A 56032-nucleotide genomic window follows, 5' to 3' on the forward strand; every position below is an offset into this window, starting at 1 on the left:
TTGTAGCGCATGTTGCCGCGCGGCCACGTCATCGCATTGGCTCGCTCGTTGACCTTGGAGTCGAACCCCGAGGCCACCACCGTGGCGACGTAGGCCTCGTCGGTGCGCGCCAGGTCGATCGTCCTGACGTGTCCCGCGACGATCAGGTCGATGGCGGCGTCGACGTCCTTGACCGGGATGCCGAGCGAGCGCGCGGTGTCGTTGCCGGTGCCGGCCGGGATGAGGCCGAACACGAGGTCGGAGTCGGCCACGTGGTCGAGCACGCCGTGCAGGGCCCCGTCGCCACCGACGACCACGACCCCGTGCAGGCCTGCGTCGATCGCCTGCTTGAGCTGGTCACGGGCCGACGGTGCGTCGTCACCCTGGATCGTCACGGTCGTGTGGCCGGCCTGCCCCAGACGCTCAGCCGCCCTCGCCGCGATCGACACTCCGCGACGCCTGCCGGAGGTGGGGTTGACGACGAGGGCGAGGTGCATGGCAGCAGCCTACGATCTGCCGGTCCCCGGCAGGGCGTTTCAGTCGTCCAGCGACGAGACCTCGTCGTCGGCCAGCTCTGCCTCGGCGGCGGCCTTGCCGCGCTTGCGGTCGGTGAGCTTCGCGATGATCTCGGAGATGAAGTACAGGACGGTCATCGGCGCGGCGAGGAACACCATCGTCAGCGGGTCGGTCGTGGGGGTCGCGATGGCCGCGAAGATGAAGATGCCGATGACGATCCACGGGCGGGCGTTGGCCAGCTGGCGGGCGCTGACGGCGCCGATGCGGTTGAGGATCACCACGACGAGCGGGATCTCGGCCGCGACGCCGAACACGAGCATCATCCGGATGATGAAGTCGAAGTACTCCGCACCCGTGAGCAGCGACCCGAACCCGTCGGGCACGAAGCCGATCAGCACCTCCATCGCCTTCGGCAGCACGATGTAGGCCAGGCCGGCACCGCTCACGAACAGCGGGGCCCCGGTCGCGGTGAGCAGCAGTGCCCAGCGCTTCTCGTTGCGGTGCAGCGCCGGGAGCACGAAGCCCCAGATCTGCCACAGCCACACGGGGCTGGACAGCAGGACGCCCACGACCAGCGAGATCTTCAGCTGGAACTGGAACGCGCCACCGATGCCGGTGATGACGATGTCGGTCTCGATGCCGCGGTCGGACAGCAGCGGACGGATGTCATTGTAGGGCTCGGTCAGGAAGTTGAGGATCGGCTCGTAGTAGATCCAGGCGACGACCGTACCGATGACGATGGCCAGCACGGCGCGCACCAGCCGTGTGCGCAGCTCGCGCAGGTGTCCCATGAGCGGCATCGTGCCGCCCGGTGCCGGGGCAGGCTTGCCGCTTCTCAGCGCCAAGCGTCAGGCCTGTCCGGACTTCTTGTTCAGCTCGGACGGCTCGGGCGCCTCGGTGGCCTCGATCGTCTCGAGGGACGCGGGCTTCGTGGGCTCGTCATCGTCGTCGTGCAGCGCCTTGACCTCGGTCTTGAAGATGCGCAGGGCCTTGCCCGAGCCGCGTGCGAGCTCGGGGAGCTTCTTGCCCCCGAAGAGCAGCAGCACGACGCCGAGCACGATCAAGATCTCGGTGGGGCCGATCTGACGGAACATGGGGTCTCCTCAAAGGGTGGTGACTGGTTCATCGTACGCCTGCAAGGCTAGGCGAGCGTCCTCAACCACCTGTGAACGGAGCGTGTCCGGCTCGATGACGGAGACCGACCCGGCGTTGCGGAGGACGAGGCGTCGCAGCCAGGCCCAGTCGGCGCCGTAGACCTTGGCCCGCCACACGCCGTCGTCGCTCTCCTCGATCAGGTCGACCTGGTAGTACTCGGTCAGCCAGTGCGCGCGGGGGTGCAGGTCGACGAGCACGTAGGGGGTCTGGTCGCCCACGGTGAAGAACCCGTCGGACAGGTCGCGCGGCGTGGCGTCGTGGTCCTCGGCGTCGGTGCCGGTGACCTGGGCCGCGAGGATGCGGTCGAGGCGGAAGAAGCGCAGGTCCTCGGCCTTGAGGCACCACGCCTCGAGATAGAGGCGACCCTGCTCGGTGAAGAGGCGTCGCGGGTCGACCTCGCGGTCGGACTGCTCGTCACGGGTCGCGGTGGCATACGTGATCTGCAGTCGCTTGCCACTGGCGAGGGCATGGACGATGGCGCCGTGGATGACGGGGTCGGTCTCGTCGAGCAGGACGTCGACGGGGGCCGACACGGTGTCGCCGACGGCGCTCTCGAGCTTGGCCAGCGCGCTGTCGATCACGGTGAGCTCGGGCCCGCTTGCCGATGCGCGCAGGGTGCGCAGCGCCACGATGAGCGCCACGCCCTCGCGCGCACTGATGCGCAGCGGACGGGTCATGAACTCCGCGTCACGGATGTGGACGATGCCGTCCTGCTCGAGCGCGGTGAGGTCGAAGTCGATCAGCTCGCCGGCGTACTCCCCCGTGCCGGTGTACATCAGCAGGCGCAGGTCGTCGCGGATGACCTTGGGGGTCACACCGAACTCGGCCGCCACCTCGTTGACCGGGACGCCGTCGTTGCCCTGCAGGTAGGGCACCATCGCGAGCATCCGCACGACCTGCTGCTGCGACCTGCTCACGAGGCTCCCTCCAGCTGGCCGCTCACGGCAGCACGCAGGCGCTGGATCACGGCCTCGCGCACGTCGGGAGGCGACACCACGACGACGTCGGGCCCGTAGGACGCGACCTCGGACGCCAGCTCCCAGCGCGACGAGTAGCGGATCTCGACCTCGTCGAGGTCGTCGCCCAGGGGGGTGACCTTCTCGGCGAGGCGGCGCAGCGACTGGCCTCGCCCGGTGCGGATGCGCAGGACCGCGGCCTCGACGGGATCGGGCGGGAACAGGGCCCGGGCGATCTCCTTCATGTCGGTGCCCTCGGGGATCTCGTAGGACCCCGGTGCTCCCTGGGTCTCGACGTCGCCGATGACGCGGGAGAGGCGGAAGATGCGGGCCGCATCGCGGTCGAGGTCGAAGCCTCCGACGTACCACCGGTCGTGCCACGAGATGATGCCCCACGGCTGCAGGTGTCGCGTCATGGGCTCGGCGTTGGGGCGGGCGTAGACGAAGGTCACCGGGACCCTTCGGGTGACCGCGTCCCACATCGCGTCGAACGACGGCTCGTCGGTCGACAGCTTGGGCTCGGCCATCCGCAGGACGCTGGTGTCGACGTCGACACCGATGGCCTTGAGCTTGACGAGAGCGGTGGTCGAGTCGCTCGCGAGCCCGGCATGCTCCCAGACCTGGGTGGCCAGACCGATGACGGCGGCCTCCTCGCGGGTCAGCTCGAGATCGGGCAGCTCGGCCTCGTCACGACGGATCCGGTAGCCCGGCTCGTCGTTGAAGTACTTGTCGTTCTGCCCCATCTCCACGTTGATGCCGAGCTCGCGGAGCTCTTCCTTGTCGCGCTCGAACTTGCGGTCGAACGCCTGCGGCGTCGAGTCGCGATAGTCGGCGATCGACTCGCGGATCTGGTCCTTCGTGAGGTACTGACGACTGACCAGGAGAGCGAAGATGAGGTTCATCAACCTCTCGGTCTTGCGCTCGGCCATGAAGAGAGGATGTCAGGAAGCGTCGAGCAAGTCGATGGCGAAGATCAGCGTGTCGCCCTTCTTGATGATGTCGCCCTGCGGGGCGTCGCCGTACGCCTTGTCGGCGGGACACACCAGGACGACCCGGCTGCCGATCGGCTGGCCGACCAGGAGGTCGTCCCAGCAGGCGATGAGGCCACCTGTGCCGACCGGGAAGCTCGCGGGCGCCTTGGACCACGACTCGTCGAAGACCTTGCCGTCGGGGTAGACCTGACCGACGTACTGCGCGGTGAGGGTCTGGCCCTTCTCGATCTTCGCGCCGTCGCCCTTGATGACGGTGTAGAGCGCTTCCTTGCTGACCTTCTTCTTGGTCTTGCCGGACGTCGTGAAGCCCGACGGGTGCTTGTCACCGTCGAGCTTGATCTGCGGGACGTCGGAGGGCAGCTTCTTGCTGGTGCCGGTCACCTCGGTCGGGACCTTGGAGACGATGTCGAAGACCAGCACCATGGTGTCGGCCTTCTTGATCTCGAAGCTCGGCTGACCCGTGGCGCCGAAGCCGTCCTTCGGTGGGATCGCGACGAGCACGCGGCTGCCGACCTTGCGGCCGTCGAGTCCCTTGACGAAACCGGCGAGGATCGTGGTGGTCGACAACGAGATCGTCTGGGGCGCGGCGGCGTAGGTGCTGTCGAACAGCTTGCCCGTGGTGCCGTTGACGCCGACGTAGTCGAGCTTGACCGAGTCGCCCTCCTTCAGCTCGTCGCCGCTGCCCTCCTTGAGGACCTTGCTCTCGGTCTTGGTGACCTTGAAGCCCTTGGTGACCGTGACCTTCGGGGTCTTGGCGTCGCTGACCTTGACGGCCGAGAGGTCTGCGCTCCCGCCGTCGTCACTGCCACCGCATCCTGCGAGGACGAGGCTTGCGGCAACGGATGCCAGGAGGATTCGACGCACGGGTACGACCTTCGGTGGACGGCAACAGATCGTGGCCCACTGTAACGGCCGCGCCAAAGGCCTCCGGACTCACATCCCGTCGATGAGTCGCTGGACCCGTTCGTCCTGGGAGCGGAAGGGATCCTTGCACAGGACCGTGCGCTGGGCCTGGTCGTTGAGCTTGAGGTGGACCCAGTCGACGGTGAAGTCGCGCCGCCGTTCCTGGGCCCGCTTGATGAAGTCGCCGCGCAGCCGCGCACGGGTCGTCTGCGGCGGGATCGACTTGGCCGCGAAGACGTCGAGGTCGTTGGTCACCCGGGCGACGGCGCCCTTCTTCTCCAGCAGGTAGAAGATGCCGCGGTCGCGTCGGATGTCGTGATAGGCGAGGTCGAGCTGCGCGATGCGGGGGTCGCTCCAGCTCATGTCGTGCGTGGTGCGGTAGCGGTCGAGCAGCTTGTACTTGATGACCCAGTCGACCTCACGCTCGACGAGCGACAGGTCCTCGGACTCCACGGCCTTGAGCGTGCGCTCCCACAGGTCGAGTGCACGGGTGATGGTGGGCGTGTGCAGGCCGTTCTTGTCGACGAACTCGGCGGCCTTGCCGAAGTACTCGGCCTGGATCTCCAGCGCCGACAGCTCACGGCCGTTGGCCAGCTGCACCTTGCGACGCCCGGTCATGTCGTGGGCGATCTCGCGGATCGCGCGGATCGGGTTGTCGAGCGTCATGTCGCGCATCGTCACGCCGCTCTCGATCATCCGCAGCACCAGGTCGGTCGTCGCGACCTTGAGCAGCGTCGTCGTCTCGCTCATGTTGGAGTCGCCGACGATGACGTGGAGGCGACGGAACCGCTCGGCATCGGCGTGCGGCTCGTCACGGGTGTTGATGATCGGGCGCGACCGGGTCGTGGCGCTGGAGACGCCCTCCCAGATGTGCTCGGCGCGCTGGCTGACCGAGAAGATCGTCCCGCGCGGGGTCTGCTGGATCTTGCCGGCGCCGCAGATGATCTGCCGCGACACCAGGAACGGGATCAGGACGTCGGCCAGGCGGCTGAACTCCCCCGCCCGGCTCACGAGGTAGTTCTCGTGGCAGCCGTAGGAGTTGCCGGCCGAGTCGGTGTTGTTCTTGAACAGATAGATGTCGCCCTCGACCCCGTCGTCGGCCAGTCGCTTCTGGGCGTCGATCATCAGGCCCTCGAGGATGCGCTCGCCCGCGCGGTCGTGCGTGACCAGGTCGACGAGGTCGTCGCACTCGGGCGTGGCGTACTCGGGGTGGCTGCCGACGTCGAGGTAGAGCCGGGCCCCGTTGCGCAGGAAGACGTTGCTGCTGCGACCCCACGAGACGACCCGCCGGAACAGGTAGCGCGCCACCTCGTCGGGCGACAGGCGGCGCTGGCCCTTGAACGAACACGTGACGCCGTACTCATTCTCGATGCCGAAGATCCGCCGGTCCATGGACACAGCCTAGTCGCGTGGGGGTTGCCGCGCGCCGCGACGCGCGAACCCGGGACCCTGACGGCCTGTGCGATCGTGGTGCGCACGAGCGACCGCGAGCCCGGCCATCCGCTGGCGGCGATGATCCGGTCGGCGGCCGAGGGCCGGTTTCCGCCGGTCGACGGTGGCTGGCACCGCGTGCCACCGTGGCGCGAGGGGCTCGAAGCCGCGGTCGCGTTCACGGGGCGCACGATCCGCGCCTGGTCTCGGCCGTCGCCGGATCCGGCAGCTGGATCGACAGCCTCGACGCGGTGCTCGTCGCCCGCGGCGCCGGTGGCCGGCCGGTGCTGGTCGACCGGCCTGATCTCGTCGATCACCCGCGCGTCGCGTTCGCGGCCGCCGTGCGCGACGAGCTGCGGGTCCTCGGCCGAGCGGATCCGGGACGCCGCGACGTCGTGATCGTCTCGCGCGGGCTGGCGGGCCTCACCGAGCTCAGCCTCGAGATCCAGCCGTCCCGTCGGGGCCACGGCGCGGCTGGGAACCTCGTCGCGGACGCGTTGACGAGCGTCCCGGCGGGCGAGATCGTGGTCGCGGCCGTCTCGCCCGGCAACGCCGCGAGCCTGCGTGCTCTGCTGGGCGCCGGCTTCACCCCGGTCGGCTCGATGCAGCTGTTCCGGCGGGCCTGACGAGCTGGTTCCCGCCGGTCTGCGATCCGCGTTCATCCCTGCCATCTCCAAACAGACGTGTCAGTGGCGACCCCTAGGTTGGAGGTATGGAAGCAGCGTCCGACCCCGGCCAGGTGATCCTCGACGAGATCGCCGCGCTCGAGGTCGAGCGTGCCCGGATCGAGGCGCGGATCGCCCATCGGATGCTGGCGTTCGACGACGTCCGACGCACCGAGTCCGAGCGGCACGCCGATCCCCGCGTCGCCGAGATCGAGCGCTCGTTCGCGGCCGACGAGCTCGGCGTGGCGCTGCACCTGCCGACCAAGGTCGTGCAGGACCGTCTCGCGCAGCTCCGTCGCGTCCGCAGCCTGCTGCCGCTGACGTGGGTCGCGTTCCTCGTCGGCGACATCGACGCCTACCGCGTCTCGCTCATCGCGGCCGCCGCCCACAAGGTGCGGGGAGACAACCACCACCTCATCCACCTCGACGCCGCCGTCGGCGACTACGCGTCGTCGCACACCGTCTCGCAGCTGCGAGGCTGGCTCAACCGGTTCGTGGCCCGGTGGGCGCCCGACCGGTGCGCCGCCCGCGACGAGCACGCGAAGCGGGCGGTCTGGGTCCGGCCGGGCGACGACGGCATGTCGTGGCTCACGGCCTACCTCCCGACCGCCGACGCCGAGCGGATCGACGCCGCCCTCACCCAGCGCGCGCGGGCCCTGTCCGACGACGACCGCACGATCGACCAGCGGAGGGCCGACCTTTTCGTCGACCTGCTGCTCGGTCGCGGCGCGGACGGGGCCTCCACGAGCGCCCGTGCGGTCGTCGGCATCACGGTGCCGGTCACCTCGCTGACCGGGCTCGACGACCTGCCCGGCGAGTCGTTCGACGGCTCGTTCGCCCTGCCGGCCGACATGGTCCGCGACCTGCTGGCCGATCCCGACACCCTCTGGTTCCGCATCCTGACCGATCCGCTCGGCCGGGTGCTCGACACCACCGAACCCCGACCGTTCCCGTCCGACGCCCTCCGCACGGCCGTCCAGGCCCGTGACGGCACCTGCCGGTTCCCGACCTGCACCCAGCCGGCCATCACCTGCGACCTCGACCACGAGATCCCCCGGCCCGACGGTCCCACCCACGGCGACAACCTTCGCGCCCTCTGCCGGCGGCACCACAACATCAAGACCCACCGTGTCGCCGAGCCGACCGACGTCGCGATGCGCCGCCGGACCCCGTCACGCGTCGAGGTCGACCTCGCCCACTTCATCACCGACTGGCACTACGCCGCCTGAGAAGGTGGACACAGGCGGGCTTGGCCGGCCGCGTGCCATTGGCGGTGACTCAGCGACGTATCAGCAGGCTGGAAAGGTCGCTGAGTCACCGACTCACGAGGTGTCGCGGCGTCTTCGCGCTGCCTTGATGCGCGAACGGCGACGGAAGCCGGCCCAAGCCCGCCAGCCGGAGAACAGCACCAGCAGGACGAGGACCGCGACGGCCCAGGGGTTGCGGGACCCCGCCAGCACGCCGACCAGGGCGAGGCCCCAGATGGCGAGGCCCACGAGATGTGCCCAGCCGGACTGGATCACGTTCATGAGGAGCGAGTCGTCCGGAGAGAGCTCGGGCACCGACGAACGGGTCTCGGTGTCGTCCAGCGCCCGGGCCGTGCCCCCGGCCTCGGTGATCTCGTCCCGCAGGTGGTCGAGCGCGCCGTCGAGACGGTTGACGAGGAAGTAGCCGGTGCGTCCGGGGCTCGTGGTGACGACGAGCCGCCGACGCGGGACCCGCATCGACCGCGGCGCAGCACCGAGCCCGACGATCTCGGCCAGCGCCACGTCGAAGCCGTCGTCGCCGCCGAGGGCGCGCTCCAGGCCGTGCGGCACGAAGACCAGCCGCCCCGCTCGGACGTGCAGTCGTCCGCCGAGCGCCCGATCACCCCGCCAGAAGTTGGCGCGGGCGGACCAGTCGCCGGCGGGGTCGGTCATGCCACGACCTCGGGGTTGAAGATCCGGGTGCCGGCCACCATGACGGCCGTGCCGATCACTCCGAGGACGATGGTGGGCACGAGCGCTTCGGTACCGACACCTCCGTTGAGTGCGTTGACCGCGAGCAGCCAGCCGACGATCACCAGGGCGGCCACGGCGACGTGCCACCCGCGAGAGTGTCGTCGGGGGCGCCTGTCACGGTCGAACCGGATCCTGAACCACAGGCCGAGCCCGATGCCGATGCAGGGCCCAATGAACGACACGAACATGTCGTCCACCCGGTCCGAGCGGCCGACCCACGAGAGCTGGGCGGCGCCGAGCGCCACCACGAGCACGAGGCCCAGCAGCCCTCCGGCCACGGTCCTCGAGGGCAATGTCGGGTCGACCGTGTCAGGCATGGCGTCGCCATACCCGATTGCACGGCTCCCAAACGCCGGAGCTACGCCTCGAGCGCCGCCGCGACGTCGGCATCGCTGAGGCGCTTGAACTTGCGCGGCTGGGGGCGCGACCGGGTCAGCACGCCGATCTCGAGCGCGGACGCCTCGACCGTACGAGCGGGATCGGTGTCCTGGCCCAGGGCCGTCACGGCGAGCTTGACGGCTGCGGCCAGGTCGAGGCCGGGCGTGTAGTGCTCGCCGAGATAGGTCTCGACCTGCTCGCTCTGGCCACCCATGACGCCGAACCCCTGGACGTCGGCGACCGAGCCGTCGTACATCAGGCGGTAGACCTGGTCGGACGACGCGTCGGCGCCCAGCTCGCCGACGAAGATCTCGACCTCGTAGGGCTTCTCACCACCGGCCGAAAAGATCGTGCCGAGGGTCTGGGCGTACGCGTTGGCGAGGCTGCGGCCGGTCACGTCGCGTCGGTCGTAGGAGTAGCCGCGCATGTCGGCCAGACGGACGCCGGCGATCCGCAGGTTCTCGAACTCGTTGTAGCGTCCGACCGCCGCGAAGCCGATGCGGTCGTAGATCTCGCTGATCTTGTGCAGCGCCTGCGACGGGTTCTCCGCGACGAACAGGATGCCGTCGGCGTAGTGGACGACCGCCACGCTGCGCCCGCGGCTGATGCCCTTGCGGGCGAAGTCGGCCCGGTCCTTCATGAGCTGCTCGGGCGAGACGTAGAACTGCTGGGTCATGGGATGCCTCTCTGTGCCTACGTCGGATCAGTTGAGCGGGGCGGACGGACCGTCGGGCCGCACGAGGCGTCCGCCGATGACGTCGTCGGCGATCGCGCCGACCTCGTCGTCGGCGAGCCGCCGGTAGCCGTCGGAGGTCACGACCGAGACCACCGGGAAGATCCGGCGGGTCAGGTCGGGGCCGCCCGTGGCGGAGTCGTCGTCGGCGGCGTCGTAGAGCGCCTGGATCGCCGCGGTCACGCAGTCGCCCTCGGTGAGCTCGCGGCTGTAGAGCTTCTTGAGCGACCCACGGGCGAAGACGGAGCCGGAGCCGACACAGTGAAAACCGCTGTGCTCCTCGTAGCGACCGCCGGTGACGTCGTAGGAGAAGATGCGGCCCTGCTGGGTCTCGAGGTCGAAGCCCGCGAAGAGTGGCACGACGGCCAGGCCCTGCATCGCCAGCCCCAGGTTGCCGCGGATCAGCGCGGCGAGGCGGTTGGCCTTGCCGTCGGCCGACAGGACCGTGCCCTCGATCTTCTCGTAGTGCTCGAGCTCGACCTGGAACAGGCGCACCATCTCGATCGCGAGTCCGGCGCTGCCGGCGATGCCGATGCAGGAGTACTCGTCGGCCGGGAAGACCTTCTCGATGTCGCGCTGCGCGATGACGTTGCCCATCGTCGCGCGACGGTCGCCGGCCATGACCACTCCCCCGTCGAACGTCGCGGCGACGATCGTCGTGGCATGAGGTGCCAGGTCGGCGTGAGCGCCGTTGGAGCGCGCAGCCGCACCGGGCATCAGCTCGGGGGCGGTGCTGGCGAGGTAGTCGGCGAAGGAGGATGAACCGGTCAGGCGGGTGCCCTCAGGCAGCATCACTGTCCGCCCTTCTGCACGAAGCTGCGGACGAACTCCTCGGCGTTCTCCTCGAGCACGTCGTCGATCTCGTCGAGGATCGAGTCGACGTCGTCGTCCAGCTTGGCCTTCGCCTCGGAGTCGACCTCGGTCGCCTCGACCTGCTCCTCGGCCTCGGCGGGCTTGCGCGTGTTCTTGTGCTGCTGCTCTGACATGACACAACCCTAGCCCCACGGGTGCAGCAGCAGGGTGGCGAAACCACGAATGCCCCGATCGGATCAGGCCCAGATCTGGAAGGACCCGGCGTGGGGCGGAGCGTTCTAGCGGCCGGTGATCGCGGAGAACAGCTCGGATGCGGTCGTGCTGGACTCGAACAGTTGACCCACGTGCTCAGCCGTGCCGCGCAGGGGCTCCATCGTCGGGATGCGCTGCAGGGAGTCGTGGCCCGGCAGGTCGAAGATCACCGAGTCCCACGAGGCCGCGGCGATGTCCTTGCTGAACTTGGCCAGGCACATGCCCCGGAAGTACGCACGGGTGTCGCGCGGTGGGTCGACGACTGCTGCCGCGACCTGCTCGTCGGTGAAGAGCCGGTCCATCCGCCCCGTGCGGACGAGCTGGTGGTAGAGCCCCTTGTGCAGCCGGATGTCGTGGTACTGCAGGTCGACCAGGTGCAGCTTGGCGTGGTCCCAGTCGAGGCTGTCGCGCTCGCGGTAGCGCTCGAGCAGCGCCAGCTTGGCCACCCAGTCGAGCTCACGGACGCACTCCATGGGGTCGCGGCCCAGGCGCTCGAGCACGCTCTCCCACCGGCGGATCACGTCGTCGGTCTGCTCGTCGGAGCCTTCACGGGCGACGAAGTCCTTGGCGAGCTGGAGGTACTCCCCCTGCAGCTCGAGGGCCGTCACCGTGCGCCCGTCCTCGAGCTCGACCTTGTGCGTCAGCGTCGGGTCGTGCGAGATGTCGTGGACGGCCCTGACCGGCGACGCGATGGCGAGGCTGCGCGTGATGAAGCCGGCCTCGATCATCGCCAGGACCAGCGAGGTGGTGCCGTGCTTGAGGTAGATCGCGGTCTCGGAGCAGTTGGCGTCGCCGATGATGACGTGCAGGCGTCGATACTTCTTGGGATCGGCGTGCGGCTCGTCGCGGGTGTTGATGATCGGGCGCTTGAGCGTCGTCTCCAGGCCCACCCCGACCTCGAAGTAGTCGGCGCGCTGACTGATCTGGAACGCGTGGACGCTGCCGTCCTGCTTCTGGCCGACCCGACCGGACCCGGTGAAGACCTGCCGCGTGGCGAAGAACGGCGTGAGGTGCTCGACGATCTGGTCGAACGGCACGTCGCGCCGCATCAGGTAGTTCTCGTGGGAGCCGTAGGAGGCACCCTTGTTGTCGACGTTGTTCTTGTAGAGCACGATCGGCTGCGTGTTGGGCACCTGCGCAGCCAGCTCGGCGCCGAGGCGCATGACGTTCTCGCCGGCCTTCTCCCACAGGACGACGTCGAGCGGGCTCGTGACCTCGGGGCTGGAGTACTCCGGGTGGGCGTGGTCGACATAGAGCCGGGCGCCGTTGGTCAGGATGATGTTGGCCAGGCCCATGTCCTCGTCGGTGAGCTGCGAGGGGTCGGCGACCTCCCGGCTGAGGTCGAAGCCGCGGGCGTCGCGCAGCGGGCTCTCCTCCTCGAAGTCCCACCGGGCCCGCCGGGTCAGGCCGTGCGCTGCGGCGTAGGAGTTGACCACATGGGTCGACGCGACCATGGGGTTGGCATTCGGCTGTCCCTGCACGGCGATGCCGTACTCGACTTCACTGCCCTGCACCCGGCGCACTGTCATGTCGGTGAGCCTACGGGGTCGCCCGCCGTCAGCACCTTGCCGAGGTGGACGCTGTCGTCGTAGTCGGCGTAGAAGCCGAACTTGGCGATCTCGCCGTACCCCGACGAGGTGTAGAGCGCGATCGCCTCGGGCTGCGCCGTTCCGGTCTCGAGCACGAGCCGGGTGATGCCGGCGGCGCCGGCCGTCCGCTCCAGCTTTGCGAGGACCGCCCGGGCAAGGCCACGGCGGGCGAACGCCGGACGGACGAACATCCGCTTGATCTCGGCGTCGGACTCCCCCGCCGGACCACCGCGTCGCCAGCCGCCCATGGCTGCCGGCACGTCGTCGACGTAGGCCATCACGAAGTGGCCACCGGGCGGGTCGAACTGGTGCACGTCGATCGGCGAGATGTCGCCGTCACCGCCGTAGCGGCGCCCGTACTCCTCCTGGACCTCTGCCGTCAGACGCTGCGCGTCGTCGATCGCGTACGACACGACGCGCAGGTCGAACGTCAGGGAGGGTCCAGGAGGCAACGGCGTCAGAGGTACTGGCCGGTGTTGGCGACCGTGTCGATCGACCGTCCCGGCTCGTTGCCGCTCTTGCCCGAGATGAGGGTGCGGATGAACACGATGCGCTCACCCTTCTTGCCCGAGATCCGCGCCCAGTCGTCGGGGTTGGTCGTGTTGGGCAGGTCCTCGTTCTCCTTGAACTCGTCGAGGCACGCCTGGAGCATGTGCTGGACCCGCAGGCCCCGCTGTCCGCTCTCGAGGAGGTCCTTGATGGCCATCTTCTTGGCCCGGTCGACGATGTTCTGGATCATGGCGCCGGAGTTGAAGTCCTTGAAGTACAGGACCTCCTTGTCGCCGTTGGCGTAGGTGACCTCGAGGAACTGGTTGTCCTCGGACTCGGTGTACATTCGCTCGACGGTGCGCTGGATCATGCCGTCGACGGTGTCCTGGCGGTTGCCGCCCCACTCCCCCAGGTCGTCCTCGTGCAGGGGCAGCCCGGCGGTGAGGTACTTGCTGAAGATGTCGCGGGCCGACTCGGCGTCGGGGCGCTCGATCTTGATCTTGACGTCGAGGCGGCCGGGTCGCAGGATCGCCGGGTCGATCATGTCCTCGCGGTTGGAGGCTCCGATCACCAGGACGTTCTCGAGGCCCTCGACGCCGTCGATCTCGCTCAGCAGCTGCGGGACGATCGTGTTCTCGACGTCGGAGGAGACGCCCGAGCCGCGGGTGCGGAACAGCGAGTCCATCTCGTCGAAGAACACGATGACCGGGGTGCCCTCGCTGGCCTTCTCACGAGCGCGCTGGAAGACCAGACGGATGTGCCGCTCGGTCTCGCCGACGTACTTGTTGAGCAGCTCGGGGCCCTTGATGTTGAGGAAGAACGAGCGTCCCTCCTCGCCGGTGCGCTCGGAGACCTTCTTGGCCAGCGACGCGGCGACCGCCTTGGCGATCATCGTCTTGCCGCAGCCGGGAGGGCCGTAGAGCAGCACGCCCTTGGGCGGCTTGAGCTCGTGCTCGATGAAGATCTCGGGGTGCAGGTAGGGCAGCTCGACCGCGTCGCGGATCGACTCGATCTGCTGGCGCAGGCCGCCGATCGACTCGTAGTCGATGTCGGGGACCTCTTCGAGGACGAGCTCCTCGACCTCGGACTTCGGGACGCGCTCGTAGACGTAGCCGGAGCGGCTGTCGAGCAGCAGCGAGTCGCCGGGACGGATCTTGAGGCCGATGAGCGGCTCGGCGAGGCGCACGACGCGCTCCTCGTCGGCGTTGCCCATGACCAGGGCGCGCTCGCCGTCGGCCAGGATCTCCTTGAGCGAGACGACCTCGCCGACCTGCTCGAACTCCAGGGCGGTCACGACGTTCATCGCCTCGTTGAGGATGACTTCCTGACCCTTGCGCAGCGCGTCCTTGTCGACCGCGGGGCTGACGTTGACGCGTAGCTTGCGACCGCCGGTGAACACGTCGACGGAGTCGTCGTCGTTGCGCTGCAGGAACGTGCCGAAGCCCGTCGGCGGCTGAGCCAGCCGGTCGACCTCTTCCTTGAGCGTGACGATCTGGTCGCGCGCCTCGCGCAGCGTCGACGACAGGCGCTCGTTCTGGCTGCTGGTCGCCGCGAGCTTGGCCTCGAGCTCGGTCAGGCGGGAGTCGGTGGACCGCTCCGTGCCGAGACGGCGACGCAGGTGCTCCACCTCCGCGCGCAAGTAGGCGATCTCCTGGTCAGATCCGCTCGCCGGACCACTCATGCCGGTGGGCTCGTTGTCGCTCATCAGACACCTCCTGCTCGTGTGGACGACCCTACCTGCAGTCACCATGTCTCACCCTGTCATCTCAGACACACGGTCGAGTGTCGTGACGACAAGGTTGCACGAAGGTCGCTAGCCGGCCTCGTGGTCGTACGGCCGCGGGCCGGTGTAGTCGGGCCCGTAGGCCCCGGGGGCCGGTCGGCGCGACGTGCCCATCGAGTGGTGCCCGGGTGCCATGCGGCGCGCGGTGACGAGGAACGCGGTGTGGCCGTTCATCTTGTGCTGGGGCCGCACCGCCAGGCCTTCGAGGTGCCAGTCGCGCTCGAGGGTCTCCCAGGCACGGGGCTCGGTGTAGCCGCCGTCCTCGCGGATCGTCTCGACGAAGCGCGACAGCTGGGTCGTGGTGGCGACGTAGGCGCAGATGATGCCGCCCGGGACGAGCCGCTCGGTCGCGAGCGGGATGCAGCTCCACGGGTCGACCATGTCGAGGATCAGGCGGTCGATCTCGGTCTCGGTGATGGCCTCGCGCACGTCGCCGACCGTCAGGGTCCAGCCCGGCAGGTCGGTGCCGGCGACCTGGTGCACGTTCTTGGTGACGTTCTCGGCGAAGTCCTCGCGCATCTCGTAGGAACCGAGCGTCCCGGTGGGCCCGATCGCCCGCAACAGGTAGGACGTCAGGCTGCCCGACCCGGCACCGGCCTCGACGACCCGGGCACCCGGGTAGATGTCGGCCTGCGCGACGATCTGCGCGGCGTCCTTGGGATAGATGATCGCGGCACCGCGCGGCATCGAGACGACGTACTCGAACAGGAGCGGGCGGAACACCTGGTAGGGGTGGTCGAGCGACGACTGGATCACGATGCCCTCGGGCTGACCGAGCATGTCGTCGTGCTTGATCTGGCCCTTCTTGGTCGAGAACTCCTTGCCCGGGACGAGCTGCACGTTGTGCTTGCGTCCCTTGGGGTCGGTGAGGCGTACCCACTCGCCCTCGAGAAGGGGTCCACTGCGGGTGAAGGAGGTCATCGGCGGCTCGCTCGGTAGGCATCGTCGACGGCGCGCGCGGTCAGGACACCGAACACGCTCCCGTCGGCTTCGGTCAGGGCATAGGCCTCGGCCGGCCGCGCCGCCATGGCACGCAGCAGGTCGGGGCCACGGAGGTCCGCCGAGAGGGTCTCGGCGTGGGGAGGCGGTGTGGCGCCGGGGAACCCGATCTCGCGGGCGACCAGCAGGTTGATGCGAGCCGACCGTCCGGCATTGCGCAGTGCATCGCCGGCTCCCTGCCACAGGAAGAAGCCGACCAGCAGGGAGATCGCGACGTTGACGGCGGTGTCGGGCGCCCCGTCGAGATAGAGCAGCGAGACGATGACCAGCGCCACGGCGGTGAACCGGCCGATCCAGGCCGCGATGCGGATGCCCACCTCCTCGTCACCCGTGACCTTCCAGACGATCGCCCGAAAGACCCGCCCGCCGTCGAGCGGCAGGCCCGGCAGCATGTTGAACCCGGCCACGATCAAGTTGACGTAGGCGATCGACCAGATGATGTCGGACGTCGTCCCGAACGCCATCTGGTCGGAGACCGCGAATGCACCGAGGGCGATCGCGAGCGACGCCACCGGACCGGCGATCGAGGTGACGAGCTCCTGGCCGGGCGTGCGGCTCTCACCCTCGATCAGGGTCTCGCCACCCAGCAGGTGCAGCGTCACGGAGTCGACCCGCATCCGGTAGGAGCGGGCCAGCAGCACGTGGGCGATCTCGTGGACGAGCACCGAGACGTAGAGCGCGACGACGAACACGGCGGCCAGCACGTAGGGGCTGGTGTCGGACCGGTCCTCGTAGCGGGGCGCGAAGACCACGACGAGCGCGGCCCCCATGACCAGCAACGACGGCTTGATCAGCACGTCGACGCCGGCGATGCGGCCGATCCGCCACGTGCCGGGCCGCTGGGTTGAGCTCACTGCACCAACCTATCGGGTGTCCCCCGCCTCGACCCGTCGTGTCGGCACCTCGAACTAGGGTGCTCTGCATGACCGAAGCCCTCCCGCCGCTGACCTACCGACGATCGCTGTCGCCGAGCCGCGCCGGAGACTTCCAGAACTGTCCCCTGCTCTACCGCTTCCGCACGATCGACCGGCTGCCCGAGCCGGCCGACCCCGTCATGGTGCGCGGCACGCTGGTGCACGCGGTGCTGGAGGACCTCTTCGCCGAGGACGCCCCCGGGCGCACCCTGCAGCGGGCCGTCGACCTGCTGCCGGGCGAGTGGGCGCAGCTGCGCGAGGCCGAGCCGCGACTGGCCGAGCTGTTCACCGCCGAGCAGGCCGCCGACGAGGCCGCCTGGCTCGCCTCCTGCGTCGGCCCGCTCGAGACCTACTTCGCCATGGAGGATCCTCGCTGGCTCGAGCCGGCGGCCCGCGAGCAGCGCGTCTCCTACGAGGTCGACGGCGTGGCCTTCGGCGGCATCATCGACCGCGTCGACGTGGCTCCCGACGGCCGCATCAGGGTCGTCGACTACAAGACGGGCAAGTCCCCCCACCCTCGCTACGAGGACAGGGCCATGTTCCAGATGAAGTTCTACGCCCTGGTCATCTGGCGCACCCGCGGGGTGATCCCGACCCTGCTGCAGCTGATGTATCTCGGCGACGGGTCGTTCCTGCGCTACGAGCCGAGCGAGGACGACCTGGTCGCGACCGAGCACAAGCTCCTGGCCCTGTGGACCGCGATCGAGCGGGCGATCGAGCTGCGCGACTTTCCGCCACGCAGGAGCGGCCTGTGCGGCTGGTGCGCCCACCAGGCGATCTGCCCGGAGTTCGGTGGCACCCCTCCTGAGCTGCCGGTGCTGCAGCTCGAGCCGGCACCACCGCTAGCGTGAGGTCATGACGACCTCCCTGCCCGACCTGCTCGCAGCCGTCCCGACGCTCGACGACCCGCAGCAGCCCTTTGCCTTCACCGTCGAGGGCGACCAGGTCATCGGCACGTGGGACATCGTCAGGGCGACGACCCTCTATCCCGTCGGCCTCGACCTGGAGCACGTCGACCAGGACTACCGGATCACGGTCACCTTCGACACCGACCAGGGCACCTACGACTTCACCGAGCGCAGGACGTCGACCACCGGCTCGGTGGGCGTCGACGGCGGCAGCATCAAGGCCGGCGGCGAGAAGTCGTTCTTCTCGGGCAAGAGCACCAGCAAGGAGTTCAGCTTCTCCTTCGGCGGCGTCACGAAGGACGAGGACGGCATCTCCGCGAAGCCGCTGGTCTACTCGTTCGAGACCAGTCGCATCAAGGAGCCGCTCTTCGGCTTCCTCGAGCAGCACGGCTGGAGGCGCAAGAGGGGGTTCCTCAGCGGCCTCTTCAACCGCTGACGACAGCCCGCCGCAGCGGTCGTCAGGCGCAACGGTCGTCAGGCGAAGAGCTCGGCCAGGGCGGCCGGGGTGACACCTTCCAGCGTCGGGATCAGCACCCGGCGCTCCGCCTCGGGGACGTTGACGAAGTGGGGCACCACGACGACCTTGCACCCCGCGGCGTTGGCCGAGGTGGAGCCGGTGCCGGAGTCCTCGATCGCGATGCACTGGGTCGGATCGACGCCGAGGCTCTCCGCAGCCAGCAGGTAGGGGTCAGGGAACGGCTTGGGACGCTCGACGGCGTCGCCCGTGACGACCGCCGCGAACGGCAGCGCTGCGACGACGGGCTCGGCGATCGGGGCGTACGACATCGTCACCAGCGCCTGCGGCACGCCCGCCTCGTCGAGAGCGGCGATGAGCTCGCGTGCTCCGGGCCGCCAGTCGATGTGCTGGCGCAGCGACGCGGCCAGCCTCTCGACCAGGTAGTCGACGACCTGCTCGGCGGTCATGTCGATCTCGAGCTTGGTGCGGATGTACTCCCCCGACGCGATCAGCGAGTTGCCGACCAGCTGCAGGGCGTCCTCCTCGGTCCAGATCTTGCCGTGGGCCGCAGCGAGGTCGTGCTCGGCGGCCATCCAGAGCGGTTCGGTGTCGACGATCGTGCCGTCGAGGTCCCACAGGACGGCGGCGTATGAGGTCACTCACCCACGGTAGTCGAGCCGTAACGCGCGCCCGGCGACGGCGTTGTCCATGCCGGAGTCAAGGTCCCACCGCCGCTTGCCGATCGTGAGACAATGACTCCATAGTTCGGGAACCCCCGAGGCCCAGGCGAGCCCGCCGCCGGCTGGAGTTCCCCAGCACTCCTTAGTCCATCGCACCTCGAGGAATGCTTGTGTCCCACGCCCCTGATCTTCGCCCCGACGCGACCGTCGCCCTGACCGAGCTGCTGCAGAGCCGGATCATGGTGCTCGACGGCGCGATGGGCACGGCGATCCAGCGCGATCGTCCCGACGAGGCCGGCTACCGCGGTGAGCGCTTCAAGGACTGGCCGTCCGACGTGCAGGGCAACAACGACCTCCTGACCCTGACGCAGCCCGAGATCATCGCCGGCATCCACCGCGAGTACCTCGAGGCCGGCGCCGACATGATCGAGACCAACACGTTCAACGCCAACTCGATCTCGCTGTCCGACTACGGCATGGAGGACCTGGCGTACGAGCTCAACTTCGAGTCGGCCCGTCTCGCCCGTCGCGAGTGCGACGCGATGACCGACAAGACACCTGACAAGCCGCGCTACGTGGCCGGCGCCCTCGGCCCCACGAGCCGCACCGCGTCGATCTCGCCCGACGTCAACGACCCCGGCGCCCGCAACGTGACGTACGACGAGCTCGTCGAGGCCTACAAGGAAGCAACGCTGGGCCTCCTCGAGGGCGGTTCCGACGTCATCTTCATCGAGACGATCTTCGACACGCTCAACGCCAAGGCGGCGATCTTCGCCGTCGAGACGGTCTTCGAGGAGCAGGGGCGCACCTGGCCCGTCGTCATCTCGGGCACCATCACCGACGCCTCCGGACGCACGCTCTCCGGCCAGGTCACCGAGGCGTTCTGGCACTCCATCCGCCACGTGAAGCCCCTGCTCGTCGGCCTCAACTGCGCGCTCGGCGCCAAGGAGATGCGCCCCTACATCGCGGAGATGGCGCGCGTCGCCGACACGTTCGTGTCGTGCTACCCCAACGCGGGCCTGCCCAACGCGTTCGGCGAGTACGACGAGGAGCCCGACCAGACCGCGGCGATCGTCTCGGAGTTCGCCGACGCGGGCTTCGTCAACATGGTCGGCGGCTGCTGCGGCACGACGCCGGCCCACATCGCCTCGATCGCCCGTGACGTCGACGGCAAGGCGCCCCGCGTACCCACGACCGCCAGCGACGCCCTGCGCCTGTCGGGCCTCGAGCCCCTCTCGGTCGTGGAGGAGACGTTGTTCGTCAACGTCGGTGAGCGCACCAACATCACCGGGTCTGCCCGGTTCCGCAACCTCATCAAGGCCGGCGACTACACGACGGCGCTCGCCGTGGCGCGTCAGCAGGTCGAGGCCGGCGCGCAGGTCATCGACGTCAACATGGACGAGGGCATGATCGATGGCATCGAGGCGATGGACCGCTTCATGAAGCTCATCGCCACCGAGCCCGACATCTGCCGCGTCCCGACCATGATCGACTCCTCGAAGTGGGACGTCATCGAGGCCGGGCTCAAGTGCGTGCAGGGCAAGTCGATCGTCAACTCGATCTCCATGAAGGAGGGCGAGGAGAAGTTCATCCGCGAGGCCCGGCTGTGCCGCAAGTACGGCGCGGCCGTCGTGGTCATGGCCTTCGACGAGGACGGTCAGGCCGACAACCTCGAGCGCCGCAAGCAGATCTGCGAGCGGGCCTACCGGATCCTGGTCGACCAGGTCGGCTTCCCGCCCGAGGACATCATCTTCGATCCCAACGTCTTCGCGGTCGCGACCGGCATCGAGGAGCACGCCAACTACGGTGTCGACTTCATCGAGGCCACGCGCTGGATCAAGCAGAACCTTCCGGGCGCACTCGTCTCCGGCGGCGTGTCCAACGTGTCGTTCTCCTTCCGCGGCAACAACCCCGTCCGTGAGGCCATCCACGCGGTGTTCCTCTACCACGCGATCAACGCGGGCATGGACATGGGAATCGTCAACGCCGGCGCCCTCGAGGTCTACGACGAGGTGCCCGAGCTGCTGCGCGACCGCATCGAGGACGTCATCCTCAACCGTCGTCCCGACAGCACCGAGCGTCTCCTCGAGATCGCCGCCGACTTCGCCGGCGACGGCTCCGTCAAGGAGGTCGCGTCCGAGGAGTGGCGCTCGCTGCCCGTCGGCGAGCGCATCACCCACGCCCTGGTCAAGGGCATCGACGAGTTCGCCGAGTCCGACACCGAGGAGCTGCGGGCCGAGATCTCGGCTCGCGGTGGTCGGCCCATCGAGGTCATCGAGGGCCCCCTGATGGCCGGCATGAACGTCGTCGGAGACCTCTTCGGCGAGGGCAAGATGTTCCTGCCACAGGTCGTGAAGTCGGCGCGCGTCATGAAGAAGGCCGTCGCCTACCTCATCCCGTTCATCGAGGCCGAGAAGCAGCCCGGCGACGTCGAGCGGAGCAACGGCAAGGTCATCATGGCGACGGTCAAGGGCGACGTGCACGACATCGGCAAGAACATCGTCGGCGTCGTGCTGCAGTGCAACAACTACGACGTCGTCGACCTCGGTGTCATGGTGCCGGCGCAGAAGATCCTCGACGCGGCCAAGGAGCACGGTGCAGATGTCATCGGGCTGTCCGGTCTGATCACCCCGTCGCTCGACGAGATGGTCAACTTCGCCGCCGAGATGGAGCGTCAGGGCTTCGACATCCCCCTGATGATCGGTGGAGCCACCACCTCGCGCGCCCACACCGCGGTCAAGGTGGCGCAGAAGTATCACGGTCCCGTCATCTGGGTGAAGGACGCGTCACGGTCCGTCCCGGTCGTCGCAGCGCTGCTCTCCGACGAGCAGCGACCGAAGCTGATCGCCGACACCAACGCCGACTACGAGGCGCTGCGCGAGCGCCACGCGGCCCGCCAGGACACCCGTTCGCTGCTGTCGATCGCTGCGGCCCGCGAGAAGGCCACACCCATCGACTGGAGCGACTACCAGCCGACCCGGCCCCGGATGCTGACCCAGCAGACACGCGACGTGCACACCGACGACTACCACGCATCGGGCTCGCCGACCCAGTTCGTCAAGACGTTCACGGACTACTCGCTCGACGAGCTGCGCACGTACATCGACTGGCAGCCGTTCTTCAACGCGTGGGAGATGAAGGGTCGCTTCCCCGACATCCTCAACAACCCCGCGACCGGCGAGACCGCCCGCAAGCTCTACGACGACGCGCAGGCGATGCTCGACCAGCTGATCGAGGAGAAGTGGATCCGCGCCAACGGCGTGTTCGGCCTGTTCCCCGCCAACCAGGTGGCCGGCGACGACATCGAGGTCTACACCGACGAGTCACGCTCGACCGTCCTCACGACGCTGCACCAGCTGCGCCAGCAGGGCGAGGGGCGCGAGGGCTCGGCCCGCAAGTCGCTGGCCGACTTCGTGGCGCCCAAGGACACGGGCCTGCGCGACTACGTCGGCGCGTTCGCGGTGACCGCGGGCGTCCACATCGGCGAGAAGATCGCGGAGTTCAAGAAGAACCTCGACGACTACAACGCGATCCTGCTCGAGTCGCTCGCCGACCGGCTCGCCGAGGCGTTCGCCGAGCGCATGCACGAGCGGGTGCGCAAGGAGTTCTGGGCCTACGTCCCGCACGAGGCCCTCAGCAACGAGGACCTCATCAAGGAGCACTACGCCGGCATCCGCCCTGCACCGGGCTACCCGGCGTGCCCCGAGCACACCGAGAAGCTGACGATCTGGGAGCTGCTCGACGTCGAGGCCAACACGGGCATCGAGCTGACCGAGAGCATGGCCATGTGGCCCGGCGCCTCGGTGAGCGGACTGTACTTCTCGCACCCGGACTCGCAGTACTTCGTGCTCGGACGCATCGGCCGCGACCAGGTCGAGGACTATGCCGAGCGCAAGGGCTGGAGCCTCGACGAGGCCGAGAAGTGGCTGTCGCCCAACCTGGGCTACCGCACCGAGAACGAGTAGACCTCGGACACTAAACTCGTCCCATGAAGAGGCCCCGAAGACCTGTCCCCCACCTCTGTGCGTGCCCGGGGGGTGGGTGGTGATGGATCAGCAGACGCTGCTCAACTTCGGCCTCGTCCTGGTCTTCGTGCTGGTGGGAGGTGTGTTCGCCGCCACCGAGATGGCCTTGGTCTCCCTGCGGCCGAGCCAGATCGACCGCCTGGACGAGCAGGGCGGTCGGGGCGCCAAGGTCGCCTCGCTCGCGCGCGACCCCAACACCTTCCTCGCTGCGGTGCAGATCGGCGTGACCGTCGCCGGCTTCCTGTCAGCGGCCTACGGCGCCTCGACCCTCGCTCCCGACGTCGCCCCGATCTTCACCGGTCTCGGCATGCCCGACGGCGCCGCCGACACGGTTGCGCTCGTCGTGATGACCCTGGTCATCGCCTATCTGTCCCTCGTGCTGGGCGAGCTGGTGCCCAAGCGGTTCGCCCTGCAGAAGTCGGCCGGTCTCGCGACCGCCGTGGCGCCTCCGCTGTCGCGGTTCGCGACGCTGATGCGTCCGGTCATCTGGTTCCTCTCGCTGTCGACCAATGCGGTCGTCCGGGTGCTGGGCGGCGATCCGCACGCGACCAACGAGGAGATGGGCGAGGAGGAGCTCCGCGGGCTCGTCGGCGCCCACGAGGGCTTCGACGACGAGGAGCGCCAGATCCTGCAGGACGTCTTCGCGGCGACCGAGCGCTCCGTCAAGGAGGTCATGCAGCCACGGCACAACGTCGACTTCCTGACCGCGGCGACGTCCATCGCCGACGCGGCGACCACAGCCGGCGACCTGCCGCACTCGCGCTACCCCGTCACCGGTCGCTCCGTCGATGACGTCGTGGGATTCGTTCACATCCGTGACCTGCTGCGCTCCGACGTCGACCCCACGGCCACCGTCGGCTCGCTCTGCCGTGACATCCCGGTGCTGCCCGGCACCAACCGGATCCTGCCCGCGATGGCGCAGATGCGGCGCGACGGCGTCCACATTGCCCTGGTCATCGACGAGTACGGCGGCACCGACGGCATCGTGACGCTCGAGGACCTGGTCGAGGAGCTCGTCGGAGACATCCGCGACGAGTACGACCGGCCCGCGTCCGAGGACGGCACGCCGCTGCGCCCCGACAACAGCTTCGACGGTGGCCTGAACATCGAGGACTTCTCCGAGCTGAGTGGTGTCGAGCTGCTCGACGGCCCCTACGAGACCGTCGCGGGCTACGTGGTCGACCGGCTCGGTCGCCTGCCGGTCGTGGGCGACCACGTCAGGGTCGGCCCCGCCACCCTGACCGTCGCCGAGCTCGACGGACGGCGCATCTCGCAGGTCGACGTGACCCGCGAGGAGGCGACACTCACGGTCGAGGAGTCGTGACCGGATGGCATCGCGCCGGGGCTAGGCTGGCGGTGTGACTTCCAGCGCCGACATTCCGCAGATGCGTGACCCGTGGATGGTCGCGGCGTTCGAGGGCTGGAACGACGCGGCCGACGCCGCGTCCGGCACCGTCGACCACCTCATCGAGGAGTGGGACGCCGAGCTGCTGATCGAGCTCGACCCCGAGGACTACTACGACTTCCAGGTCCATCGTCCGCACGTGCACACCAGCGACGAGGGCGAGCGCCTCATCACGTGGCCGGCACCGTCGATCTATCACGCCCGCCCCCGACGCGGCGACCGCGACGTCCTGCTGCTGCGCGCCCCGGAGCCCAACTTCCGCTGGAAGGCCTTCTGCTCCACCGTCATCGGCGTCGCCCGGCTGGCAGGCGTCACCGAGCTCGTGACCCTGGGCGCGCTGCTCGCCGACTCGCCCCACACCCGTCCCGTCCCGGTCAGCGGGTCGACGACCGATCCGGTGCTGATGGAGCGGATGTCGCTGACCCCGTCGCGCTACACCGGGCCGATCGGCATCACCTCGGTGCTCAACGAGATGGCCGCGCAGGAGGGCATCGCCGCCGCGTCGTTGTGGGCGGCCGTGCCGCACTACCTGGCCGAGCCGCCGTGCCCCAAGGCGACGCTGGCGCTGCTCGGTGCCCTCGAGGACGCCATGGGCCTGCCGCTCCCCCAGGGCGTGCTCGTCGAGCTCACCGACGCGTGGCAGCGTGGCGCCGAGGACCTCGCGTCCCGCGACGAGGAGATCGCCGAGTACGTCGAGGCGCTCGAGCAGGAGCAGGACACCAGCGAGCTGCCGGAGGCGTCGGGCGACGCCATCGCGCGCGAGTTCGAGCGCTACCTGCGGCGCCGCAACGTCGACCCGGAGTAGGCACTCCGCGGCCTCACGGCTGTTGCTCGGCGAGCCGTCCGAGCGTCATGAGCTGCTTGCGCATCATCACCAGGTCGCCCCACATCAGGAGCCACCGGCGGGCGCGGGCGATCGGGCTGCGAGCCGGCGGCATGTCGATCACCCCGATGAGGCGGCACCCACCGGGTCGAGGCGCGATGGCGTAGGTGAACACGAGCGGTCCGAACCAGCGGCGTGGCCTGGCGTCGACGATCTCCATCGTCACGCTCTCGTCAGGCACGAAGTCGACCACCCGGAAGATCATCGCGATCCTCATGCCCGGCTCGAGGTCGAGCATCGTCGGGTCGAGGTCGCGCGGGCTTCGTCGTCCGAGGTTGTCGATCAGGTCGTAGCTGTAGGGCGCGCGGCGCAGCTGGCAGATCCACGCGTACGTCGCCTCCGGCGTGGCGGCGACGTCGATGGCCCGCATCGCGCGCTCCGCCCCGGCCGGCGCGAACGCCTCGCTGGGATAGGTGCGCGCTGTCTCACCGGCGGTAGCGCCCCAGACGTACGGGAGGCCACACAGATCACCCATCGTCGTCCTCCTGGTCGAGCACCACTGTCGTCCCCATCCTCGTCGATCGCGCCGCGACGCGCCGCCGGAGAACTGAACTCGTTCACAAGTTGCGCATCACGCCATCGGTGTCACCCTCAGAAGTGACGTGTGACACACCTCACCGTCAGAGCCTGAGGAGCTCCCATGACGAGTCAGCCCGATCCCGCCGCCGGCCAGCCCACCACCGTCCCGCCGACCATCCAGCCCGTCACCGACTGGGCTGATCTCGGCCAGGAGATGTGGAACTACCTCACCGGGAAGGGGGCCGCCGTCAACTACGAGCTCATCGACATGACGGTCGAGGTGCCGCGCGACACCGGCCCGGAGTCGCCGCGCGCGACGTGGAAGCTGAACGGCACGCTGCGCATCACGACCAGCGACGACGACCAGGCCGGTGCTGACCAGCACCGCTCCGGGACATGACCGCCGTCCTGCACCTCGACGCCGACCTGACCTTCGACATCGAGGTGCCGTCCGACGACGGCGGACCGGCCGCACAGCTGCACGGGACGCTCACCGCTTCGGGCAACCGGGTGACCATCAGCAGCGACGACCTGATGTCCATCGCGGGGCAGCCGTCCCGCACGGCCGTCCGCCGGGTCGCGGACGAGCTGGCTCGGCTCGGTCTTGCCGTGCAGGTCTGCGGGCCCGACGGTGTCGTCGTGACGCTCGGCGCTGTTCGTCCGGGACGGCTCCAGCGTCTGGTCACCCGTTCGCGACACATGGAGCTCGGCAGCTGGACTCGCGCGCTGTCGGCCGTGGTCGCCCGAGGCCGCAAGCGTGGCGCCGTCACCCTCACGAGCACCGGGATGCCGCCCGGCACGCCATGGCCACCGCTGCCCACGGTCGCAGGGCTCCCCCGGATCGTCACCACGACCCACGACCCCGCCGGCGGCGGTCACCCGCGGCTCTACCTCTGCGACACCTCCGACCCCGGATGGCCGCGAGCGGTCGGGGTCTACGAGCTGTCGCCCGAGGGCACCTCCATCGGCAGCGGGGCCGACGTCGACCTGCAGCTGGCCGGCACCGACGAGCTCCAGGCCGAGATCATCCGCACGGACGACGACGAGTACGTGCTGATCGCCCGCAGCGCCCGGATCCTCAGCACCGTGGCCGGTCAGCAGCTTCCGCGTCAGACCTTGCGCACCGGAGCACGCATCCAGCTCGGTCCGTGGCGCCTGTCGTACGTCCGCGACGAGTACGCCGACCACGGCCGGCCCTACGGAGGACGCATCGGCGGTGAGCTCGGCCGTCAGCGGACGCAGCCGGTGCCCCCCAACCGGGCGAGCGGGCCGACCTTCTGACCTGTGCTCGGCTAGAGCGCGACGCCCAGCAGCGCGTCGATGGCCGTGCGCACCGTGCGCCCGGCCTGGGGGTCCTCGGCGTCGTCGTTGGCGACCCACGCGTCGACGGCAGCGAGTGCCGCCGGGGCGTCGAGGTCGTCTGCCATCGCTGCGCGGATCTGCTCGAGCACGGCGGTGCCCGACGGGGCCACGGTGCGGCCGACGGCGTCACGCCAGCGGGCGAGCCGGGCCTCGGCCGCGGTGATCTCGTCGCCGAACCACTCCCAGTCGCTGCGATAGTGGTGCGCGAGCAGCGCCAGGCGGATCGCCATCGGGTCGTGACCGTCGGCACGCAGCTTCGAGACCAGGACGAGGTTGCCCTTGGACTTGGACATCTTCTCGCCCTCGTAGCCCACCATGCCGGCGTGGACGTACGTCCGTGCGAAGGCCTCGCCGGTCGCCACCGTGGCCTCGGAGGCCGACATCTCGTGGTGCGGGAAGACCAGGTCGGATCCGCCGCCCTGCACGTCGAACGCCGTGCCGAGGTGCTCCAGCGCGATCGCAGCGCACTCGATGTGCCAGCCGGGTCGTCCCCGTCCGAGGGCGCTGTCCCATGCCGGGTCGTCGGGCCGCTCCGCCTGCCACAGCAGGCAGTCGAGGGGGTGCTTCTTGCCGGCACGGTCGGGGTCTCCCCCGCGCTGCGGGAAGATCGTGAGCATCTGGTCCTCGTCGAGCCCGGAGACCAGACCGAAGCCGGGGTCGGCGTGCACGTCGAAGTAGAGGTCGTCGTCGACCCGGTAGACCGCACCCGCGCTCTCGAGCCGCTGGACGAGGGCGACGACCAGGTCGATCGACTCGACGGCTCCGACGTAGTGGGCCGGTGGGATGATCCGCAGGGCTGTCATGTCCTCGCGGAACAGCTGTGTCTCGCGCTCGGCGAGCTCGACCCAGTCGACGCCGGTCGCCTGCGCTCGCTCGAGCAGCGGGTCGTCGACGTCGGTGACGTTCTGGGTGTAGACGACGTCGAGGCCACGGTCGCGCCAGGCGCGCTGCAGCAGGTCGAACGTCAGGTAGGTCGCCGCGTGGCCCATGTGGGTCGCGTCGTAGGGGGTGATGCCGCAGACGTACAGCCGTGCCTGGTCCTGGGGATCGACCGGGCGCGCCTCACCGGCCGACGTGTCGTGCACGTGGACCGCGGGGCCGTCGCCGAGCCCGAGATCGCCGAGAGAAGGGACCTCAGGAACCGACCAACTACGCATGGGCTGAGCGTATCTGCTGACCGGTTGCGGCCTGTCGACGGCTGCGCCTCACCTGCGCGGGGCACAATGTCGTCGTGATCATCGACTGCGCCGTCTACCGCGACGGCGTCCGCGAGACGACCGAGCACGACACCGGGTCCATCGACGCCGCACTGGCGGGCCTCGGCGACGACGACTTCCTGTGGATCGGCATCGGCAACCCGACCGCGGGCGAGCTGCACCGGGTCGCCGACTCCCTGTCGCTGCACCCGCTCGCCGTCGAGGACGCCCTCGAGGCGCACCAGCGGCCGAAGGTCGAGCGCTACGCCGACCACACGTTCATGTCGATCCGCACGGTGTCCTACAGCGACGACGACATCACGACGCACGAGGTCAACATCTTCCTCGGCGCCAACTACCTGCTGACGGTGCGCCACGGTGGTCCGACGCTGCGCGAGGCCCGCAAGACGGCCGAGGCGATGATCGAGCCCCTCTCGCACGGCCCGACCGCGGCGCTCTACTCGGTGGTCGACAACATCGTGGACCACTACGAGGAGGTCGCCGCCGAGCTCGAGATCGACGTCCAGGAGGTCGAGTCGTCGGTCTTCTCCAACCAGCGGTCCAACGACTCGACCCGCATCTACCGGCTCAAGCGCGAGACGCTCGAGTTCCGCCGTGCCGTCCTGCCGCTGCGCGAGCCGGTCAACCGCCTGGCGATGGCATCGGCGTCCGAGGACGCGCGACCGTACTTCCGCGACATCGCCGACCACCTCTCGCGGGCCGCTGAGGCGATCGACTCGATCGACCACCTGCTCGACAACGCGCTCAACGCGCACCTCGCGCAGCTGAGCGTCCAGCAGAACGAGGACATGCGCAAGCTCACGGCCGGCGCCACGATCTTCGCGGTGCCGACCGCGATCGCCGGGATCTACGGCATGAACTTCGAGCACATGCCCGAGCTGTCGTGGTCGTACGGCTACCCGTTGTGCCTCGCCGTGATCGGCGGCCTGTGCGGCTACATCTACTGGCGGTTCAAGCGGTCCGGCTGGCTGTGAGCCGCCGAACTCACTTGCGCCCGAAGAGGCCCTTCTTGGGGGCGCGCTTGCGGGCGATGCCCCACTGGAACTGCGGGACCTCCTCGACGTCGTAGCCGAGGTGGTCGGCGATGTGCTCGAACGTCATCCGCACGCCCTTGGCGGCCTTCTCGTCGTCGGAGTAGGCGGCATAGGTCTTCTGGCCGGCCTCGGTCTTGGCCTGCGGCGAGCGGGCGATCGTCCAGTCGAGGTCGTCGAGCAGGATGATGCCGCCGGGCTTCATCATCATGTCGACGAGCAGGAAGCCGAATCCGGTGACGTCCCAGGTGTGACCGCCGTCGAGGTAGCAGAAGTCGAACTGCGGGCGCGGGGTCTGCTCCAGCATCTTGCCGAGCTCCCAGGTGAACGAGCGGTGCGCGAAGACCGGGGTGACACGGTGCGAGAGGTCGATCGTCGAGAGGACCTCGTTGATCTCGGGCACCTGGTTGCGGGCGCTGGGGCGGTCCATCGTGATGAGGTGACCACGACCGAGGTCCTCCAGCACTCCGGCGAGGTAGGCGCTGCTCTTGCCCTTGTAGAACCCGAGCTCCAGCAGGTCCTTCAGGTCGCTCTTGACGATCAGGTCGCGCAGGTAGGTGGCTCGCGGGAGATCCATGTACTTCAGATCGCCCCAGGTCTCGGTGACGCGGTCAAAGGCCGACATTGATGTCCTGTTCGGTCGTGGCGTGCGGTGGGAGGTGGCGCAGTCACCGAGCATAACCGCCCGGTGCCGTGGTCTAGCCGACCGTCGTGCTCGCGGCGATCACGCCGGTGCCGAGCAGGACCAGCACGACGGCGCCGAGGCCGACGCGGTAGATCACGAACGGCGTGTACGAGTGCGTGCTGACGTACTTGAGCAGCCAGTGGATGACCGCGAGCCCGACGACGAACGACACGACGGTGCCGACGACCGTGGGCCCCACGCCGTACGAGTTGTCGCCGCCGATGTCCTTGAGCTTGAAGATGCCGGCACCGACCACCGCCGGGATCGCCAGCAGGAACGCGTAGCGCGTGGCGGCCGCGCGCTCGTAGCCCAGGAAGAGCCCCATGCTGATCGTGGCGCCCGAGCGGGAGACGCCCGGGACGAGCGCGCCGGCCTGGGCGAGGCCCAGCAGGATCGCGTGCTTCATCGTGAGGTCCTCGATCGGGCTGCTCTTGCGGCCCACCCGCTCGGCGATGCCCAGCACGATGCCGAGGACGATCAGGGTGGTGCCGATGACCCAGAGGTTGCGAAAGTCGCGGTCGATCGCGTCCTGCAGCAGCAGGCCGAGCACGACGATCGGGACCGACCCGATGATGACGAACCAGCCCATGCGCCACTCCGGCTCCTGACGGGCCTCCCGCGAGACCACGCCGCGGACCCAGCCCGAGCCGATCGTCCAGATGTCCCGCCAGAAGTACAGGAGCACCGCGAGCTCGGTGCCGATCTGGATCACCGCGGTGTAGGCGGCGCCCGGATCGTCCCAGCCGAAGAACTTCGGGAAGATCGCGAGATGGGCGCTGCTGGAGATCGGGAGGAACTCCGTCAGGCCCTGGATGACGCCGAGCACGACCGCTTGTAGGAAATCCACAGCGCGAGCCTACCGGCGGCGCTTCACACGCCCCACTAGCCTTCTGACATGCAGTATCGCCGCGTCGGTCGCTCAGGGCTGGAGGTCTCGCGGCTCGCGCTCGGAACCATGACGTGGGGCAGCACGGTCGATGCCTACGAGGCGCAGGAGCAGCTCACGACGTTCATCGACGCCGGCGGCACGCTCGTCGACACCGCCCCCATCTACGGCAACGGGGCGTGCGAGGAGCTGCTCGGCACGCTGATCGCCAAGAACGGCGTCCGTGAGCGCATCGTGCTGGCCGGCAAGGCCGGATTCGTGCGGCGTGGTGACGAGACGGTGCGTGACGGCTCGCGGGGCACGCTGCTCGACCAGCTCGACCTGTCCCTGCGACAGCTCGGCACCGACCACCTCGACCTCTGGCAGATCCACACGCCCGATCCCCACGTGCCGCTCGAGGAGACCCTCGGAGCGCTCGAGCATGCGGTCAGGACCGGCCGCACCCGCTACATCGGCATCTCCAACTTCACCGGGTGGCAGACCGGGATCGCCCAGACCTGGCTCGCCGGACGGGCCGACACCATCCCCCTGGTGAGCACGCAGGTCGAGTACTCCCTGGTCAACCGCGATCCGGAGGACGAGGTCGTGCCGGCGGCGCAGCACCTCGGCATGGGCGTGCTGGCCTGGTCGCCGCTGGGCCGCGGGGTGCTGTCGGGCAAGTACCGCGCCGGCATCCCGACCGACTCGCGCGGGGCGTCGCCCGGGTGGGACCAGTTCGTCGGCGCCTACCTGACCCCGGAGAAGGCGGGCGTCGTCGAGGCGCTGGCCCGCGCGTCCGAGGGGCTCGGCGTCACGATCGCGCACGTCGCGATCGCCTGGCTGCTGGAGCGGCCCCAGGTGTCGGCCGCGATCGTCGGTGCCCGCACCACGGCGCAGCTGCAGGAGAACCTCGCCTCGGAGGACGTCGTGCTGCCGCACGAGATCCTCCAGGCGCTGGACGACGTGTCGGAGGCTGCCCGGTGAGAGGACCATCGATGATCGAGTACGAGTTCTGGAACCTCACGATCGACCGCACCAAGTCGAGGTCGGCCGTGTGCCGGATGCTGACCGACGCCGCGGAGTACCAGGGCTGGGAGCTCGACCGTCTGCGCAAGGACGGCAGCGGCACCCGCACGGTCGTGCTGCGCCGCAAGATCATCCGGATGCGCAGCACCCTCTGACCCGCGCCGCGCAGGTGCGGCAGGTCAGACCAGGTTGAGGAACTCGTCGAAGACGCGGGAGCCGAACTCCAGCGACTCGACCGGCACCCGCTCGTCGACGCCGTGGAACAGGGCGGTGAAGTCGAGGTCGGCCGGCAGGCGCAGCGGCGTGAAGCCGTACGACGTCATGCCGAGCTTGTGCCACGCCTTGGCGTCGGTGCCGCCCGACATCAGGAACGGCGCGATGTGCGCCTCGGGGTCCTGGGAGTGCAGCGCGACCGTCATGGCGTCGACGAGATCGCCCTCGAAGCCGTACTCCAGCGCCGCGTCACCGATGTGTGCCTCGACCGCGACGTGGTCGCCCACGATCTCCTGCACCGCGGGCAGGAACGTCTCGCCGTGGCCCGGGAGGTAGCGCCCGTCGACGTACGCCACGGCCTCCCCCGGCACGACGTTGTGCTTGTAGCCCGCCTCGAGCATCGTGGCGTTGGTCGTGTTGCGCATGCCCGCGCCGATCATGCGGATCGCCGGGCCGAAGTGGGCCAGCAGCTCGTCGGGGCTGCCGTCGGCGCCGGTCAGCTCGCGCACCTTGGTGAGCAGCAGCTCCATCGACGGTCCGGGCTCGGCCGGCCACGCGTGGTCGCCGAGCGCGATGAGGCCCTTCGCCAGGTGGGTGAGGGCGTTGTCGTCGTTGCGCATCGACCCGTGCCCCGCGGTGCCGCGCGCCCTCAGACGCATCCAGGCGATGCCCTTCTCGCCCGACTCGATGAGATAGAGCCGACGTCCGCCGATCTCGGTGGAGAAGCCCCCCACCTCGCCGATCGCCTCGGTGCATCCCTCGAACAGATCCCGGTGGTGCTCGACGAGCCAGTGGGCGCCCAGGACGCCGCCGGCCTCCTCGTCGGCGGTGAAGACCAGCGTGATGGGTCGATCAGGGATGACGCCGGCGCGCTGGCGGGCGCGGACGACCGACAGGAGCATGCCGTCGAAGTCCTTCATGTCGACGGCACCGCGACCGATCAGGTAGCCGTCGACGACCTCTGCGGCGAACGGGTCGACGCTCCAGTCGGCGGCCTGGGCCGGCACCACGTCGAGGTGTCCGTGGATCAGCAGACCCGGTCGCGGCGAGTCCTGGTTGCCCCAGCGGGCGACGACGCTCGCGCGCCCGGACTCGGACTCGAAGATCTCCGAGTCGATGCCGACCTCGGCCAGGGAGCCCGCGACGTACTCGGCCGCCTTGCGCTCCCCCGGCCCCGACGCGTCACCGAAGTTGCTGGTGTCGATGCGGATGAGGTCGCGGCAGATCTCGAGTGCTTCGGTCTCCGGTGAGTAGCCCATACCGCGATCGTACGTGCGCAAGCCGCTCGGACAAGCCGAGGACCGAGCGCCCGGGAACGGGGAGCCGTCAGGCGAGCAGACCGTCGACGACGCGGGAGAAGAGCCGGTGGCTCGACGCCCGGGTGATGCCGTCCATGAAGCGGGGCATGCCTTTGACGTGGATGTCCTCGCGCCACGTGACCCGGCTGCCCGTGCCGTTCGGCTCGACGCTGAGCTCGGCCCAGCCGGTCACGAGCCGACCGCGCTTCTCGAGGCGGCAGAACGACGGCTCCCGCCACTCCACGACGTCCATCGGGTCGTGGAACCCGACGCGTCCGATGCCCGTGAAGGCGTCGAAGCCGTTGGGCGTTCGGCTGATCGTGGTGAGGGGGACGAACTCGCCGTGCCGCTCCCACTGGGTCAGTCGGGTCCACGCCTCGTCGGGCGTGAGTCGTACCTCGCGGACAATCTCGATCAGGGCCACGGCATCATTGTACGTATGCGCACCATGCCGTTCGACTCGATCGCCGATGTGAAGACCAAGCTCGCTGGCGCGGGCTACCTGGCTTCCGACGCGATCGCGACCACCGTCTTCCTCGCCAGCGAGCTCGGCAAGCCCCTCCTGGTCGAGGGTCCCGCCGGCGTCGGCAAGACCGCGCTGTCCAGCGCGGTGGCCCAGGCGTGCGGCGCCGACCTGGTGCGCCTGCAGTGCTACGAGGGCGTCGACGAGGCCCGCGCGCTCTACGAGTGGAACCACGCCAAGCAGCTGCTGCGCATCACCGCCGGCCAGGGCGAGTCGTGGGACGAGGCCCGCAGCGACATCTTCTCCGAGGAGTTCCTGCTTCCCCGCCCCCTGCTCACCGCGATCCGCAACGACGGCCCCACCGTGCTGCTGATCGACGAGACCGACAAGGCCGACGTCGAGATCGAGGGCCTGCTGCTCGAGGTGCTCGGCGAGTTCCAGGTCACCGTCCCCGAGCTGGGCACCATCACGGCCACGCACCGGCCCTTCGTCGTCCTGACGTCCAACGCGACCCGCGAGCTGTCGGAGGCGCTGCGTCGTCGCTGCCTGTTCCTGCACGTCGACTTCCCCGACGCCGAGCTCGAGCAGGAGATCGTCCGGCTCAAGGTCCCCGACCTCGACGAGACGCTCGGCGACTCCCTCGTCCGCGTCATCAACGCCCTGCGCGCCATGCCGCTGCGCAAGGCCCCGTCGGTCTCCGAGACGATCGACTGGGCCCGCACGCTCGTCGCGCTCGGCGCCGACATCCTCGACGACCAGGTCGTCAAGGAGAGCCTCGGCGTCATCCTCAAGCACCAGGACGACCTCGAGAAGGCTCGCACCCGGCTCGACCTCGACGAGGTCCTGAGCCCGTCATGACGGCCGAGGCGTCGCAGGACCTGGCCGGGCGACTGGTCGAGCTCGTCAGCGCCCTGCGCACCAAGGGCATCCCTGCCGGCACCAGCGAGACCGTGGACGCCGCGGCCGTCATCAACGTGCTGGGCATGAGCGACCGGCTCCAGCTGCGCGAGGGCCTCGCCGCCGCCCTGGTGCGTCGAGGCGGCCAGCGCGACGTCTTCGACATGACGTTCGACCTCTACTTCCCGGCCGGCGTCGGTGCGACCCAGGCCACGCTCGACACCGACGACGACTTCGACATCGAGGACCTGCGCGACCTGCTGGCCATGGCGCTCGCCGAGAACGACCTGCGCACGCTGGAGCAGGTCGCCGAGATCGCGGTCGACCTGCTCGGCCAGGTCGGCACGCCTGACACCCAGACCGCCGGCTGGTCGGCCTATCAGACGCTCGAGCGCCTGCGGCCGCAGACGATGATCGCCCAGGCGCTGCAGATGCGGGGCCAGGGCGGTGGCGGCCAGGGTCAGGGCCAGGGCCAGGGCGGCGGCCAGGGGTCCGGCGGCGAGTTCACCGACCGGCTCGAGCGTGACGAGGTGCGGCAGAACGTCGAGCGCTTCCGCGCCCTGGTGGCGGGCGAGGCACGACGTCGTACGGCCGAGGTGCGCGGCCGTGACACCGTCACGCGTCACGCGGTGCGGACCGGCACCGAGCGCATCGACTTCCTGAGCGCCAACAAGCAGCAGCTCGAGGAGCTCGGGCGCACGGTCAAGCCGCTGTCACGCAAGCTGGCGACCCGCCTGTCGGCCCGTCGCCGCAAGGCCAGTCGCGGGAAGATCGACATCCGGCGGACCCTGCGGCGGTCGATGTCGACGGGTGGCGTGCCGATGCACCCGGTGCTCGCCAAGCCGCACCCGTCCCGCCCCGAGCTCGTGCTGCTGTGCGACGTCTCGGGCTCCGTCTCCGGGTTCTCAGGCTTCACGATGCACCTGGTGCAGGCGCTCAGCGGCCAGTTCAGCAAGGTCAGGGTCTTCGCCTTCGTCAACGCGATGGACGAGGTCACCGACCTGGTGAAGGACACCGGCGCCGACCTCGGGCAGGCCGACCTCTCGGCCCGCATCGCCCGCGACGCGCGCATCACCAAGTGGCACACCAGCAGCGACTACGGCGAGGCCTTCGCCGACTTCCACGCCGACTACATGAACGCGATCGGGCCCCGCACCGCGGTGCTGATCCTCGGCGACGCCCGCAACAACAACCAGGATCCCAACCTCGGAGCACTCCACGACATCAGCCAGCGGGCGCGCCGGACGTTCTGGCTCAATCCGGAGGCGACGATGCGATGGGGGCTGGGCGACTCGGAGGCGCCGGCGTACGGCGAGGTCGTCGAGATGCACGAGTGCTGCAACGTCGAGCAGCTCACGAAGTTCATCACCCGGCTGTTGCCGGTGTGACACGCGGCAACCTCTGAGGTGTGAGGGGCGCTCGAGAAAGTTCGACCGAAAACCTCCCTCTGACGGGACTTTGGTCCTAACGTGGCTCCATGAGGACTCGGGACCTCGTGTCGACAGGCAGTGGAGGCAGTCGACGCGCAGCCAGCATCGTTGCCGCCACCGTCGTCGGCGCATGCCTCCTGTTTGCACCGCCACAGGCGGGACAGGCTGTCGAGCCCGTGGTCGCCAGTGCTGGTCGGACGATCGCCATCGCCGACGAGTCGGTCCCGTGGACGCCGTCGGCCAACGCCCGTGTCAAGGCCATACGTCCCGACAGCTCGGCCGCAGCGCTCCAGGTCAAGCCCAAGCGCGAGGCCGGTCGCAAGACCATCTCGATGAGGTCTCCCCTGTCGACCGACGTCATCCCCACGGCAGGCACCACGGTGACCGCGAAGGCCCGCATCCGGACGTCGCAGCCCGGTCGCCGGCTCACGTTCCGCCTGCACGAGATCAACCGGGGCCGCGCCGTCGCCAGCCGGTCGGTCAGCGTCGTGCCGTCGAGCCGCGGCTGGCGCGACGTCACCGTCACCCTGCGCACGACGCGCGCCGACAGCCGCGTCCAGCTCTCGACCCGGGCCAAGCGGCTGCGGGGCACCCACGTCGTCCGCGTGGCCGACGTGACGGTCTCGGTCCCGACGCCTCCGCCCACCGGCCCGACCGACCCCGGCGGCGGTGGGCCCGGCACCCCACCCACCCCGACCACGTGCGAGGACATCGACTACTCCGACCCCGCCCAGGGCGTGCGGACCTTCACCGAGGACTTCAACGGCACGAGCCTCGACCGCAGCACGTGGCGCGTGCGCGACAACACCTTCCTCAACCAGGACCAGGCGTGGATCACCAAGGACGCCGTCTCGGTGCGCGACGGCAACCTGCTCATCTCCGGCAAGCGACTGCCCGAGAGCCAGTGGAAGACCAACACCAGAGCGCTCTACCCCACCAACGTCACCCGCAACTACTCCACGGGCTACATCGACACGATCGACAGCGCCGGCTACGGCAACGCAGCCGGCAACCGGTTCGGCCAGAAGTACGGCCACTTCGAGATCCGCGCGCTCGTCCCGAGCCAGGCGACCATGTCACGCGGCATCTGGCCCGCCTTCTGGCTCCGTGCCGACCACGAGGCCGGCGAGATCGATCCGCTCGAGTCGTACGGCGCCCCGACCATCCGGTCGTTCGACCCGTCGAGCTCGTACGAGTGGAACAGCTGGGCCGACACCGCCGAGGGCTCGATGAGCGGCATCGTCAAGCGCCAGACGCACGGACGCGCCGACGTGGGCACCGACAAGATCTGGCAGAACTGGCACACCTACGGCGTCAACTGGTCACCCGGCTGCCTGCGCTACCTCTACGACGGCCGCACCGTCGGCCTGGTCGACTTCGACGATCCCGACACTGCCTCGTACTTCCGGGAGAAGTCGTTCGACGACACCTTCCACATCCGGCTCAACATGCAGATCGGGTCGAACTACTGGGGCTGGTCGGATCCCGCCCACACGCGCAACGACTTCGACTTCAAGGTCGACTGGGTGCGGGTCTATCAGGGCAAGGACCTGCTGACGGCTCCCTGAGCCGACCGCACGGCAAGGAGCATCCACGCCCACCCGACGGCGATCGCCGCCATCGAGAGCACTCCCCCGGGCCAGTAGACGTGCTCCTGCATGAAGCCGTAGGCGCCGCCGATCGCGACCAGCGCTCCCGGCAGCGACCGGGCTCCGGCGATGCGCAGGATGCACCCGGCAGCTGCCGCAGTCGCACCGATGTAGGCGATCGACCCCACCTGGCCGAGGTCGCTCGCAAGGCCGAAGACCGTCGCGAGGCCGCCCTCACGATCGGCCTTCAGCCCGCCGGCGGCGATGCCGGCCAGGATGTCGAGCGCGGAGTAGAAGCAGGCGAACGCATAGCCGAGCAGCAGCGTGATGCGGCCGTACACGGGATCGACGGAACGGGCGACCAGCCACGGTCCGACCGAGAGCAGCGGGAAGAGCGGGAGCAGCACGATGTGCAGGTCACGCCAGTAGGGCGCCGCGTCCTGGGTCAGGTGCGCCGGGTGGGTCGTGCCGATCAGGCCGATCACGATCGGGGGCAGCAGGACGGCGAGCGCGGTCCGACGATCGAGGCGAGGCATGCTTCGACGATAGGTGCCCGCGCCGACTCCGGCAGGACGAGCCGGCGGCACTCGCCGACGGATCTGGTGAACCGGGCTCCCGGAGGCCCGCGCACCTCTATCGTCGTCGCCATGACTTCACTGCCCCGTCTGGTCGCCGCCCTGGGCCTGGGCCTCGGCCTCGCCGGAGCCCTGTCCGGCTGCTCGACCACGATCGACAACGAGAAGATGGGCGACGAGCTCACCCGCTTCTACGAGAAGAACGACCCGGGCTCCGACGTGACAAGCGTCGACTGCCCGGACTCCCCCGACGCCAAGAAGGGTGAGACCTTCGTCTGCGACTTCGACCTCAAGACCGGCGAGTCGGGCCAGTTCACGGTCACGGTGAAGAACTCCGACGGCGACGTCTCGTTCGAGCTCACCAAGAACGCCCGCGCCATCATCGACGTCTCGAAGGCCGAGGGCCTCATCGCCGACGACGTCACGGAGCGCGGCGGCACGGCCACCAGTGTCGAGTGCCCCGACGACTTCCCGGGGACGCTCGACGAGGAGGTCGAGTGCCAGGTGCAGCTCGACGACGGTACCTCCGCCACGGCGGTCGTGTCGGTCACCGACGTCGAGGGCAACCTCGAGCTCGTCCGGTACGAGTAGGGCGCGGCCTCAGGCGTCTGCGGGCACTGCCGCGAGCCGGCGGGCACCTCGACGACGCCGCAGCCACGTGTCGAAGGCCAGTCCGGCCGCCATCAGCGCCACGGCGACGATGCCGTCGAGCCACCAGTGGTGGCCGGTGGCGGCCACGACGAACACCGTGACGGGCAGGTGCATGACGACGACCCAGCGCCAGCGACTCGTGGTGATGAAGAACGTGCCCAGGGCGACGACGGCGGCCCAGCCGACGTGGATCGAGGGCATCGCGGCGAACTGGTCGGACACGCCGGTGCCCACGTCGCCGTAGACGCCGAGGCCGAACCGGGTCGACAGGTCGACGAAGCCGAGCTCGTCGATGAACCGCGGCGGCGCGACCCGGATGAAGCGGATCAGCAGGCAGCCGGCGGTCACGGCCACGAGCCCGTTGCGCCAGTGCGGATAGAGATCGCGGTGCCGCACGAAGGCCCAGACCAGGAAGGCGATCAGCGCCGGCACGTGCACGATCGCGTAGTAGCCGTTGACGAGGCGGGCCAGCCAGTCGTGGTCGATCACGAAGTGCTGCATCGCGATCTCGGTCGGCAGGTGGAGCATCTGCTGGAAACGGTCGATCTCCCGCGCCCGTTCGAGCGCTCCCGACTCGTGCGTGATGGGCAGCATGCGCGCCAGGCGCCAGATGCCGTAGAGGCCCGAGATCAGCGAGAACTCCCAGAACGCCGGCAGCAGAGCATCGCCTGTGCGGCTTTGCGGCAGCCGCCGGACCACGAGCCAGGCCACCAGGCTGAGCAGGCAGGCGATCGCTGCTTGCTCCCACGACGGCCACGGCACCCGACCATTGTGGTCGATCGTGCAGGTCGGCGCAGAGCCACTCCCCGTGTCGCGGTGTCAGGGCCGCGGCGGCAGGTCCTCGTGGACCTCGTCGTGACCCTCACGGCGGAACAACGGCGGCATGTAGCGCAGCATCAGGCCCGACCACGTCAGGTGGGTGATCATCGGTGCCTGGATGCCGCCGGACGCACGCCGCTGCAGGCCGAACAGCGTGCCCATGACCCCGCTGGCCAGCACGAGCGCCGGGTTGCGCGTCGCGGTCGTCGCCAGCGCGTAGACGGCCGTCGACTTGGCCACCGGATGGTCGGTGCCCACCGCGGCATAGAGCGCTCCCCGGAAGAACACCTCCTCCGCGGCGCCGTTGGCGAAGGTCGTCGTCGTGACCAGCGGAGCGGAGCCCTGGTCGGCGAAGGCGAGGATCTCGGTCAGCGCCCGGTTCAGCACCGGGATGCGGCGCGCGACCAGCGCCGCACCGTAGAAGGCTCCGAACGACGCCACGCCGAGGGCCACCGGCGTGACCAGCGGCCGGCGCAACCGGTCGTGGGCATCCTGCTCGTAGCCCAGGTGGAGCGGCCCGGACGCCACGGCGCCGGCGGTCCACGTCGCGGCGACCCCCAGCGTCAGGCCGTAGAACTCCTTGGAGTCGGGACGGGTCGACAGCGACTTGCCCAGCAGCGCGGCACCGGCGACGCTGACCCCGGCGACGACGCGCCGACGGCGGCGGAAGGCCTCGTCGCTCTCGAGATGGTCACGGGGCACCTTCTCGCGCAGCTCACGGGGTGCGAGGGCGATCAGGCGGTCGGCGAGAGCACGGGGCGAGAGATTCATCGCCTCCGACGCTACTGGCTGTTCCCCGCCTCCACACCTCGGCGGCGGTCGTCGGATAGCCTCGCCGCATGACGGCGACCTTCCGCCTGGGGTTCAAGAACGTCCTCGGGTCGAACTGGACCCGCACGCGCCACCGGTGGCCGGGCAGGGCCGTCATGCTCGACCGCGAGATGAACGGTGCCGACGGCATGCAGGCCTCGGTCTACTTCCTCGTCGAGGTCAACCAGCGCCCGGAGCGGCGCAGCCTCGGGCACATCCTGGCCGGCTGGGAGGTCGCGCGCTCGCGACACGGGCACAACGACGCCTACAGCGATCCTGCGGTGCACCGGCTGCTCGAGATGCACGAGCACGCCCTGGGCACCTTCACCCGGCAGCAGCGGTATGCCCTCGTGGCGCGCTACGAGCACGTCGCCACCGGCGTCGAGTGGGTCGGGGCGACGACGCACCTGTCGTCGTCGGTGCACACCACGCCCGAGAAGGCAGAGGCCTCCCGTGAGCTGCAGGCGACCCGGCTGGCCGAGCTCTGCGCGGAGCACGACGTCGACGTGGTCGCGGCCGACATCAACAACATCGCCGTGCGACCTGACACGCCGCGCGGCATCCTCGAGGCCGCGGGCTACGTCGACTGGCGTGCAGCGACCCCGGTCAAGGACGTAGAGGTCGACGTCCACCACCGCATCGGCGAGCCGTTGACGCGGGGCGGCCGGCACCTCGACGCGATCTATCTCGGCCCGCGGGTCACCGCGATCGACGGTCGGGTGCAGATGACCGAGCCCGACAGCTCCGACCACCTGGGGCTGGTCTGCACGGTGGCGATCAGCCCCAGGTGAGTCGGGCAGGGATCAGGCGACGGCCGCCGCGCCCTCAGCCGGGATGTCGTCCTTCTTGGCGTTGATCAGCACGATCGCGGTGAGCAGCGCGAGCAGCAGCAGCATCGCGCCCCAGAAGAAGGCCACGTGGTAGCCGTGCAGTGCCGCGTCGGCGAGCACGGCGTCCTGGTTGGCGCCACCACGCATGTTGTCGGCGACGAACGACGTGACCGCCCCGGCGAACAGCGTGTTGAGCAGCGCGGTGCCGAGCGAGCCACCGACCTGCTGGGACGTGTTGAGCAGCGCGCTCGCGACTCCCGCGTCGTGCGACCCCACGCCGACCAGAGCCGTGCTGGAGGCCGGGATGAAGACCGCCGCCATGCCGACGCTCATCAGCACCAGTGGGGGCAGCACGTGCGTCCAGTAGGACGTGTCCGCGGTGATCTGCGTCAGCAGCAGCATGCCGACCGAGGCGCTCAGCAGGCCCGGGATCATGATCGGACGAGGTCCGAAGCGCGGCAGCAGCTGTGAGATGACGCCCGCGCCGACGATGATGCCGATGCTGAACGGCAGGAACGCGAAGCCCGACCGCAGCGGGCTGTAGCCGAGCGTGCCCTGGAAGTAGAACGTCAGGAACAGGAACATCGCGAACAGGCCCGCGCCGATGAACAGGAACACGAGGTAGGACCCGCCGCGGTTGCGGTCGAGCGCGACGCGGAGCGGCAGGAGCGGGTGCTTGGTGCGACGCTCCCACCAGACGAAGGCCACGAGCAGGACGACGGCCGCTCCGAGGAACGCCAGGGTGCTGCTGTCGGTCCAGCCCAGCACCTCGGTGCTCTTGCCGGGGTTCTTCTCCTTGGCCGCCTCGGTGAAGCCGTAGACGAGCGACACGAGGCCGAGCGTCACGAGGATCGCGCCGGGGATGTCGTACTTGGTGTCGCCCTCGGCCTTGCTCTCGCGCACGACGCGCAGTGCGGCCGCAGCCGCGACGAGGGCGATCGGCACGTTGACGAGCAGGCACCAGCGCCACGAGGCGTACTCGGTCAGGACGCCGCCGACGATCAGGCCGATGGCGGCGCCACCGCCGGAGATCGCGCCGAAGACGCCGAATGCCGTGGCGCGCTCCTTGGTCTCGGTGAAGGTGACCGAGATCAGCGACAGGGCCGCGGGAGCGAGCAGGGCGGCGAAGAGGCCCTGGAGGCCGCGCGCGGCGTAGAGCAGGCCGGCGGTCGACGCGATGCCGCCGAGGGCCGAGGCCACGGCGAAGCCGATCAGGCCGACGACGAAGATGCGCTTGCGGCCGACGAAGTCGGCGATGCGCCCACCGAGCAGCAGCAGGCCGCCGAAGGCGAGCGTGTAGGCCGTGACGACCCACTGGCGGTCGGCGTCGCTGATGCCGAGGTCCTTCTGGGCCGACGGCAGCGCGATGTTCACGATGGAGGCGTCGAGCACGATCATGAGCTGGGCGACGGCGATCACGCCGAGGGCGAGCCAGCGCTTGGGGTCGGGTGCGCCAGCGTGCTCGGGCACGGCTGGGTCGTGAGTGGACATGGTTCGATCCTCTAGGGGTGGCAGGGATGAAGGGTGCACACCGGGCCGACGGCCCGGGACGCCGAGGGTTGCAGCGTCACGCACCATGATCGTATTCCGGACCGACACTTTCGTGCCTCGCTCCGCCGGTCCGAGGATCGGCGGTCCGGGGTCCTGGCTGCCACACTCGAGCCATGACCGTCCGCTCCGCATTCCGCTGGCTGCTCGGCTCCGCCCTCGTGCTCGCGGGGCTCAGCCACCTGTTCTGGGCCCGGGACACCTTCCGGGCCCAGGTGCCGGACTGGCTGCCTCTGGGCGTCGACTTCGTGATCGTCGCCTCGGGTGTGGTCGAGATCACCCTGGGGATCGCCCTGATCCTTCTGGTGCGCCAGCGGGTCGTGGTCGGGTGGGTCGTCGCGGCGTTCTTCGTCGCGGTGTTCCCCGGCAACATCAACCAGCTCGTCACGCACACCGATGCGTTCGGGCTCGACTCCGACCTCTCGCGCTGGCTGCGGCTGCCGTTCCAGCCGCTGCTCGTGGCGTGGGCCCTGTGGTCGACCGAGGCATGGCGCCGCCGCGACGAGCTGCCGTCACTGCCAGACGTAGTCGGCGCTGTCCTCCGGCGTCCGTGACTCGCTGGGCCCGAGGTGCTTGGGCAGGCCGAGGGTCGCGCACTCACCGTGCGTCGACGCGATCAGCGTGCGGTCGGCCTCGTCACGCCGGATGAGGATCGGCTTGCCGCAGATCTCGTCGGTGCGGACGTAGTGCCTGGCGATGAGCCGGCGCGTCTCCCCCGTCGCGTCCATGCCGAAGATCGTCGCCTCCTGCCACTCCACGATCCAGGTGGGACGACGCGTGGACGACTTCAGCAGGTCGCGCAGCCGGTCCTCGGCGTTGGGCACCGTGCGCACCATCTGGGTCCACGAGTAGGGATAGGGAGTCGTCATGTCGGCGTAGTAGAGCAGGTTGGCCCGCGCGTAGAGGACGTAGAGCGTGTCGTCGGGACGGGCGTTGCTGCGCAGGTAGTCGGCGACGGCCAGCGTGCGCTGCTGCGGCGGGTTGACGTTCTGCAGCGTCGTGCCGACCGCGACGTTGCCGATCGCCAGCACGAAGACCAGGCAGGTCGTCGCGATCGAGAGCATCCGTCGCCCGGTGACGGCCAACGCGCAGCCCGACAGGACGGCGAGCGCCGCGACCGGCTGGATGAAGTAGTGCGGGTAGTAGTTGCCCCCGCCGGCGATGCCGACGAAGCCCACGAGCAGCCACGCGGCGAGCGGCAGCACGAGCTGCGGGTCGGCGCGCCGCCGCACGAGCCAGGCGATCGACCACGGGACGAGGAACAGGCAGCCCGACACGACCAGGACCGGCAGCCCCAGGTGCAGCAGCATGAACCCGGCGCCCTGCGGTGCGGCGTTGATCTCGGTGATGCTGTCGAGCCGGAAGCCCGCGACGGCATAGACGAAGCCGCGTGCGCCGACCGAGTAGGCCTCGAACCAGGCGAACGTCACGAGGATGGGCGCCGCGACTCCCCCGAGCCACCAGCCGAGCCACCTGGCCTGGAAACCTGATCGGGCGCGGGTCACCCAGCTCACCAGCAGGAAGACCGCACCGGCGACGAGCACCTCGCCGAACGACTGCTTGATGAGCAGGGCGCACGTCGCGAGGAAGCCCGAGACGAAGAGCCAGCGATCGGGCACGACGGCGTCGCGGGCCCGCATCAGCGCGAGGATCGAGAACGTCGCTGGGACGGTCGCGAGCAGCTCGTTGTCGGTGAAGACCGCGCCCAGCACGACGGACGACGTCATGACCGCGGTGATGACGCCCGTGATCCGGGCCGCGCGGAGGCCGGCGATCCGGTGGGCGATCGCCATCGTCGCGGCGACCAGCAGGATCGCGGCGACCATGCCGAGCAGGCGGACACCGAGGTCGCCGCCCAGCACGCCGATCTTGTAGATCAGCACCAGCAGCGGCGGACGGTCGAGCCACGAGCCGCCGTACATCGAGCCGTCCGTGGTGCCCCAGGCGCGGGCCACGAACGAGTCGCCCCCCTCGTCGATGCCCAGCGGGACGTTGATGAACGGGGTCCGGAGGGCGATCACCACGACCGCGCACAGCAGCCACCACCGCACGATCGAGCCGCGCAGGCGGGAGGTGAAGACTTCGACCCGCTCGTCCAGAAGGGTCACCGGGTGACCCTCCCGGGTGGGTGGACCGTCAGGCGTCCCAGGCGCACGGCGGCCCAGGCGATCGCGAGGCCGGCGACGTCGTCGAGCACGAAGTGCCAGCCGAGGTAGATCGTCGAGACCATGACGGCGACCAGGTAGATCACCATGAGGTTGGCCGCGCGCCGGAAGCCGTAGTAGCGCAGCATCAGCAGCACCAGGAAGGTGAACCCGGTGTGCAGGCTCGCGAAGGCGCCGATGCTCGCGAAGGTGTCGGCCGCACCGGGGTCGAGCAGCAGCTCGGCCCGCTCGGCCATGTACTTCGCCTGGGTCGCGGTGACGCTGGTGGGGTCGAGCCCGGCGAACTCCTCGGGCGCGGAGTGGAACGGGCCGATCGCGGGGATCAGGTAGTAGGACCCGACCCCGAGGATCCAGACCCACATCGCGGACGTCAGGAAGACGTATCCCTCACGGATCCGGGGAGCGAAGACGAGGGCGGCGACGAACGAGATCGGCACCATGACCGAGAACGACTCGTAGATCGCGCGGAACACGTGCGGCGCGACATCGCGGCCGAACAGGTCGTGGAGCAGCACGGCAGGACTGTTGCCGAAGAACATCCACCGGTCCGCCTCGAGCAGGTCGTCGTCGTACTGGGTGCGGAAGGCGTTCCAGCTCTTGAGGTTGCGGTAGAACGCGTAGACCAGGTGGTAGGCCAGCAGGCCGGTGACCGCGAGAGCGACCCGATCGATGGTCCAGCGGGAGCGGATGGCCGTCACGACCTTGCCGAGCGACCAGCCGCGGCGCCCGGCGCGCACGAGGCCGTCGAGGAGGATCAGCGCGACGAGGATCGCGAACGACAAGGTGATGCGCGACATGAACACCCGACCACCCGGGTCGCGGAATGGCACATCAACCTGCTGGGAGCGCCACAGGGCGACGGCGCCGAACACGACGACGACGGCCCACGTCCAGACCCACCAGCGGTCTCGGAGCGATCGCCCCGGTCCGGTGGGATCGGTCACCGAGGGTGCCTGGGACGCGATGCTGACCACCTCGATCTCGAGCTCCGTGCAGGCGTGGCACGGTGGGACGCGTTGTGCTCCCGAGATCACGATACGGCCTCTGCCTCCGGAGCCGGCCAGGTGAGCGGGACACGCCGCCCCGGGCGAGGATGGACGCATGCGCACCGTCTTCCGCTCCGATGACCCCGACGTCAACCCCTACCGCCTGCTGACGGCCTTGGTGGTGCCCCGCCCGATCGCCTGGATCTCGACCCTGTCCGTCGACGGCATCGGCAACCTGGCACCCCACTCGTTCTTCAGCGTCGCGTGCGCGAGCCCGCCGATCGTGTCCTGGACCTCGGTCGGCCACAAGGACACCCTGGCGAACGTCCTGGCGACCGGTGAGTTCGTGGTCAACCTCGCGACGCTCCCCCAGCTCGACCTGGTCAACGACAGCAGCGCGGCCTTCGCCCCGGACGACGACGAGGCGGTCCGCCTGGGGATCGAGATGGAGCCGAGCGACACCGTCAGCCCGCCGCGGGTGGCCGGCTCCCCCGCCTCCCTGGAGTGCCGTCTGCACTCGACGACCGAGCTGGGCGACTCGGTGCTGGTCCTCGGCGACGTCGTCGCGATCACGGTCGACGAGTCCGTGCTGGTCGACGGTCATCCCGAGATGGGCCTGCTCCAGCCGGTCGCCCGCCTCGGCAAGGACGAGTGGGGCCTCCCGCCGGAAGTTCGCGCGACGCCGCGCCCACGCAGGCCCTCCGACATCGAGGGGATCAGCAGCGACGAGTGACCTACGGTGGTCGGGTGACCTCACCCGCACCGGACTTCTGGATCTGCCGCACCTGCGCCGTCGAGCACGACTCCCGGCCAGCGGTGTGTGCCGTCTGCGACGACGAGCGGCAGTACGTGCCGGCGAAGGGGCAGCAGTGGACGACGCTCGACGAGCTCGTCCGTGAGGGCTACCGCGCCGACATGGTCGAGCTCGAGCCACGCCTGCACGCCATCACGACCACGCCCTCGGCTGGCATCGGCCAGCAGTCCAAGCTGCTGCAGACGCCGTCCGGCAACCTGCTCTGGGACCCGGTCGGCTTCGTCGACGACGAGATCGTCCGTCGTGTCCTCGAGCTCGGCGACGTCGCAGCGGTCGTCGCGAGCCACCCGCACATGTTCGGGGTGCAGGTCGAGTGGAGCCGGCGCCTCGGTGGTGCTCCCGTGCTGGTCGCCGAGGCCGACCTCGAGTGGGTCGCGCGCCACGACCCGGTGATCTCGGCGTGGTCCGACGACGTCGAAATCCTTCCCGGTGTGACCCTGAGCCAGCCCGGCGGTCACTTCCCCGGCAGCGCCGTCGTGCACTGGGCGGCGGGCGCCGACGGCCGCGGCGTGCTGCTGACCGGCGACACGATCTTCCCCAACCCTGATCGTCGGTCGCTGAGCTTCATGCGCAGCTATCCCAACCGGATCCCGTTGTCAGGCGCGGTCGTGCAACGCATCGCCGCACACGTCGAGGCGTTCGCCTTCGACCGCGTCTATGGCAACTTCGACAACGCGATCGAGGCGAACGCCCGTGAGATCCTGCGCCGGTCGGCCGACCGGCACGCCGACTGGGTCAACGGCGTGTTCGACCACCTCACCTGAGGCGGACGGCCGTCAGCCCAGCGGCGGATCAGCCGAGCAGCTGAGCGGCCGACACGTCGCCGCTCTCCTCGTTGATGGCAGCAGCGAGGGTGTCGACGTGCTCGGGCGACACCTCGACGGCGATCTCGTCGAACCCCTTGCGCAGCTCGTCCTCGACGGTTCCCTCGGGCGCGCCGTCCTGATAGGCACTGACGCGGTCGACGACGCCCTGGATGGCTTCGATCTGTTCACTCTCGTAGTCACTCATGCCCGCGACGTACCCCTGCCGTCGGTCGTCAACCGACCCAGAAGCCCCTGCCGCCGCCGAACATGTCCTCCGGGCCGCCGCGCGACCGGCCTCGCGGACCGCGCGAGCCGAGGTACGACCCCACGACGGCCGCGCCCAGGTCGTCGAGCTCCGGCGCGACGACCGAGCCGCCGACGCGGTGGGCCATCGACTCGATGAACCGGGCGAGGCCCGGGTCCTCGCCCAGCCGGAAGAACGTCGTCTGGGCGCCCAGGCGCATCGAGCTGTCGAGCTCACGCACCGCGTACGCCACCGTGACCGGGTGCGGCGGATAGCTGAAGAACACCTCGCCGCTCGACTCCAGGTGCGACGTCGGCTCGCCGTCGGTGACGATCAGCAGAACCGGCTGGGCGTTGGGGTGCTTGCGGAAGTGTCGGTTGGCCAGCAGCAGGGCGTGGTGCAGGTTGGTGCCCTTGTCCCACATCGCGTCGAGGCCCGTGAGCTCCTCGATGTCCATGACCTCGGCGTGACGCCCGAAGCCGATGAGCTGCAGGTCGTCGCCGCGGAAGCGGCTCGTGATGAGCGTGTGCAGCGCCAGCGCCGTCCGCTTCATCGGCACCCAGCGGCCGTCCATCGCCATCGAGAACGACGTGTCGACCAGCAGGGCGACGCACGCCTGCGTGCGGGCCTCGGTCTCCTGCACCTCGACGTCACCGATCTCGATACGGACGCCGGACGCCGTGCTGCCGCCCTCGCCCGCCGTGCGGGTGACGGCATTGGTGATCGTGCGCGTGACGTCCCACGGCTCGGTGTCGCCGAAGGCCCACTCGCGGGTCGCACCCGACCGCTCGCCCGCAGCGCCGGCCTGCCGCAGGTCGCGGTTGCCCTGGCGTCCGGACATCTTGTCGGCGACGTCGCGCAGCAGCGCCTTGCCGAGCTGACGCATGGCCTTCGGCGTGAGCTTCAGCTGGCCGTCGGTGCCACGCCTCATCGTCCCGGAGTCGCGCAGGGCCTTCTCGAGGGCCTGCAGCGTCTTGGCGTCGACGGCGGCCTCGTCGCCGAGCTGGCGGGCGAGCTTGTCGAGGTCGATGTCGTCCATCCGCGAGCCGTTGTACGACTGCGAGAGCTGCTCGGAGAGCTCGTCGAGGTCCGCAAGGTCCTGGAAGACACCGGTGCCGTCGCCGAGGCCGAGGCCTTCGTCGCCATCCAGGCGCTCCGACCCACCCCAGTCCTCGCCGGGGCGCAACGACTGCATGTTGCCGTCGAGACGGCCGAGCGACTGCATGAGCTCAGGCGAGCCGAACGCCTGCTGCGCGAGCCCGTCGAGCTCGGCGCGCTGCTCGGGGGTCATCGAGTTGCGCATGCGCTGCGCCGCCGCGGACCGCTGGGCCAGGGTGTCGAGCAGCTCGTCGATCGTGGCCGGGTTCTCGGGGAAGAACTCCCCGTGCTTCCCCATGAACTCGTCGAACTGCTCCTGGGTGGCGTCGCCCGACCGGTGGGCGTCGAGCAGCGTGTTGAGGTCGTCGAGCATCTCGTTGATCGCCGCGCGATCCTCGTCGGTGGCGTTCTCGAGCGCGTTCTTCATGCCGGCGAAGCGCTGGTCGAGCATCTCGCGGCCCAGGAGGTCCTTGATCTTCTCGTAGTCCTCGCGCGCCTCGCGGCTCTTCCAGTCATAGCTGCCCAGCTCGCTGACGGCCGCCGCCGTCGACGGCGAGAGGTTGTCGAGCTGCATCTGTGCGAGGGCGCGGTCGCCCTCGTCGAGGTCGACGTCGCGGGCGAGCAGCTTGCGCTCGGCCAGCACGGCACGGTCGAGCAGCTCCTTGACCTCCTGGAGCGTGCCGTCGAGGTTGTGTCGCTGGGCCAGCTCCCGCCGACGCTCGGCGACCCGACGAGCGAGGTCGTCGAGGCCGGCCTGGTCACGTCCGCCGCGCCGGAGGAACTCGCGCATGGCACGCTCGGGCGAGTAGCCCGCCATGACGTCGTCGCCGATCGCGTCGAGCGCCTCGGTGAGGTCGACCGGCGGTGCCAGGGGGTCCGGGCCGTCGACGTAGCGGCCGTAGCGGGAGTCCCTCGTCAGGCGGCGGTTCTGCCTAGCCATAGACGGTCTCGCCGCCCCCGCTGTCCTTGCTGACCTTGCGGGCCAGGTAGAGACCCTCGAGCGCCAGCTCGATGGCGCCGGCCCGCTGGCCGTCGTTGGTGGCTCCGAGCCGGTCGCACACCTCGTCGTAGAGCTCGGACTCGCCCAGCACCGGAAGGCCGGCCAGGAAGTCACGGGCGGTGACCTGCTCCCCGGTGGAGACCATGACCCCGCCCTCGATCGCGTCGACGAGGACGGCGAAGTCGACGCCCCGGAAGTGCTGCCGCACCGTCTCGGCGGTCGCGGTGCGCAGCAGGTGGTCGAGGATCTCGTCCTCGCGCCCCTCCTCGCCCGACTCGAACTCGATCTTGCCGCCGAGCACGTCCACCGCAGTCTCGAGGTCGACCGGGCGGGCGACCGCCTCATCCTCGCCCTGCCTGGTCGCGCGGTGGATGGCGGCCGCTGCGATGGTCTCGGCCCCGGCGATCGCGAACCGTGCGCTGACGCCGCTGCGCTGGTCGACCGCGGTCGACTCCCGCAGCGCGCGGGTGAAGCGGGCGAGGATCTCGACCAGGTAGTCCGGCACGTCGGCGACCAGCTCGGCCTCCTGGCGGATCACGGCGACCTCGTCGGCGAGCTCGGTCGGGTAGTGCGTGCGGATCTCGGCGCCGAAACGGTCCTTGAGCGGCGTGATGATCCGACCGCGGTTGGTGTAGTCCTCGGGGTTGGCGCTGGCCACCACCAGCACGTCGAGCGGGAGCCGCAGCACGTAGCCGCGGATCTGGATGTCGCGCTCCTCCATGACGTTGAGCATCGCGACCTGGATGCGCTCGGCGAGGTCGGGCAGCTCGTTGATCGCGACGATGCCGCGGTGGCTGCGCGGGATCAGGCCGAAGTGGATCGTCTCGGGGTCGCCGAGGCTGCGACCCTCGGCGACCTTCATCGGGTCGACGTCGCCGATCAGGTCGGCGACGCTCGTGTCGGGCGTCGCGAGCTTCTCGGCGTACCGCTCGTCGCGGCCTCGCCACGCGACCGGCAGCTCGTCGCCGAGCTCGGCGGCCCGGCGCAGGCTCGCGGTCGTGATGGGCTCGTAGGGGTGCTCACCCAGCTCGGAGCCCTCGATGACGGGCGACCACTCGTCGAGGAGCCCCACCATCGTCCGCAGCAGACGGGTCTTGCCCTGTCCACGCTCGCCCAGCAGCACGATGTCGTGACCGGCGATGAGCGCCCGCTCCAGCTGCGGGATCACGGTGGACTCGAAGCCGTGCAGGCCCGGCCACGGGTCACGCCCGTCGCGGAGGGCGGCCAGCAGGTTGTCGCGGATCTCGACCCGCAAGGTCTTGTGGACGTGGCCGGAGGCGCGCAGCTCACCGACGGTGGCGATGGTGGGAGAGGTCACGCCGTCAACGGTACTGCGGCACGCAACGCTGGATCGCACTCCAGAACGCCTGGTCACCGGCCGGGACGAGCACGGATATCGTGGACGCCATGGGCATGGGGCGGTGGGTCAGTGGCCTCGAGCGGATGCTGGACACGGCGCACCTGCGCCGGTCGGAGCCGTCGACCCCGGCCAGCTTTCGGATCGAGTCCTACGACGGCCACGGCGGGCCGGCCGGCATCGTGCTGCGCGGCCGTGTGCTCGACAACCCCGCACCGTCCCGTGCCACCGAGGGCGAGGGCGTCGGTGCCGCTGCTCTGCGGACGCTGCAGAACTTCTTGACCAAGGAGCTGCCCGGCGTCCCCCTGACGGTGCGCATCGCCGGCACGACGACCACAGCCGCCTCGGACGACGAGGGCTACTTCGTGCTCCGGCTCGAGGCGCCGGACGCCCCCGCGGGGCCGTGGCAGTCGGGCACGATCAGCCTCGACGGCAGCTATCGAGGCCTGACCGGCGCCCACACGTCGCCCGTCGACGTCCGCGTGCCGGAGCCCTCAGCACGGTTCGGCGTCATCTCCGACATCGACGACACCGTGATCAAGACCGGCGTGCAGCGGGTCGGGCAGATGGTCGTGCAGACGTTCACCGGCTCCGAGCTCACCCGCGAGCCCTTCCCGGGCGCCGCAGAGCTCTATCGCGACCTCGCGGCCGACGTGAACCCCGTCTTCTACGTCTCGTCCAGCCCGTGGAACCTGCACGCCTTCCTCACCGCCTTCCTGGAGCACCACGACTTCCCGCGCGGCCCGCTGCTGCTGCGCGACCTGCTCGGCACCGCCGAAGGACGGGAGTCCAAGCACGGGCGCATCCGCGAGATCCTCGACCTGCACCCCGACCTGCCGTTCGTGCTGATCGGTGACTCCGGCGAGAAGGATCCCGAGATCTACGCCGACATCGTGAGCTCGCACCCCGATCGGATCCTCGCGGTCTACATCCGGGAGGTCCGGCTCGACCCGGGTGACGGACGGGTCGAGAAGGTCGTCGAGACGTGGGCCCGCGACGTGCCGTTCGTGCTCGCGGCAGACAGCTCCGCCGTCCGGCAGCACGCGGAGACGCTCGACCTCCTCTGACGGATCGGCAGCGGTTCAAGCGCTCGTCACCCGCAGTCGGCCGGCCGGCCACCCACGGGCCCGATCGTGATGACGTGACTTCTTCGCTGACGCTCCCCCCTGGCGACTACTACGCGCTGGTCGGCAACATGCGGCCCGGCAAGGGCGGCCTGACGTCGGCACTGCTGGAGCGGACCCGCCTGCTCAACGAGCGCCTCGGGCCCGGTCGACACATGCCGATCCTGACCTTCTCGAAGGCCGCGTCCGACGACCCCGCGCACCACGGCCTGGTCGACGGCGACGACGTCTGGAACATCGAGCGCCACGGCGGTCGACCCTGCACCAAGGCGGAGTGGGTGGCATGGCTCAGCGAGCTGGGCCGTGCAGCGACGGCGCAGCGTCCCGTCTACTTCGTGTGCGACGGGCACATCGTCGGATCGACGGTCGTCGGCGAGCTCAAGGCCATGGGCATCCCGCACCTGTACTTCATCCAGGTGGTCCACAACCCAACCTCGTCCGGCGGCTACGCACCGTTCCGGACCGTGGCGCACCTGCCGGACGCCGTGGTCTGCGCGACCCGTCGTCAGGCCCAGGCCCTGCGGCGCGACGAGAAGCACGGCGGACCGGTCCGCAGCGCGTCGGTCGTGCCGATCCCCTACCCCCGGCGCGCCGGTCACCCCGCACGGCTCCGCAACCCGGACCGCATCGTCATGCTCGCTCGCCTGCACCCGCAGAAGGACGTCCTGCTCGCCGTCGAGTCGCTCGCCGTGCTCCGCCGCATGGCCCGTCGCAGCCACGGGGACGGGCGCGGCATCGTGCTCGACGTCTACGGCGCGCTCGAGGACCCCGCCGAGGTGGCGCGGGTCGAGGAGGCGGTCGAGCGGCTCGGTCTGCAGGACGCGGTGACGCTGCACGGACACGTCTCGGGCGCGACGGCCGAGCTCGCGTCGAGCTCCGTCCTGTGGCTGACGTCGCGCCACGAGGGATGGGGCCTGGTCATCACCGAGGCCCAGCAGGCCGGCTGCATCCCGGTGGCGATCGACGTCGAATTCGGCCCGCGCGAGCAGATCGACCACGGTGTCGACGGCTTCCTGGTCAGGGCCACGGTGGCCCGACGCGTCCGGCACGACTCGGCCTCACGGTGGCGCCGCGCCGTGCAGCGTGCGGCCCGACGGGTCGTCGCACCGGTGGCGGTGCACATGGCAGCGCAGACCCTCGAGGTCATGCAGATGAGCCCGCGACGTCTCGGTGACGTTCGGCAAGCCGGCATCGACCGGACGAGCGCTCCGGACCGCTCCCCCGAGACCTACGTCGACCGGTGGATCGACGTGTTCGAGGCCGTGACCACAGCCGGGCAGCGACGCTCGTCCGGGCTGCCGACACGGGACGGCGTTCGGCCGGTCAAGCGCGACAAGCTCGCCTCCTGAGGTGAGCTCGTCCTCGTCGCGGACCTAGGTCCCGGCAGGTGGGGACCGACGCCCCGTCCACGAACGCCTGGCGCGGCGCAGTCTGGGACGGCCACGTCCGCCCAGGGCGATCGAGCGGCACGCCGTCGGTCGCCCTTCCCAGGAGGTCTCCCGATGACCACCAGCACCACCACCGAGCACGACCGCGACCTGCGCATCGCCGTGGAGGACGAGCTCCACTGGACGCCTGAGATCGACGCCGCGGAGGTCGCCGTCTCCGTGGAAGACGGGCTCGTGACGCTCTCCGGGCACGTCCCCACGTACGCACAGAAGATCGCTGCCGGCCGGGCCGCGGCCAGGACCCGGCTGGTGAGCGACGTCGACAACGACCTGCGGGTGCACTACCGCGACGAGACCCCGACGGACGCCGACATCGCCAGTGCCGCGCGCGCGGCGATCGAGGCCCAGGCCGCGGTCCCCCCGGGAGCGATCACGGTCGAGGTCGACGACGGCTACGTGGGCCTGACCGGGGAGGTCATGTGGAACTTCCAGCGGGTGGCGGCCGTCAAGGCCGTGGGCCAGGTCGACGGCGTCCACGGTGTCGACAGCCGCATCACGTTGTCGCCGCGGCTGGACGCCGACGCATCCGAGACGACGGCACTGATCCGCAGTGCGATCAGGCGTCAGGCGATCCTCGATGCCGCCACCATCCACGTGCACGCCTCGGGCGACCAGGTCCAGCTGACCGGGACGGTGTCGTCGTGGGCCGAGAAGCACCAGGCCGAGCTCGCTGCCTGGTCATCGCCGCACGTCAACCACGTCGCCAACGGGATCGTGGTCCGCGCATGAGTGCTCCGGCGTTCGTCCGCAGCTTCTCCGAGATCGGCAACGACGACGTCGCCCTCGTCGGCGGCAAGAACGCCTCGCTCGGCGAGATGTACCAGCAGCTCGCACGGGCGGGCGTCCGCGTGCCCGACGGGTTCGCCACCACGGCCGAGGGATACCGCCACGTGCTCACCTCCGCCGGCGCCTGGCCGCGTCTCGCCTCCATCTTCGAGGGGCTACACCAGGACGACGTGGCCGACCTCGACCTGCGGGCGGCCGAGGCACGCGACGTCGTCTACTCCGCCGGACTGCCGGACGACCTGGCGTCACAGGTCATCGACGGCTATCACCGGCTGCAGGCGGAGTACGGGGACGACGTCGGTCTCGCGGTCCGCAGCTCTGCGACCGCCGAGGACCTGCCCGACGCCAGCTTCGCCGGGCAGCACGACAGCTTCCTGAACATCCGCGGCGAGGCCGACCTCCTCGACCACGTCCGACGCTGCCTCGCCAGCGTCTTCACCGCGCGGGGCGTCCACTACCGCCACCGCCACGGCTTCGACCAGCTCAAGGTCTCGCTCTCCGTGGGCGTCATGAAGATGGTCCGGTCCGACCTCGCGAGTGCCGGGGTCGCGTTCACCCTCGACACCGAGTCGGGATTCAGGGACGTCGTGTTCATCAACGGGTCCTACGGGCTCGGCGAGAACATCGTGAAGGGCTCCGTCGACCCCGACGAGTTCTACGTCCACAAGCCGACGTTCGAGGCCGGGCACCGTGCCGTGCTGCGCCGGCGCCTCGGCGGCAAGGCCCTCACGATGGTGCTCGGCGCCGCGGCCGCCGACGACCCGACCCACAACGTCTCGACCCCTGAGTCGGAGCGCGACCGCTACTGCCTGGACGACGCCGAGGTCCTCGACCTCTCGGCCACGGCACTGACGATCGAGCGACACTACGGCCGGCCGATGGACATCGAGTGGGCCAAGGACGGCGTCGACGGCGCGATGTACATCGTGCAGGCGCGCCCCGAGACCGTGGCCGCGCGAGCAGACGCGCGCACGTTGACCCGGTTCATCGTCCAGTCCCACGGCGAGGTGCTGAGCCGGGGGCGGTCGGTCGGTGACCGCGTCGCCCACGGCCGCGCCCGCGTCATCACCGATCCGAAGCAGCTGAAGGACTTCCAGCCCGGCGAGGTGCTGGTGTCGGAGATGACGACCCCCGACTGGGAGCCGGTCATGAAGATGGCGGCGGCCGTCGTGACCGACCACGGCGGTCGGACGTGCCACGCGGCGATCATCGCCCGTGAGCAGGGCGTCCCCGCCGTCGTCGGCACAGGTGACGGGACGACGCGCATCCCGGACGGTGCGATGGTGACGGTCTCGTGCGCGGAGGGCGAGACCGGCAACGTCTACATCGGCGAGGCGATGTATCGCAGCGAGGACGTGGCGATCGGCACCCTCGCCCGGCCCAGGACCCGCATGATGCTCAACCTCGGCGACCCCAGCCTGGCGTTCAAGACGTCGTTCCTGCCCAACGACGGTGTCGGCCTGGCGCGGAT

The 56032-nt window shown here is 69.7% G+C and carries 57 protein-coding genes (2 of these 57 running past the window's edge); 24 read left to right on the forward strand and 33 right to left on the reverse strand.

The genetic code is table 11. The features are described 5' to 3' along the window. From HQK15_RS12680 to pafA, 7 genes are all read right to left on the reverse strand, one after another. Positions 1 to 476 carry the 5' portion of a diacylglycerol kinase gene (locus HQK15_RS12680; protein WP_173491859.1) on the reverse strand. The gene continues 406 nt to the left of window position 1, outside the view, so the window shows 476 of its 882 coding nt (coding positions 1-476); it begins with the start codon at positions 474 to 476; the stop codon falls past the left edge of the window. A 39-nt stretch (positions 477 to 515) separates the two neighbouring features. Next, positions 516 to 1286 (reverse strand): twin-arginine translocase subunit TatC, encoded by a 771-nt coding sequence (tatC, locus tag HQK15_RS12685; protein WP_254450990.1) that lies wholly within the window; start codon positions 1284 to 1286, stop codon positions 516 to 518. 57 nt (positions 1287 to 1343) lie between these two features. Then, positions 1344 to 1589, reverse strand: coding sequence for a Sec-independent protein translocase subunit TatA (gene tatA / locus HQK15_RS12690; RefSeq protein ID WP_173491860.1), 246 nt, complete (start codon positions 1587 to 1589; stop codon positions 1344 to 1346). 9 nt (positions 1590 to 1598) lie between these two features. Next, a complete protein-coding gene (locus HQK15_RS19130; RefSeq protein ID WP_173491861.1) occupies positions 1599 to 2567 on the reverse strand; it encodes a helix-turn-helix transcriptional regulator in 969 nt (322 codons plus the stop codon). After that, positions 2564 to 3535: a helix-turn-helix transcriptional regulator gene (locus HQK15_RS12700; protein WP_173491862.1), complete on the reverse strand. Its 972-nt coding sequence runs from the start codon at positions 3533 to 3535 to the stop codon at positions 2564 to 2566. Before HQK15_RS12700 ends, HQK15_RS19130 begins: the two co-directional genes overlap by 4 nt. 12 nt (positions 3536 to 3547) lie before the next feature. Further along, positions 3548 to 4462, reverse strand: a complete 915-nt coding sequence (locus tag HQK15_RS12705) for an FKBP-type peptidyl-prolyl cis-trans isomerase (protein ID WP_173491863.1) — start codon at positions 4460 to 4462, stop codon at positions 3548 to 3550. Positions 4463 to 4531: 69 nt separating this feature from the next. Next, on the reverse strand, positions 4532 to 5893 hold the full coding sequence (pafA, locus tag HQK15_RS12710) for a Pup--protein ligase (protein ID WP_173491864.1): 1362 nt from the start codon (positions 5891 to 5893) through the stop codon (positions 4532 to 4534). 185 nt (positions 5894 to 6078) lie between these two features. On the opposite strand from pafA, the gene HQK15_RS12715 reads away from it, so the two are divergent. Further along, positions 6079 to 6558 carry a hypothetical protein gene (locus HQK15_RS12715; protein WP_217361665.1) on the forward strand — a complete coding sequence of 160 codons (480 nt, stop codon included), beginning with the start codon at positions 6079 to 6081 and terminating at the stop codon, positions 6556 to 6558. Between the two features lie 86 nt (positions 6559 to 6644). Further along, complete coding sequence (locus tag HQK15_RS12720) at positions 6645 to 7826, forward strand: HNH endonuclease signature motif containing protein (RefSeq protein WP_173491865.1); 1182 nt, start codon at positions 6645 to 6647, stop codon at positions 7824 to 7826. Positions 7827 to 7919: 93 nt separating this feature from the next. Here HQK15_RS12720 and HQK15_RS12725 read toward each other — a convergent pair whose 3' ends face one another. The 10 genes from HQK15_RS12725 to HQK15_RS12770 all read right to left on the reverse strand — a co-directional run bounded on the left by HQK15_RS12725 (position 7920) and on the right by HQK15_RS12770 (position 16487). Continuing rightward, positions 7920 to 8516, reverse strand: coding sequence for a hypothetical protein (locus HQK15_RS12725; RefSeq protein ID WP_173491866.1), 597 nt, complete (start codon positions 8514 to 8516; stop codon positions 7920 to 7922). Beyond that, positions 8513 to 8914 carry a hypothetical protein gene (locus tag HQK15_RS12730; protein WP_173491867.1) on the reverse strand — a complete coding sequence of 134 codons (402 nt, stop codon included), beginning with the start codon at positions 8912 to 8914 and terminating at the stop codon, positions 8513 to 8515. Before HQK15_RS12730 ends, HQK15_RS12725 begins: the two co-directional genes overlap by 4 nt. Positions 8915 to 8955: 41 nt before the next feature. After that, positions 8956 to 9651: a proteasome subunit alpha gene (prcA, locus tag HQK15_RS12735; protein ID WP_173491868.1), complete on the reverse strand. Its 696-nt coding sequence runs from the start codon at positions 9649 to 9651 to the stop codon at positions 8956 to 8958. A gap of 27 nt (positions 9652 to 9678) precedes the next feature. Then, positions 9679 to 10500 (reverse strand): proteasome subunit beta, encoded by an 822-nt coding sequence (gene prcB / locus HQK15_RS12740; protein WP_173492226.1) that lies wholly within the window; start codon positions 10498 to 10500, stop codon positions 9679 to 9681. Next, positions 10500 to 10694 carry a ubiquitin-like protein Pup gene (locus tag HQK15_RS12745; protein ID WP_173491869.1) on the reverse strand — a complete coding sequence of 65 codons (195 nt, stop codon included), beginning with the start codon at positions 10692 to 10694 and terminating at the stop codon, positions 10500 to 10502. The genes prcB and HQK15_RS12745 overlap by 1 nt, the downstream gene beginning before the upstream one ends. Before the next feature lie 105 nt (positions 10695 to 10799). Next, positions 10800 to 12302, reverse strand: coding sequence for a depupylase/deamidase Dop (gene dop, locus HQK15_RS12750; RefSeq protein ID WP_173491870.1), 1503 nt, complete (start codon positions 12300 to 12302; stop codon positions 10800 to 10802). Then, a complete protein-coding gene (locus tag HQK15_RS12755; RefSeq protein ID WP_254450992.1) occupies positions 12299 to 12814 on the reverse strand; it encodes a GNAT family N-acetyltransferase in 516 nt (171 codons plus the stop codon). The genes dop and HQK15_RS12755 overlap by 4 nt, the downstream gene beginning before the upstream one ends. A gap of 5 nt (positions 12815 to 12819) precedes the next feature. Then, entirely contained in the window at positions 12820 to 14532 is a 1713-nt protein-coding gene (gene arc / locus HQK15_RS12760) for a proteasome ATPase (RefSeq protein ID WP_173492228.1), read from the reverse strand. 132 nt (positions 14533 to 14664) lie between these two features. After that, on the reverse strand, positions 14665 to 15555 hold the full coding sequence (locus tag HQK15_RS12765; protein ID WP_173491871.1) for a tRNA (adenine-N1)-methyltransferase: 891 nt from the start codon (positions 15553 to 15555) through the stop codon (positions 14665 to 14667). Continuing rightward, complete coding sequence (locus HQK15_RS12770) at positions 15552 to 16487, reverse strand: site-2 protease family protein (protein ID WP_173491872.1); 936 nt, start codon at positions 16485 to 16487, stop codon at positions 15552 to 15554. The genes HQK15_RS12765 and HQK15_RS12770 overlap by 4 nt, the downstream gene beginning before the upstream one ends. 68 nt (positions 16488 to 16555) lie before the next feature. On the opposite strand from HQK15_RS12770, the gene HQK15_RS12775 reads away from it, so the two are divergent. Further along, a complete protein-coding gene (locus tag HQK15_RS12775; protein ID WP_173491873.1) occupies positions 16556 to 17398 on the forward strand; it encodes a RecB family exonuclease in 843 nt (280 codons plus the stop codon). Between the two features lie 4 nt (positions 17399 to 17402). Then, the gene (locus HQK15_RS12780) at positions 17403 to 17891 is read left to right on the forward strand and encodes a hypothetical protein (protein WP_173491874.1); all 489 of its coding nucleotides are present in this window, start codon (positions 17403 to 17405) and stop codon (positions 17889 to 17891) included. Positions 17892 to 17929: 38 nt separating this feature from the next. Here HQK15_RS12780 and HQK15_RS12785 read toward each other — a convergent pair whose 3' ends face one another. Next, positions 17930 to 18571 (reverse strand): HAD family hydrolase, encoded by a 642-nt coding sequence (locus HQK15_RS12785; RefSeq protein ID WP_173491875.1) that lies wholly within the window; start codon positions 18569 to 18571, stop codon positions 17930 to 17932. Positions 18572 to 18831: 260 nt separating this feature from the next. Here HQK15_RS12785 and metH point away from each other — a divergent pair, with 260 nt between their 5' ends. The 3 genes from metH to HQK15_RS12800 all read left to right on the forward strand — a co-directional run bounded on the left by metH (position 18832) and on the right by HQK15_RS12800 (position 24827). Beyond that, on the forward strand, positions 18832 to 22557 hold the full coding sequence (gene metH, locus HQK15_RS12790; protein WP_254451016.1) for a methionine synthase: 3726 nt from the start codon (positions 18832 to 18834) through the stop codon (positions 22555 to 22557). A gap of 82 nt (positions 22558 to 22639) precedes the next feature. Then, positions 22640 to 23941 carry a hemolysin family protein gene (locus HQK15_RS12795; protein WP_173491877.1) on the forward strand — a complete coding sequence of 434 codons (1302 nt, stop codon included), beginning with the start codon at positions 22640 to 22642 and terminating at the stop codon, positions 23939 to 23941. Between the two features lie 34 nt (positions 23942 to 23975). Further along, positions 23976 to 24827, forward strand: coding sequence for a PAC2 family protein (locus HQK15_RS12800; RefSeq protein WP_367649165.1), 852 nt, complete (start codon positions 23976 to 23978; stop codon positions 24825 to 24827). Between the two features lie 13 nt (positions 24828 to 24840). Here HQK15_RS12800 and HQK15_RS12805 read toward each other — a convergent pair whose 3' ends face one another. After that, complete coding sequence (locus tag HQK15_RS12805; RefSeq protein WP_173491878.1) at positions 24841 to 25380, reverse strand: SRPBCC family protein; 540 nt, start codon at positions 25378 to 25380, stop codon at positions 24841 to 24843. A 165-nt stretch (positions 25381 to 25545) separates the two neighbouring features. On the opposite strand from HQK15_RS12805, the gene HQK15_RS12810 reads away from it, so the two are divergent. Both HQK15_RS12810 and HQK15_RS12815 read left to right on the forward strand, forming a co-directional pair. Beyond that, positions 25546 to 25824: a hypothetical protein gene (locus HQK15_RS12810; RefSeq protein ID WP_217361666.1), complete on the forward strand. Its 279-nt coding sequence runs from the start codon at positions 25546 to 25548 to the stop codon at positions 25822 to 25824. Next, complete coding sequence (locus HQK15_RS12815) at positions 25821 to 26705, forward strand: FHA domain-containing protein (protein WP_173491879.1); 885 nt, start codon at positions 25821 to 25823, stop codon at positions 26703 to 26705. The genes HQK15_RS12810 and HQK15_RS12815 overlap by 4 nt, the downstream gene beginning before the upstream one ends. 11 nt (positions 26706 to 26716) lie before the next feature. On the opposite strand, the gene mshC is transcribed toward HQK15_RS12815, so the two are convergent. After that, complete coding sequence (mshC, locus tag HQK15_RS12820; protein WP_173491880.1) at positions 26717 to 27943, reverse strand: cysteine--1-D-myo-inosityl 2-amino-2-deoxy-alpha-D-glucopyranoside ligase; 1227 nt, start codon at positions 27941 to 27943, stop codon at positions 26717 to 26719. Between the two features lie 74 nt (positions 27944 to 28017). On the opposite strand from mshC, the gene corA reads away from it, so the two are divergent. Then, positions 28018 to 28977: a magnesium/cobalt transporter CorA gene (corA, locus tag HQK15_RS12825; protein ID WP_173491881.1), complete on the forward strand. Its 960-nt coding sequence runs from the start codon at positions 28018 to 28020 to the stop codon at positions 28975 to 28977. Positions 28978 to 28987: 10 nt separating this feature from the next. Here the strand turns inward: corA and HQK15_RS12830 are convergent, their stop codons facing one another. Together HQK15_RS12830 and HQK15_RS12835 are read right to left on the reverse strand one after the other, a co-directional pair. Further along, positions 28988 to 29659, reverse strand: a complete 672-nt coding sequence (locus HQK15_RS12830) for a class I SAM-dependent methyltransferase (protein ID WP_173491882.1) — start codon at positions 29657 to 29659, stop codon at positions 28988 to 28990. A 73-nt stretch (positions 29660 to 29732) separates the two neighbouring features. Further along, the gene (locus tag HQK15_RS12835; protein WP_173491883.1) at positions 29733 to 30566 is read right to left on the reverse strand and encodes an undecaprenyl-diphosphate phosphatase; all 834 of its coding nucleotides are present in this window, start codon (positions 30564 to 30566) and stop codon (positions 29733 to 29735) included. Positions 30567 to 30614: 48 nt separating this feature from the next. On the opposite strand from HQK15_RS12835, the gene HQK15_RS12840 reads away from it, so the two are divergent. Then, the gene (locus HQK15_RS12840) at positions 30615 to 31568 is read left to right on the forward strand and encodes an aldo/keto reductase (protein ID WP_173491884.1); all 954 of its coding nucleotides are present in this window, start codon (positions 30615 to 30617) and stop codon (positions 31566 to 31568) included. A gap of 11 nt (positions 31569 to 31579) precedes the next feature. Beyond that, a complete protein-coding gene (locus tag HQK15_RS12845; RefSeq protein ID WP_173491885.1) occupies positions 31580 to 31765 on the forward strand; it encodes a DUF5703 family protein in 186 nt (61 codons plus the stop codon). Between the two features lie 24 nt (positions 31766 to 31789). Here the strand turns inward: HQK15_RS12845 and HQK15_RS12850 are convergent, their stop codons facing one another. Continuing rightward, positions 31790 to 33082, reverse strand: coding sequence for a M20/M25/M40 family metallo-hydrolase (locus HQK15_RS12850; protein ID WP_173491886.1), 1293 nt, complete (start codon positions 33080 to 33082; stop codon positions 31790 to 31792). A gap of 67 nt (positions 33083 to 33149) precedes the next feature. After that, positions 33150 to 33545, reverse strand: a complete 396-nt coding sequence (locus tag HQK15_RS12855; RefSeq protein WP_173491887.1) for an SRPBCC family protein — start codon at positions 33543 to 33545, stop codon at positions 33150 to 33152. A 15-nt stretch (positions 33546 to 33560) separates the two neighbouring features. On the opposite strand from HQK15_RS12855, the gene HQK15_RS12860 reads away from it, so the two are divergent. The 3 genes from HQK15_RS12860 to HQK15_RS12870 all read left to right on the forward strand — a co-directional run bounded on the left by HQK15_RS12860 (position 33561) and on the right by HQK15_RS12870 (position 37479). Continuing rightward, a complete protein-coding gene (locus HQK15_RS12860) occupies positions 33561 to 34442 on the forward strand; it encodes an AAA family ATPase (RefSeq protein ID WP_173491888.1) in 882 nt (293 codons plus the stop codon). Further along, on the forward strand, positions 34439 to 35869 hold the full coding sequence (locus HQK15_RS12865) for a vWA domain-containing protein (protein ID WP_173491889.1): 1431 nt from the start codon (positions 34439 to 34441) through the stop codon (positions 35867 to 35869). The genes HQK15_RS12860 and HQK15_RS12865 overlap by 4 nt, the downstream gene beginning before the upstream one ends. Before the next feature lie 218 nt (positions 35870 to 36087). Further along, complete coding sequence (locus HQK15_RS12870) at positions 36088 to 37479, forward strand: glycoside hydrolase family 16 protein (protein WP_173491890.1); 1392 nt, start codon at positions 36088 to 36090, stop codon at positions 37477 to 37479. Here HQK15_RS12870 and HQK15_RS12875 read toward each other — a convergent pair. Beyond that, the gene (locus HQK15_RS12875) at positions 37449 to 38036 is read right to left on the reverse strand and encodes a hypothetical protein (RefSeq protein ID WP_173491891.1); all 588 of its coding nucleotides are present in this window, start codon (positions 38034 to 38036) and stop codon (positions 37449 to 37451) included. The genes HQK15_RS12870 and HQK15_RS12875 overlap by 31 nt on opposite strands. A gap of 111 nt (positions 38037 to 38147) precedes the next feature. Between HQK15_RS12875 and HQK15_RS12880 the strand changes: the two genes are divergently transcribed. Beyond that, positions 38148 to 38666 (forward strand): DUF4333 domain-containing protein, encoded by a 519-nt coding sequence (locus HQK15_RS12880; protein WP_173491892.1) that lies wholly within the window; start codon positions 38148 to 38150, stop codon positions 38664 to 38666. A 9-nt stretch (positions 38667 to 38675) separates the two neighbouring features. Here HQK15_RS12880 and HQK15_RS12885 read toward each other — a convergent pair whose 3' ends face one another. Together HQK15_RS12885 and HQK15_RS12890 are read right to left on the reverse strand one after the other, a co-directional pair. After that, a complete protein-coding gene (locus HQK15_RS12885) occupies positions 38676 to 39488 on the reverse strand; it encodes a phosphatase PAP2 family protein (protein WP_367649166.1) in 813 nt (270 codons plus the stop codon). A 57-nt stretch (positions 39489 to 39545) separates the two neighbouring features. Continuing rightward, positions 39546 to 40316, reverse strand: coding sequence for a CPBP family intramembrane glutamic endopeptidase (locus HQK15_RS12890; protein ID WP_173491893.1), 771 nt, complete (start codon positions 40314 to 40316; stop codon positions 39546 to 39548). A gap of 68 nt (positions 40317 to 40384) precedes the next feature. Between HQK15_RS12890 and HQK15_RS12895 the strand changes: the two genes are divergently transcribed. After that, on the forward strand, positions 40385 to 41146 hold the full coding sequence (locus HQK15_RS12895) for an exonuclease/endonuclease/phosphatase family protein (RefSeq protein ID WP_173491894.1): 762 nt from the start codon (positions 40385 to 40387) through the stop codon (positions 41144 to 41146). 12 nt (positions 41147 to 41158) lie between these two features. On the opposite strand, the gene HQK15_RS12900 is transcribed toward HQK15_RS12895, so the two are convergent. Then, the gene (locus HQK15_RS12900) at positions 41159 to 42676 is read right to left on the reverse strand and encodes an MFS transporter (protein ID WP_173491895.1); all 1518 of its coding nucleotides are present in this window, start codon (positions 42674 to 42676) and stop codon (positions 41159 to 41161) included. 173 nt (positions 42677 to 42849) lie between these two features. Between HQK15_RS12900 and HQK15_RS12905 the strand changes: the two genes are divergently transcribed. Continuing rightward, positions 42850 to 43287, forward strand: coding sequence for a DoxX family protein (locus HQK15_RS12905; RefSeq protein ID WP_173491896.1), 438 nt, complete (start codon positions 42850 to 42852; stop codon positions 43285 to 43287). Here the strand turns inward: HQK15_RS12905 and HQK15_RS12910 are convergent. Next, positions 43246 to 44841: an ArnT family glycosyltransferase gene (locus HQK15_RS12910; RefSeq protein ID WP_173491897.1), complete on the reverse strand. Its 1596-nt coding sequence runs from the start codon at positions 44839 to 44841 to the stop codon at positions 43246 to 43248. The genes HQK15_RS12905 and HQK15_RS12910 overlap by 42 nt on opposite strands. Next, positions 44838 to 45842 carry a phosphatase PAP2 family protein gene (locus HQK15_RS18600; RefSeq protein ID WP_173491898.1) on the reverse strand — a complete coding sequence of 335 codons (1005 nt, stop codon included), beginning with the start codon at positions 45840 to 45842 and terminating at the stop codon, positions 44838 to 44840. The genes HQK15_RS12910 and HQK15_RS18600 overlap by 4 nt, the downstream gene beginning before the upstream one ends. A 157-nt stretch (positions 45843 to 45999) precedes the next feature. On the opposite strand from HQK15_RS18600, the gene HQK15_RS12920 reads away from it, so the two are divergent. Both HQK15_RS12920 and HQK15_RS12925 read left to right on the forward strand, forming a co-directional pair. Continuing rightward, positions 46000 to 46617 (forward strand): flavin reductase family protein, encoded by a 618-nt coding sequence (locus HQK15_RS12920; RefSeq protein WP_173491899.1) that lies wholly within the window; start codon positions 46000 to 46002, stop codon positions 46615 to 46617. Positions 46618 to 46631: 14 nt separating this feature from the next. Next, positions 46632 to 47462 carry an MBL fold metallo-hydrolase gene (locus tag HQK15_RS12925; RefSeq protein ID WP_173491900.1) on the forward strand — a complete coding sequence of 277 codons (831 nt, stop codon included), beginning with the start codon at positions 46632 to 46634 and terminating at the stop codon, positions 47460 to 47462. 28 nt (positions 47463 to 47490) lie between these two features. On the opposite strand, the gene HQK15_RS12930 is transcribed toward HQK15_RS12925, so the two are convergent. Genes HQK15_RS12930 through HQK15_RS12940 form a run of 3 tightly spaced genes read right to left on the reverse strand, consistent with a single transcriptional unit; the run spans position 47491 to position 51164 of the window. Beyond that, positions 47491 to 47709 carry a hypothetical protein gene (locus tag HQK15_RS12930; protein WP_173491901.1) on the reverse strand — a complete coding sequence of 73 codons (219 nt, stop codon included), beginning with the start codon at positions 47707 to 47709 and terminating at the stop codon, positions 47491 to 47493. 28 nt (positions 47710 to 47737) lie between these two features. After that, on the reverse strand, positions 47738 to 49786 hold the full coding sequence (locus tag HQK15_RS12935) for a vWA domain-containing protein (RefSeq protein WP_173491902.1): 2049 nt from the start codon (positions 49784 to 49786) through the stop codon (positions 47738 to 47740). After that, positions 49779 to 51164, reverse strand: a complete 1386-nt coding sequence (locus HQK15_RS12940; RefSeq protein WP_173491903.1) for a magnesium chelatase ATPase subunit I — start codon at positions 51162 to 51164, stop codon at positions 49779 to 49781. The genes HQK15_RS12935 and HQK15_RS12940 overlap by 8 nt, the downstream gene beginning before the upstream one ends. 89 nt (positions 51165 to 51253) lie before the next feature. Here HQK15_RS12940 and HQK15_RS12945 point away from each other — a divergent pair, with 89 nt between their 5' ends. From HQK15_RS12945 to ppsA, 4 genes are all read left to right on the forward strand, one after another. Then, positions 51254 to 52270 carry an App1 family protein phosphatidate phosphatase gene (locus HQK15_RS12945; protein WP_173491904.1) on the forward strand — a complete coding sequence of 339 codons (1017 nt, stop codon included), beginning with the start codon at positions 51254 to 51256 and terminating at the stop codon, positions 52268 to 52270. Positions 52271 to 52344: 74 nt separating this feature from the next. Continuing rightward, positions 52345 to 53676 carry a glycosyltransferase gene (locus tag HQK15_RS18605; protein WP_173491905.1) on the forward strand — a complete coding sequence of 444 codons (1332 nt, stop codon included), beginning with the start codon at positions 52345 to 52347 and terminating at the stop codon, positions 53674 to 53676. Between the two features lie 153 nt (positions 53677 to 53829). Further along, positions 53830 to 54504 carry a BON domain-containing protein gene (locus tag HQK15_RS12955; RefSeq protein WP_173491906.1) on the forward strand — a complete coding sequence of 225 codons (675 nt, stop codon included), beginning with the start codon at positions 53830 to 53832 and terminating at the stop codon, positions 54502 to 54504. Beyond that, positions 54501 to 56032, forward strand: the 5' portion of a protein-coding gene (gene ppsA / locus HQK15_RS12960; RefSeq protein WP_173491907.1) for a phosphoenolpyruvate synthase. Its footprint extends 868 nt past the window's final position; 1532 of the gene's 2400 nt are visible here — the first part of the coding sequence; its start codon is at positions 54501 to 54503; its stop codon lies off the right edge, out of view. The genes HQK15_RS12955 and ppsA overlap by 4 nt, the downstream gene beginning before the upstream one ends.

The organism is Aeromicrobium stalagmiti, from assembly GCF_013283745.1.
Taxonomy (GTDB): Bacteria; Actinomycetota; Actinomycetes; order Propionibacteriales; family Nocardioidaceae; genus Aeromicrobium; species Aeromicrobium stalagmiti.

Excerpts from the sequence above, each read along its gene's own strand:
- metH (WP_254451016.1), top strand. The coding sequence starts at position 18,832 with ATGGTGCTCGACGGCGCGATGGGCACGGCGATCCAGCGCGATCGTCCC.
- HQK15_RS12875 (WP_173491891.1), bottom strand. The coding sequence starts at position 38,036 with ATGCCTCGCCTCGATCGTCGGACCGCGCTCGCCGTCCTGCTGCCCCCG.
- HQK15_RS12775 (WP_173491873.1), top strand. The coding sequence starts at position 16,556 with ATGACCGAAGCCCTCCCGCCGCTGACCTACCGACGATCGCTGTCGCCG.
- HQK15_RS12865 (WP_173491889.1), top strand. The coding sequence starts at position 34,439 with ATGACGGCCGAGGCGTCGCAGGACCTGGCCGGGCGACTGGTCGAGCTC.
- HQK15_RS12850 (WP_173491886.1), bottom strand. The coding sequence starts at position 33,082 with ATGGGCTACTCACCGGAGACCGAAGCACTCGAGATCTGCCGCGACCTC.
- HQK15_RS12900 (WP_173491895.1), bottom strand. The coding sequence starts at position 42,676 with ATGTCCACTCACGACCCAGCCGTGCCCGAGCACGCTGGCGCACCCGAC.
- HQK15_RS12720 (WP_173491865.1), top strand. The coding sequence starts at position 6,645 with ATGGAAGCAGCGTCCGACCCCGGCCAGGTGATCCTCGACGAGATCGCC.
- mshC (WP_173491880.1), bottom strand. The coding sequence starts at position 27,943 with ATGCGTAGTTGGTCGGTTCCTGAGGTCCCTTCTCTCGGCGATCTCGGG.
- HQK15_RS12905 (WP_173491896.1), top strand. The coding sequence starts at position 42,850 with ATGACCGTCCGCTCCGCATTCCGCTGGCTGCTCGGCTCCGCCCTCGTG.
- HQK15_RS12830 (WP_173491882.1), bottom strand. The coding sequence starts at position 29,659 with ATGTCGGCCTTTGACCGCGTCACCGAGACCTGGGGCGATCTGAAGTAC.
- HQK15_RS12805 (WP_173491878.1), bottom strand. The coding sequence starts at position 25,380 with ATGGGTGATCTGTGTGGCCTCCCGTACGTCTGGGGCGCTACCGCCGGT.
- HQK15_RS12730 (WP_173491867.1), bottom strand. The coding sequence starts at position 8,914 with ATGCCTGACACGGTCGACCCGACATTGCCCTCGAGGACCGTGGCCGGA.
- HQK15_RS12895 (WP_173491894.1), top strand. The coding sequence starts at position 40,385 with ATGACGGCGACCTTCCGCCTGGGGTTCAAGAACGTCCTCGGGTCGAAC.
- HQK15_RS12810 (WP_217361666.1), top strand. The coding sequence starts at position 25,546 with ATGACGAGTCAGCCCGATCCCGCCGCCGGCCAGCCCACCACCGTCCCG.
- HQK15_RS12780 (WP_173491874.1), top strand. The coding sequence starts at position 17,403 with ATGACGACCTCCCTGCCCGACCTGCTCGCAGCCGTCCCGACGCTCGAC.
- arc (WP_173492228.1), bottom strand. The coding sequence starts at position 14,532 with ATGAGTGGTCCGGCGAGCGGATCTGACCAGGAGATCGCCTACTTGCGC.
- HQK15_RS12795 (WP_173491877.1), top strand. The coding sequence starts at position 22,640 with ATGGATCAGCAGACGCTGCTCAACTTCGGCCTCGTCCTGGTCTTCGTG.
- pafA (WP_173491864.1), bottom strand. The coding sequence starts at position 5,893 with ATGGACCGGCGGATCTTCGGCATCGAGAATGAGTACGGCGTCACGTGT.
- HQK15_RS12725 (WP_173491866.1), bottom strand. The coding sequence starts at position 8,516 with ATGACCGACCCCGCCGGCGACTGGTCCGCCCGCGCCAACTTCTGGCGG.
- HQK15_RS12700 (WP_173491862.1), bottom strand. The coding sequence starts at position 3,535 with ATGGCCGAGCGCAAGACCGAGAGGTTGATGAACCTCATCTTCGCTCTC.
- HQK15_RS12955 (WP_173491906.1), top strand. The coding sequence starts at position 53,830 with ATGACCACCAGCACCACCACCGAGCACGACCGCGACCTGCGCATCGCC.
- HQK15_RS12815 (WP_173491879.1), top strand. The coding sequence starts at position 25,821 with ATGACCGCCGTCCTGCACCTCGACGCCGACCTGACCTTCGACATCGAG.
- HQK15_RS12945 (WP_173491904.1), top strand. The coding sequence starts at position 51,254 with ATGGGCATGGGGCGGTGGGTCAGTGGCCTCGAGCGGATGCTGGACACG.
- HQK15_RS12890 (WP_173491893.1), bottom strand. The coding sequence starts at position 40,316 with ATGAATCTCTCGCCCCGTGCTCTCGCCGACCGCCTGATCGCCCTCGCA.
- HQK15_RS12840 (WP_173491884.1), top strand. The coding sequence starts at position 30,615 with ATGCAGTATCGCCGCGTCGGTCGCTCAGGGCTGGAGGTCTCGCGGCTC.
- dop (WP_173491870.1), bottom strand. The coding sequence starts at position 12,302 with ATGACAGTGCGCCGGGTGCAGGGCAGTGAAGTCGAGTACGGCATCGCC.
- HQK15_RS12935 (WP_173491902.1), bottom strand. The coding sequence starts at position 49,786 with ATGGCTAGGCAGAACCGCCGCCTGACGAGGGACTCCCGCTACGGCCGC.
- HQK15_RS12745 (WP_173491869.1), bottom strand. The coding sequence starts at position 10,694 with ATGTCAGAGCAGCAGCACAAGAACACGCGCAAGCCCGCCGAGGCCGAG.
- tatC (WP_254450990.1), bottom strand. The coding sequence starts at position 1,286 with ATGGGACACCTGCGCGAGCTGCGCACACGGCTGGTGCGCGCCGTGCTG.
- HQK15_RS12845 (WP_173491885.1), top strand. The coding sequence starts at position 31,580 with ATGATCGAGTACGAGTTCTGGAACCTCACGATCGACCGCACCAAGTCG.
- HQK15_RS12930 (WP_173491901.1), bottom strand. The coding sequence starts at position 47,709 with ATGAGTGACTACGAGAGTGAACAGATCGAAGCCATCCAGGGCGTCGTC.
- HQK15_RS12920 (WP_173491899.1), top strand. The coding sequence starts at position 46,000 with ATGCGCACCGTCTTCCGCTCCGATGACCCCGACGTCAACCCCTACCGC.
- tatA (WP_173491860.1), bottom strand. The coding sequence starts at position 1,589 with ATGTTCCGTCAGATCGGCCCCACCGAGATCTTGATCGTGCTCGGCGTC.
- HQK15_RS12765 (WP_173491871.1), bottom strand. The coding sequence starts at position 15,555 with ATGACCTCCTTCACCCGCAGTGGACCCCTTCTCGAGGGCGAGTGGGTA.
- HQK15_RS12880 (WP_173491892.1), top strand. The coding sequence starts at position 38,148 with ATGACTTCACTGCCCCGTCTGGTCGCCGCCCTGGGCCTGGGCCTCGGC.
- prcA (WP_173491868.1), bottom strand. The coding sequence starts at position 9,651 with ATGACCCAGCAGTTCTACGTCTCGCCCGAGCAGCTCATGAAGGACCGG.
- prcB (WP_173492226.1), bottom strand. The coding sequence starts at position 10,500 with ATGCTGCCTGAGGGCACCCGCCTGACCGGTTCATCCTCCTTCGCCGAC.
- HQK15_RS12860 (WP_173491888.1), top strand. The coding sequence starts at position 33,561 with ATGCGCACCATGCCGTTCGACTCGATCGCCGATGTGAAGACCAAGCTC.